The organism is Limosilactobacillus fastidiosus, assembly GCF_014145505.1.
Classification (GTDB): domain Bacteria; phylum Bacillota; class Bacilli; order Lactobacillales; family Lactobacillaceae; genus Limosilactobacillus; species Limosilactobacillus fastidiosus.
Map to the genome: position 1 here is coordinate 1 of NZ_JACIUZ010000020.1, position 44,712 is coordinate 44,712.

Here is a 44,712-nt window from a genome sequence, read left to right on the forward strand (position 1 = left end):
TGTTTTTGCTTCAAATCGTAATGATTGAAGACCCTACACATTTGATTCGTCGAAACTTTGTTCAGTTTTCAAAGGTCTACTTGCTTAGCTAAGCAGCCAAGCAACGTTAATTATTATAACACTTGCTCATTTTGATGTCAACAGTTAATTTCAAATTATTTTATTAAATCGAATTTGAATTGCTACATCAAATAAGCAGCTTAAACAATATATCATAGCTTCAAAAAGATGTCAATATATTATTTATAATTAATTTATTGTCTCACAGACAACGGTAACTAATATACATTGTTCTTTAGCTTACGTCAATAGGAAATTTAAAAAGTATGTTTAAAATCATATAAACAGTTAAAAACTTCAATCGCAACCAAATCGATATCATCAAAGCGAAAGCGTTCATGTGGCCGGTAACGAATAAAAACAAATTCATCGCTTGAACAAATATACGTAACATCACAAAGCGGTATTCCAAATTGTCCAAACATTCTTTTCTGTCGACCACTCGTTTCATCTATTGTCATTGCTTGAAGTCGTTTAATAATCTTTTCTAGGTTTGACGATTTCAATATTCCTCTTCTCCTTTTATTTATTATTAAAGAATAACTGCATGACAAAGTCTGTCATGCAGTTACCCTTAATTTATTCATGATGTTGAACACGATTTGGTTTAACAATTAATGCAATTATCCCAGCAAACATCCCAAAGTAATATGTTAAGAGTCGCCAAAGAAGCATTGCTAAGACTAATTTGATATTTGAATTAACAAAGCTAGCAAATAAAACAGAAAAACTATATTCTGCACCACCCGCTCCGCCCGGGATTGGAAATAGTGAAATCACCATAAAGATCAACACATGCAGACTAACAACCATAATGAAATTAATATGGTGTACCCCTAAAGAAAGTAAAATAAAATACGGAATAACATAATAGAAAAAAAGTTGAGTAATTGTCACAAAACAAACTTTTACTAACTTACCATACTCTTTTTTTATTTTTAAACTTTCCTGATAGAAAGAATCGATCTTCTCATTTAGTAGCAATTTCATTTTTTCATACCGCTCAGCTTTCATAAACAATGCTAGCGGCTTGATAACTAAATTAGTTATTTTTTTTGTAAAGTGATACCAATACATTACCATTAATAGTCCGACAATAACAGCAAGGTGAATTGCAAAACCAAAAACGACTAACAATGCTAATGCATGAAGTTTCTCTTCAATATAGTGAAAACCAATTAGCAAGGATAACAAAAAATTAACTACAATCATTGCTTGAAAAACAACAAATTTCATCAAGAGAACTGAACTCGCAATTCCCCCATCTACTCCCGATTGAATCATAGCTACTAATTGAGCAGGTTGCCCACCAGTAGAAAATGGAGTAATCCCATTAAAAAGTTGCTCGATTAAGGGCAACCGAAGCGAATCCTTCCAGGTAAAATCAGGGTAGCGATCTTTCATAAAAATCTTTACCACAACTCCCTCTAAGCCGAGGTAAAGACAAATACAAATAACCGCAACAAGCATCCATCCCCAGTTAATCGTATTAAACTCTTGGACAAGAACACGGAGATTAATATCTCGTAAAGCATAGATAAAAATCCCAGCGCCAATTAGGAGCATTATACATAGTACTCCCCAATTACGTCGACTCATTAATTGGCCTCCTTCGCTTGTTGACGGTAAAAACGATCCCAAACTTTTGCAAGGTGATCTTTCGAGTACCGCTTAGAAGCTGCGACAGCCTGCTTTTGTAAATTTTGGAGTTGCTTGTGATTATGGATAAGCTCTACCAATTTAGTTTGCATTTCCCCCACATCCCTTGCCGGTTCGTAGTCACCATCAATAATTGAATGATACAAATCAAGATCACGGAGCATTACAGGCGTCCCACAACTAAACGCCTCCAGTACGGACATAGGAAATAGTTCATTAAACGACGGCAACAGAAACAGATCTGCTGCATTATTTAATTCTGCAATTTGTTTTCGACTAACGATTCCCGTAAAGAGTAAATTAGCTGGTGGATTAGCAACTACTTTTTTTAATTCACTATAACCATCAGTTAATCGCCCAAATGAAAAGCCACCAGCCCATACAAATTGAATATCCGGATTCTGTTTAGCTAATTTAATGAAATCTGGAACTCCTTTTCGCTCTTGAACCTGGCCGCTTCCGAAAACAACAAACTTATCCTCAGGTAAATGATACTTTTTTCGGTACTTCTTCCGCGTTGACTCATCAACCTGAAAAAAATTATCAGAATCAACAAAGTTTGGAATATAGGTAACGTGATCACGAGGAATACCGTAAGCAACCAATTTATCAATAAAGGACGGATTAACTACAACAAGGTGATCCATCCGTTTATAAAAAGCAATTACATACCGATAAAAAATTCCACGAAACGGTTGCGGAATTTTCAAACTTCCTTCTAAGGTTTCGGGAAGGAAATGAACATAACCAATTTTTCGTCCCCGCTTTTTTGAAAAAGTAGATAAATAAAATGGCAGATCAATCGTGTGATAGTGACTGATCTGACTTTTCCGGTATTGGTTAATTTCAATGTCAAATCGGTCGGCAAAGCGCGTTTTTAAAAGATGAATTAATTCCAAGTAAGCACTACCGACTCCTTGCCCGGCAACCTTATCGGCAGACGAAAACATGGTAATTTTTAACATTACTTAACTCCTTGATCGATGAAAAAGTTTCCGAAACGTACCCTTTTGTTGTTCAGCTTGTTCTTTAGTCATTGTTGCCTGACAATCCCGATAGAATTTTAAAATTCGCTGTGCAAATACTTCAGCTGAAATTTCATGAAGTTTTTCATCCCGCTTATCCTGTTCTTCTGGTGAACGTGGAGTATTGAGGTAGTGAAGGACCCCATTAACGAGATCGATCTGCTTTTGAAAACTAACCCCAATCGCTGGATCATCAATCAATTCATCAGTATAAACACTCCGCATTACAACAATTGGCAAATCAGATGCTAGGGCTTCATCATATGTTAATCCCTGTGACTCTGAATCAGAAGCAGAAACAAAGACATCCGCCATTTGATAATAATGATGTACATCGTCATTAGATATCTGTCCCGCAAACTGAATATGATCCGTTAAATGGAGGTGACGAACTTGTCGTTCCAAAGTATCTCTTGCGGGACCATCCCCCACAATTAATAGCTGTGCATCCGGCTTTTTCGCTAAGATATCCGGCATTGCTTCAATTAATGTATGGATGTTTTTTTCAAATGCAAGCCGACTTAATGACAAGAGTAATGGTGTATCGGGCTGATATCCCCATTCAGCACGCAATTTGTTCTTCGCCTCTATAGAGTCACGTTGACTATATACTCGTAAATTAATCCCAGTGGGAATAATCCGAATTGGCGCATCAACCTTATAAGCACGCATTGTTTCTAACACCCGCTCACTCGGCGCTACTACCCCCGAAATATTGTGAAGGTAAAGATGAGCTAACTTACCCACATCTTTCGGCTTTAGGATATGACCATTTGCAATATAGTGAAGGTAATCCTGGTACATCGTGTGATAGGTATGAAGACACGGAATATTAAGATGACGTGCAACGACCTTCCCCATTACTCCTAATGAAAATTCAGTCTGATTATGAACAACATCAAGTTGGAGTTTCTCCGCAATTTTAATAGCACGAAAAGCTCCCCTGACGGCAATTCGACGATCAGTAAATGAAACAAACGGAATACTTGGAAAACGATAGATTCCGTTCTCTTCGTCATCGTGTTTTGCCTTCGGATCCGTAGTAGTAAAGATATAGACCTGATGTCCCTGGGCAATCAGTTCATCACGGAGCGTCTTAATTGACGTCGCAACCCCACTTACTTGAGGAAAATATGTATCTGTAAAAAGACCAATCTTCAAGCCAACTGCTCCTTTTTATTTAATCTCATTTCAACATAAATGCATGATCATTATACAAAAGCATCTAACGATCCGCAAAATAGCATCTTAACAATTGTAGACTGATCAGCTACCTGGAACAAGTTATTTCCGAAAATATTAAAGTCACTTAAGAATTATTTGCGGACTTGTGGAACTTCTTGACGAATCATTTGCTCAACTTCTGAAGCTGTTGCAGCATTAATTGCTTTATGCACTAATGGCTGTAATTGGCGGGTATTAAGCTGGTTGATTAGAGAACGAATATGCAAAATATTACTACTATTCATTGAGAATTCATCGAGTCCCATCGCCATTAATAATGGTGTTGCTAGTGGGTTACCTGCCATTTCACCACACATACTTACCCACTTTCCTTCCGCATGGGCAGCATCAATAACTTGCTTAACCAAACGTAAAACAGCTGGATGCAATTCTTGATAAAGATAGGCAACCTGGGAATTTCCTCGGTCAGCGGCAAATAAATATTGAATTAAATCATTGCTACCAATACTAAAGAAATCCACTTCACGGGCAAAAGCGTCCGCCATTACAGCACTTGAGGGGATTTCAAGCATCATTCCCACTTCAATATCATCAGCTACTGAAACGCCCTGCTCTATTAATCGTTGTCGTTCTTCATCCAGAATTTGTCGTGCCTGACGGAATTCTTCAATTGTTGCAATCATTGGAAACATAATCGCTAATTGACCATAGACAGAAGACCGAAGAAGTGCACGAAGTTGTGGGCGCAAAACTTCAGGCCTAGCTAGTCCAATTCGGATTGCCCGAAAACCCAAGAAAGGATTATTCTCTTGGGGCAAATTCAAACTTCCTAGCTTTTTATCACCGCCAATATCCAAGGTCCGAATAACGACCCGTTGGCCCGGCATTTCGGTTAGAAATTGTTTGTAGGCTTTAGTTTGCCCATCCTCACTAGGAAAATGCTCATCTCTTGCATAAAGGAACTCACTGCGGACAAGACCAATCCCCTCAGCACCATTTTGACGGGCATCAACAATTTCAGCAAGTGTCCCAACGTTAGCCACTACTTTAAAGTGACGACCATCCGTGCTAACCGTTTGTTCATCCTTTAGTGCGCCCCATTCATTTTGTTCACGCGTAAATTGGGCTGCCAGTCGTTGGTAATGATCAACTTCCTCTGTTGATGGCCGGACGATTACCTTACCGTGAATTCCATCAACAATCAGTAAATCACCATTATTAATTACTTTAGTTGCATTTTGAGTACCAACAACTGCAGGGAGCGCTAAAGTCTTACTCATAATAGTAAAATGAGATGTCCGACCGCCTTCATTAGTTACTAGTCCAGCAACAAAGCGACGATCAAATTGAGCAGTATCAGTTGGAGTTATATTTTGAGCAACAAAAATTGCCCGGTGATCTAGTTGGGTTGGATCAGGAAGCTTAACTCCCATCAAATGACCAAGAATCCGTTTAGTAACATCCTTAATCGCTGTCGCCCTTGACGATAGATAATCATTATCGTTCATCTTCTCTAACACCTTAAGTCGATCATCTGCAGTCTTTTTTATCGCCCACTCTGCAGTAAAATGCTCTTGATTAATCTTTTCAATTATTTCAGCATGAAGGGATCGATCTCTTAAAATTGCCAACTGGTCATCGACAACCGCCGCTGCCCTTTTCCCCAATGTTACATGAGCATGTTGGTGAATTGCTTGTACTTCATTCAGCGTTAAAGCAAAAGAATCATGAAGCCGTTCGACCTCATGATTCTCATTGACTGAATATTGTTGGTTAACAGATAAATCCGGTCCCACTAATAGATAAGCAGGAGCAATTGCAATACCGTTGCTCGCTGCTAAACCATTTAAGAGTACGGACATTAGTCTGTTAAGCCTTCCTTCTTCATTGTTTCAGCAACAGCATCCAAAGCTTCCTTTTCGTCGTCACCCTTAGCAGTAATAGTAACTGAAGCATTTTGCCCAACGCCAAGTGACATAACACCCATGATGGACTTCAAGTTAACACTCTTACCTTCGTAAGAAAGGGTAACATCAGAATTATACTTAGAAGCTGCTTGAACCAGGATAGTTGCTGGACGAGCGTGAATACCTGTTTCAGAAGTAATTGTAAAATCACGTTTTTCCATAATTAATCATTCTCCTTCGAGCATATTAACAAATTGTCAGTAGCTATGCCCTGATAATTTCATTGTTATTATTTTAACAATTGTAAACTTTAATTACAAGTTCTCTCAACGATTGATTATCGCTTTTTTAATCGATATGTAAGCGTTCCCCCACGATGAGCCTCTGCTTCGATTTGCGTTCGGTATTGATAAGCATGAAAAACCGGCTGAAACAGCTGGAATTCTTCAGGAGTAATATCAAATTGGTTAATTTTTCCCGAACGTAAATCTTCAAGTTCTTGTTGATAATCTCTTTCTGTCATTTAACCACCTCATCAAATGATATCTGACTTTTTTCACCGTTCTTATTTTAGCATTCATCTTATGAGAGTGCTAAAATTTAATAGAAAGTTTAACTAATTTTTCTTAAAAACGAATCATTTAACTTGCAGTCAAACAAAAAGTAAGTATAATTAAAATTAATGGTCAAGAAAGGTCAAAAAGATTATAAACTTTTTTAATATCCGGATCTGTTAGTAATAAGGAGGTTTTTTATCGCGATGCTTTGTCAAAATTGTCATCAAAACCCTGCAACGATCCATTTACAAATGAACCTTAATGGTCAACGGGTTCAACTCGATTTATGTCAAAATTGTTATCAAAAATTACAAAATATGCAAACAAATATGATGAATGGAGGTAACGGAATGAATAATTTCGGTTTTGGAAGCCTCGAAGACTTCATGAACGCTCTAAACAATATGCAAAGTCAACAAGCTGCTGGTAATGGTGCAGCATTTAATAGTCAGGCCCAACGGCAAGGCGGTAATGGAGGCCGCGGCAAGGGAATTCTTGGTCAATACGGGATCAACTTAACTGATCTTGCCCGCCAAGGAAAGATTGATCCCGTAATTGGTCGTGACGGCGAAATTAAGCGGGTAATCGAAATCCTTAACCGGCGGACAAAGAATAACCCAGTTTTAATTGGTGAAGCTGGTGTGGGGAAGACTGCTGTTGTTGAGGGATTAGCGACTGCTATCGTGTCTGGTGAAGTGCCAGAAAAGCTTGCTAATAAGGAAATTATCCGTCTTGATGTTGTTTCTCTAGTCCAAGGAACTGGAATTCGGGGACAATTTGAAAAACGGATGCAACAATTAATGGAAGAAGTACGGAAGAACAAGAATATCATCCTCTTCATCGATGAAATTCATGAAATTATGGGAGCAGGTAATGCTGAAGGTGGAATGGACGCTGGAAACGTCTTAAAGCCAGCACTTGCTCGTGGTGATTTTCAACTTCTTGGTGCAACAACCTTAAACGAATATCGGAAGATCGAAAAGGATGCTGCCCTTGCACGGCGGTTCCAACCAGTGGAAGTTAATGAACCATCAGTTGAAGAAACAATTCGGATTCTTAACGGAATTAAGGGTCGTTATCAAGATTACCACCACGTTAAGTACACTGATGACGCAATTATTGCTGCTGCAAAACTTTCCGATCGGTACATCCAAGAACGGTTCTTGCCTGACAAGGCAATCGATTTAATGGACGAAGCTGGGTCACGGAAAAACTTAACGTTAAAGAACGTTGATCCAAACACTATCGAAAACGAAATCCATACTGCAGAAGCCCACAAGCAACAAGCTGCAGATAATCAGGATTATGAAAAGGCAGCCTTCTACCGTGATCAAGTAAGTAAGCTTGAAAGGGCCAAGAAAGAAGCTGAAGAAAATCATACTGAAGATTCTGCAACGGTAACCGTCAAGGACATGCAAGAAATTGTCGAAGAAAAGACAAACATCCCTGTTGGCGATCTTCAAGAACAAGAGGAAAATCAACTCCGGGATCTTGACAAGAAGCTTGACGAACACGTTATCGGTCAAAAAGAAGCTGTTGATAAGATTGCCCGAGCAATTCGGCGAAACCGGATTGGGTTAAACAAATCTGGTCGACCAATTGGAAGTTTCCTCTTTGTTGGTCCTACTGGTGTTGGGAAGACTGAAACGGCTAAGCAACTTGCTCAACAACTGTTTGGTTCTAAAGATGCTATGATCCGGTTTGACATGTCGGAATACATGGACAAGACGTCTACTTCCAAGTTAATCGGTGCCGCTCCAGGTTACGTTGGTTATGAAGAAGCCGGACAATTAACTGAACAAGTTCGGCGTCACCCATATAGTTTGATCCTGCTAGATGAAGTTGAAAAAGCTCACCCAGATGTAATGCACATGTTCCTACAAATTCTTGATGACGGTCGATTAACCGATTCACAAGGACGGACAGTTAGTTTCAAGGATACAATCATCATCATGACTTCAAATGCTGGTACTGGTGACGTCCAAGCAAGCGTTGGTTTCGGTGCTGAATCAGACGGCAGTACTCATTCAATCGTTGATAAACTAACAAACTACTTTAAGCCAGAATTCTTAAACCGTTTTGACGATATCGTCCAATTCAATGCCCTGAGTAAAGATGACTTAATGAAGATTGTTAACCTGATGATTTCTGACGTTAACAAGATGTTAGCTGATCGTGACTTATCAATCATTGTTCCAAATGATGTTGATGAGAAGCTAGTTGACTTGGGTTATGACCCAAAGATGGGGGCTCGTCCGCTTCGTCGTGTTATTCAAGAACAAATCGAAGATCGAATTGCTGATTATGTTCTTGATCATAGCGATGCACATAACCTTGCCGCTAAGTTAGACAATGATGGTAACATTACCGTTGTTGAAGCTACCGTTCCTGAAAAAGTCAGTAAATAACTAATCTAAAGGACTAAGAAAGTTTATTACTTTCTTAGTCCTTTTTATATTATTAACCTAATGGTCTTAACTCCATTAATGCTATAATAAATGTTAATAAACACAGCTGACGGGGTGAAACTAATTATGGAAGAAAAATTCAAAACGGGTAATCCAATTTGGGTTTACTACACAAATATTGATACTGGTGAAAATCTAATTGTTCCCCAACTCTTACGGGGATTCATGGGCGAAGAATATTCTGTGGAAAAAAAGCAATTTGATAGTTACCGCTTCCTGAAAAGTGAAGGGGACTTAACTGGCACATTTGATAATAAACCGCATAGCGTTCACCTCTATTACCGAAACGAAAATTGGGGTGAGGTTGAAGCAATTGAGATGTACCTCCACCTTGACGCTGTCACCCCTGTTTATGATATGCCAAACGGGATGCAAGTTGGCACCCCATTTCCTGAAGATGTTGTATTAAAAGCTTTTCATCGAGTAGCTACGAAGTCTGGGGAATTCTGGTATGAAATTGGGAGTGATCAATGGCTCAAGTACGATCACATGACGACGGTTGATAATCCCTTTAAAACTGAAGATAAAGCTTTTCAATCAAAGCTAGTCGATAATATGTCAGTCATTCCAATCAAAAAAACTAAAGCCACTATCGACTACCTCCCTAATCGATCCGTTGATGTTTTCGAACGACCGTACGGGGATAAGGTCGATGAACTCAAGGACGGTCAAGAAATTATCATTACTGGTAAAATGAGTGACAATGGCGAAATCACCTGGTATAAAGTCGGCAACGGTAAATTTATCACCAGTAACTATGTTAAATTGGAGGATCAGGACGATGACTAATCAGCAAACAATCGCAGTTGTTGGGGTTGGTAGCATGGGTTCTGCTATCATCAAGGGCCTAGTCAAATCAAAGCAATTTAGAATTATCGGTGAAAATCCAGATAATCTTCGCGTAACTGAACTAGGAGAAAAACTTGGTTTTACCGTTGTTAATAATAATAAAGATATTGTTAAAGCCAGACCAGACTTTGTTATCCTTACTACTCCAGCCCCAATCACTCTAAAAATTGCCCAAGAATTAAGCCAACTTCCTGCTTCTACAACAGTTATTTCCGCAGCGGCAGGAGTTCCTCTTAATAAATTACAAGCCGAAATTGTTAATGCAACGGTTGCCGTAATGATTCCGAATACCCCAGTTGCTGTCAATGCTGGAACAATTGGTCTTACCCTCCCCCAAGATATTAGTGACCAACAGAAAAATGATATTATTGACTTTCTCGAATTACTGGGAGATGTCATCCCCGTCAGTGAAGAACAGCTGGGCATTGTTGGTGTAATTGGCGGTTGTGGTCCAGCATTCGTGGACGTCTTCATGGATGCCATGAGTGACGGTGCCGTAGAAAACGGGATGGGCCGCCAAACTGCTTACCGCTTAATTTCAAGTATGATTAAGGGGACAGGTAAATTAGCCTTTGATTCCGCAATGCTTCCTGCTGAACTCCGCGATCAAGTTACCTCCCCTGCTGGTACAACTATTAAAGGTGTAGTCGCTCTCGAAAAGAATAAATTCCGGTATGCAGTAATCGACGCAATTAATAAAGCGGCAGGAAAATAAGACAGCTTTCTGCCATTTAAATTAAAATAAGGTCACTAATTAGCTATAAATTAACTAGTTAGTGGCCTTATTTTAATTTTTTATTAAGTCAAAACATTGCTTTGCCCGAGTTAGTTCTAATGCAACTGAGTCAAGAACTGCTTACCTAACTTTCCTCGAGCTAATAGTTCTCGGCAACATAGTCTAAACGTGCTTCGCCCGAGTTTCCTAGAGCTAGCAACCTCCTTCCTAGGCGCACGACGCCTTCGTCAGGAGAAATTGCTAGCCTTCCGAGAACTCTTTGGGGCGAAGACACTCTTTAATTATTTACCTCATCTTCGCCTTCGGGGCTTTGGGGATAATCAAGATCGGCATAATGGTGGTTAGCTTGCTTTTGAGCGGTTGATTGATTGGTATAGAAGACATTATCAGTAGTTACTTTATCACCGTTAGCAGAAACTAATACGGTTGTCTCCTTACCATTAATCTTCTCATGATGCAAAAGGTAGAATTGACCCTTGTTTTGCGTATCACACCAGCCACGGATATTTAACCAATTCTTGTTATGGGCGTCAACATACTTTGCGCTTTGCCAAGTCTGGGTTTGGGCTTGAACTGTCTTATTCTGTGCATCAGGACTTGAAAGAAAGTCAGGATATTGCTTGTACAACCAAGACTTAGTTGAATTATTGTTAGTTGAAACAGTAATCGTATGTTCACGAATGGTAAGAACCGTTTCTTGATTTCCATCGTCAGAATACCATACACCACGCATGGACTTCGGCGTAGTGAAGACTGCTTGACGACCGAATTCATGGTTAGCTGCATTATTCCGGCCTGAACGTTCATCGTAGACCTTACTCTTTTTGGTTAAATTTTGAACCTGACTTGCTTGGTTATGCTGGTTAATATAGTAAACCATGTCATTTTGACTAACGGTTCCAAGCTTTTTCGCTTTTTCACCCTTCTTAACATTCTCATAGATATTAATACTACCATCTTGATTCAATGTGTAAGCAACATCAGCAGAATTCTTTTCCGGACCAGCATTATAAAGGATCCCAGACCCATCTTCACCGGTTGCACCTGGATTATCAAGGCGGTAGTCACTCGTATCATAAAGATTAGTTCGCAAGCCGTTACTTTCTGCACCATGAGCAGCCTTAGCCCAGTCACCACCGTACTTCTTACTACTATAAATCGTTACTAAGCTACTAACCTCTTCTGGTGGCATATTTGTCGAATCAAGATTAACTTTCTGGTTATTGGTAATTGCTGAGCTGCCTGATGAACTAGAGGCAGAATTAGAATTAGCTGACTGTGCACCGCAGCCAGCTAATAATAATGCTAGACCAACAATAGATAATTTCTCGATTAATTGCTTATTAACCACGTTCAACACTCCATTCCTCATTTTTTATAAATGAACAATTATCAACTGGTAGATTATTCACCACTACTTATACGTCTTTATCTTAACCTTTAGCTACAGGTAAACGCAAATGATAACATCTGCTCAATTAAATTAATTATAAAAAATAGAACAGATCATTCTAAACAACCTGCTCTATTTATGTATTATTTACCACTTAAATTTAATCTCTCCGCAATTGCATCCGATCATTGAAGAACTTTGAAAGGACCACTACGATAATAATATAGATTCCCCAAACAACCCACCAAGTTGCTGAAGAAGATAAAATCGCCAACAAAATACTATCCGGTCCAAACCACGCATTATATTGGTAGCCAATGTTCAAACCGATTGTTGCCTGAATTAAAAGCATTAATAGGAGAATAAAGAGGATCGGCAACCCAATACCGACAATCCACTTCCAAGTCCGGTTAAGCAAACCAAAACCATTCCCGATCATCTGGAGGGTTAACACACCTGTCAAAAGAATTAATAATTGAGTTCCCATCGACTGCCATCCTGTAATTGGGTGATCTAATATGCTAAGTAATTCATCAATAATCCAAATTCCACAACTAGCTAATAAGAGTGCAGTAAGCCTGCCCCACCAAAGTGTCTTCCGTGAAATACCATTTTGGATTGTCCACTTAAAGTCCCCATAAGCACTAATTAGAAAGTAAAGCCCTAAAATTAAGTTAAAAATAAAAATTAGCGTTCCTGGAATTTCCTGTAAGTTGACCAGAAAAGAATCAAAGCGATGGTTAATTAATAGTTCAATCAGGTAATCGCCTAATTTAAAACCAACAATCCACGTGGTTGCGATCGCCAGTGCCCAACCAAGGCGGCGAAAAACATTAGTAATTACTAATTTTTGTTCATGACTAATCATTTTTATCCCCTCCCTCATTCGTCAAGTAAATAAACAAGTGCTGTAAGTCAGTATGGCCAATTTGAACTTGATCCGGGATTACCCGACCTTCTGGTAATTTGTCAAATACATGGGCCGTTCGAATATTTCCTAAATCCTCTGTCGAAAGAACATTTAACCCTTCAGTATACTGGTCAACTAGTTTTACCGGACCTGAAATTTCATAAGCCTTCCTTAATAATTCTTCAACATCCGTATCCACAAGTACCTGCTGATTATTAATCAGAATCACATGCTCAATTAAACGTTGAATTTCATCAATTAAGTGAGTAGAAAGGACAATTGTTCGTGGTCTGGCCTGATATGATTTAATTAGTTCTTGGTAGAAAACTTCCCGATAATTCGCATCTAACCCAAGAACGGGCTCATCCAAGAAAATATAGTCAGCACTAACGTTTAATGCCAAAGTGACCTTCGCTGCCGTTTTTTGTCCCGTCGATAACTTCGTAAATTTATGGGTCCCCTCAAGAGAAAAGCGCTTTAACATTCGCTCAGCATTCTTATAATCAAAGTTGCCATAAGCTGCATCGGCCAAGTCAAACATCTGATTAATCTTTACTTGCTTATAGTAAAGGTTATCTTCTCCAATGAGGAAAATTTTCCCAAGTGTTTGGTCAGTATTAACTTCCTGATCGTCAAGTTTTACTGAGCCAGCTGTTGGGAAAATCCGGTTACTGATGATGTTCAGTAAAGTTGATTTTCCAGCACCATTCCGCCCTAATAGGCCATAGATCTTCGCTGGTTCCAAAGTAAATGAAACGTCATCTAAAATCAGATGACGACCAAACTTTTTGGTTACCTGACTAATCTTTAATTGTTCCATCATGCTCCCCCCGTTCAATCAATTCAATCAAATGTTGCTTATTAATTCCTAATTTATGTGCTTCTACAAGAAGGGCTTTTACGTAATCTCTGTAAAAACTTTCTTTTCGTTGTTCCATAATTTTTTGTCGTGCTCCCGTTCGTACAAACATTCCTCGCCCACGGTGTTTCTCAATTAATCCCTCATTCACCAGGATATTCATTCCTTTAAGAACTGTTGCTGGATTAATATGAAGTTGTTGTGAAAGCTGGGTAGTTGAGGGAATCTGACTCTCCTCATCAAACCCACCAGTAAAAATCATTTCTTCCAGTTGAGTTGCGATCTGTTGGTATAACGGTGTCGACTCGTTAAAATGAAATTGCAATCGATCAGCTCCTTAGCATCCAACTAGTTATATGGTTAACCACTTATGCAACTAACTATATATAAAAAGAGGTAAAATTGCAAGAGGGGAAAATTTATTGATCAAAAAATCTCTACTTCCTTCAAATAAAGAAGCAGAGATTTTTTAAGCTATTTAAGCCTTAACATCCTTTTCATCATCCCTCACTGGATGTTCAATTCGATAAATATCAAACATATATTCAACCACGGTCTTTAAGATTGCATAGAATGGAATGCAAAGAATCATTCCCCCAATTCCGGCAATATGACCCGCAGCCAGCAACAGAACAATGATCGTTAACGGGTGAATTTTAAGCGTCTTGCCGATGATGTTTGGATAAATAATATTACCATCAATCTGTTGAACCACCAGAACAACAACAATAACCCAAATTAGTTTATCCGGTGCCATCGTCAAGGACACAAAAAGTGCTGGTGCAATCCCAATATACGGACCAACGTAAGGGATGATATTGCACAATCCAGCAACGATCCCCAGAACAAGTGCCAATGGTTCATGAATAAGCAAGTAGCCGACAGAAGTAAAAATACCAACAAAAAGACACTCAATTACTTGCCCAGCAATGTATGAGGATAAGGTATTGTTCATCTTGCCGAGGAGTTGGTTAACTTCCTTAGCATGGTGTGGTGAAAGCCACTTTTGAATTGCCGGAGCCAATTTTGAACCATCTTTTAACATATAGAAAAGCATTACCGGAACAGTAATAGTAACGACTGTAATATTAGTAATCATACCAATGATATCCCCAACTCGTTCAGAGAGTCCCTTAAGAATCTTCTGGGCATAGGCGGCTAATTGATGATCAAATTGACGGTAATAGGCATTCAAATCGACACGTTTTAATGGCGAATTCTTAATCGTATTGTTCATAAGTTTTTGCAAACCACTAACTGTTTGTGGCAAGTGGTTTACTAATTGACTAATTTCTTTTACTACTGGCGGAATCAATGCGGAAATTCCCCAAGCAATAATCAATATTAGAATTACAACAATTAATAAACTAGCCACTCCCCGATTCATATGAAATTTCCCAATCTTAACTTTCATAATCAAATTTAAGATCGGATTTAACATATAGTACAGGAATCCAGATAACAGCAATGGAACAAAGACTACGGAGAGGAATGTCCAGAACGGTTTAAAAATAAACTGGATTTTTGTACAAACAAAAATCAACGTTGCAATTGTCAATAATACGACCGGCCAAAATAGCCAATGATAAAATTTCTCTTTATTCATAATAAATTTCCTTTGCAATATAAAAGGCACCTAGCTACTAAGATTAGGTGCCATGTACTTCTCTTCTACGATACACTAAGACAATTTAATTGTAAATGAGAAAAAGGAATTGGTAGAAATTCAGAGTGATAATTTTTGTTCATTAAGTATTAATTATTACGCTTTTATTATGTTTTGTTACATAAGTTGTAAAAATGGCCATCTAAGTTGCTAAATATTTACATTAATATTTCAACTATGTTACAATATATATTGAATTGAAAGAAAACAACAACGTTACAATAACGTTGCCGGAAGGAGTGCTATTACAATGAAGATGAATAAAAAGGTTTTAGACAGTTCACTTATCGTTTTACTTGCTTTAGGTCTTGGTGGTTGTGCCGTTAGTGATTCAACTACTACATCACACAAAACTCATGAAGTATCAAGTTCACAAGTCATTAAGGAAAGTCACAAAAAGAGTGAAAAAACTGCTTCTACCAGCACTAAGAATGCGGCAACTACTAACAGCCATACTACAAGTACTAAAGTTGCATCTTCAAGTAGTAGTAGTACTAGTTCCGCTAAAAACGTAACAACTACACCCTCTGCTGCAAAGATAACTAATAATACTAGTAACAATCAGCAGGTTACTGCTCCAGCTAAAGCTACTACTTCTTCAAGTAGTGTTAAAGAACAGAAGTCTGTTCAACTTGGCTTAGGAGATGTTGCAACTTGGACTGATTCCCAAGGTGTTACCCATAATGTAGATAGTGACGGAATGGATCGTTACACTACTAAGGGAAGCTCACAAGTTCAATACAAGGATTGGTCAGGTGCTTTGCCAAGTGGTGTTACGGTAAGTCATAACGAATAAATGAAAAGTGTATGAAATAGCACTCTAAGAAAAACGGGAAGTAATCTATTAATGTGATTACTTCCCGTTTTTTAGTAAGAAATATTATTATAAAATCCCGTACTACTATATAATATCATAAATATTTTGGGTCATACCAGTAATCAGTATACTGTCCCTGATCACCATTTCCTTGATCATTAGTTGAATAGCGACTAACAATTACATATTTATGACCACTCACAATGGCATTCATCGGCAAGTCAAACTTTACACTAAAGCCAGAATTTGCTGCTGTTTTTACAGTAGGATAAACTCTAGCAACATCATTTCTTGTAACATTACTTGCCTTCATAACTGCTACCTGCTTATTACTAGTTAAATCATACAAAATAATAAAATGATTCTGTTCAAACTTAGTAATATCATTTGCATGCCACCCACTAGCTACTACTTGACCAGAGTTATTGACAGCAAAGTGATCCAAATACCCCTGATTAGAATAGTTACCGGTTATCGGCGAGAACCAATAATCAATGTAATTTCCGTTGCCTGCTGGATCATCGGTATAACGACTAATAATTTGAAGTTCACGATTGAGATTAAGCTTATTTAAGTCAAAACCAACCTTAAATCCAGACTTAGCCGCACCATTAATGTTAGGATATACCTTTGCAACATCTGGACGACTATTATCAGTTACGAGTTGACGGGCAATTTCTCTACTCCCATTAGAGCGATCGATCAAAATAATATAATGATACTTACGACTTGCAGATTGATTAGTAGCGTGCCAACCAGCAAATTGCAATTTACCATTTTCTACATGTGTACTATCCAAACAAGCATAATTATTCTGGTCAATTTTTACAGGATTAAACCAATAATCCACATAGTCACTATTACCGTCAGCCGAACTGCTATAACGGCTAATCACTCGAACATAGTCAGTATTGGCTAACTTATCACCTAAATTAATCTCAGTGCTGAAGCCAGAATTGTTGGCATTGTAGACACCATGAGCCTTCAAGACATCCGGACGACTAACAGGCTCAACTAATGTCCGGGCAATTTCGTGGTTATTTTGATCAAGAACAATAATGTAGTGATAGTTTCGTCCATTGGATAAATTAGTTGCATGCCAGCCACTAATAGCTAATTGACCGTCATTATTCGTACTAACATTATCCAACCAGGCATAATTCCCATTATCACTAGTATCCCAGTTACCTTGAATTACCCCAATATTGCTCAATGTACCAGAGCTATCTGAACCTGTTACCCACAAATAGTGCATATCAACATTTTCTACCCAGAAGTTTACGTTCCTTCCGTTGATGCTTCCATTACCGCTTCGGGTTCTTAATAATGAAGGATATAATCCCATTGTTGTAATTGGCTGATCAATTGTGAGAAAATTTTTTGCGTGCCCAAAGTAATCATCAGCATCATTAAAGAGCATTCCCGTGATCCCATAAAATACCATCGCCCGAAGATCATCCATTGTAGTGACTTTAAATAACGGAATCCGGTCATTATCAACTAATTCTATTCCTTTAGCCGTTGCGAATGGCCGGGCAATTGAATTAAACTCTGGAATATTATCATCATAAATCTGAAAAGCAGCAATGTTTTCACCATTAAAGCCAATAATTCCCGTATCATGCCAAGAACCGGTCATTAACGACTCATTCTTAGTCTGGTATTCCAATGCCATGTTACGAGTTGTGTTAATCGTTCCATTAGTTTGAGTAAATGGTTGCTTACCAAATTCAGCTCGTGCTTTATTAACAATACTTAATCCATAATTATTAATCTCACGTACTTGATTATCAGTTAAATTACGAATATCCACTTTTTCTTGAGCAGCTTGAGGATCTGATTGATAGTCATTATCGTACATTCCCTGAATAGTTGTCTTTTGTAACTGTTCTGAGGCAACTTTTGCTGCTGAAGATTCATCATCAGGAATATTTTTAATGGCATCTAACGTATATCCACTAGGGAAATTAATGGTTTGAGTTGCCTTTACCTGTACTAAATTATCCGAGTACAGTTCAACATTGTTATTAGAATTGGCTGGTGTTAGAACTGGCTGGCTAGTAACCGCAATATTAGCATTACTATCAGTAACAGTTGTTGAATCTGCCTGGACTTTATTTAATGCTAATCCAATTCCAACAATAGTAGTTGCAGTCATTAATGCCGTTGCATTAATTATTTGTTTTTTCACCCTATGTGTACCTCCCTGATTAAGACCTATAGAGTATCAATACAAATAGTATAACGTAAGAATAGTGAATTATTCTTCACATCATCATTAAAATCTATTTACAACTTACTTGTTAACTTCACATCCGGATACTTTTGCTTAAACCAATTCTCCGCAAATTGGTTTTCAAATAGGAATAATGGCTGATCATGAATATCCTTAACCAAGATATTTCGTGATGAAGACATCTTTTCATCAAGTTGATCGGGATCAATCCACCGAGCAGTCTTGTTCCCCATTGGTTCCATCACCACTTCAGAGTTATATTCATTCTGCATCCGGAACTTGAACACTTCAAATTGAAGTTGACCAACGGCACCAAGAATGTAATCACCAGAAGTGTAAGAACGGAATAATTGAACTGCCCCTTCTTGGACCAATTGATTGATCCCCTTATGGAAGGACTTTTGCTTCATCACGTTCTTTGCTGTTACCCGCATAAACAGTTCAGGAGTAAATTGCGGAAGCTTTTCAAACTTAATGTCTTTTTTACCAGTATAAATTGAGTCACCAATTTGGAAGTTACCAGTATCATATAGCCCAATAATATCCCCAGCAACGGCATTCTCAACGTTCTCCCGAGTATCAGCCATAAATTCAGTCACGTTGGATAAACGAATTGGTTTCTTCGTACGTTCCAAAGTAACGTCCATCCCCCGATCAAATTCGCCAGAGCAAATCCGTACAAAAGCAATCCGGTCACGGTGACGAGGGTTCATATTTGCCTGAATCTTAAAGACAAAGCCAGAAAATTCAGGATCAAGTGGCTTAACATCACCATCATTTTCTGTATGGTGGGCACTTGGCGCTGAAGCAAACTTTAGGTAAGTCTCCAAGAAAGTCTGTACTCCAAAATTAGTTAAAGCTGATCCAAAGAAGACCGGAGTTTGGTCACCGGCAGCGATCTTTTCTCGGTCAAGTTGGTTTCCGGCAATATCAACTAACTCCATCCCATCAAGAGCATCTTGCCATTCGCCATCACCCTCAAGCGGGTTATCTCCCTTAACATTTCCATCTTCATCGAGTGGCAAGTATGGATTTTCCGGATCTTCAGGGTGGGTCAAAGCTACTCGCCGATTAAAGCGATCGTAAATTCCTTTAAATTGCCGACCAGATCCAATTGGCCAGTTAATTGGGTAAGTTTCGATACCTAATGTATCTTCAACTTCATTCAAGAGATCTAATGGTTCTCGAGCATCTCGGTCAAACTTGTTCATGAAAGTGAAGATCGGAATTCCCCGCATCTTACAGATTTGGAAAAGCTTCTTAGTTTGTGGTTCGATCCCCTTAGCAGAATCAATCACCATTACAGCAGAGTCCACTGCCATCAATGTCCGGTAGGTATCTTCAGAGAAATCTTCGTGTCCTGGTGTATCAAGGATGTTAATCCGCTTACCTTGGAAATCAAATTGCATTACGGAAGAAGTAACAGAGATCCCCCGCTTCTTTTCAATTTCCATCCAGTCAGACTTAGCAAAATTACCAGTTTTCCGCGCCTTAACTGTTCCGGCTTCCCGAACAACTCCACCAAAAAGTAAAAGTTGTTCAGTAATGGTCGTTTTACCCGCGTCCGGGTGAGAAATAATGGCGAATGTCCGCCGCTTATTAACTGCTTCAGCAAGTTGTTTTGGTGACATTAATTTTATTTTCCTTTCTTTATTTAATTTTGCGCAATATCCTTATTAGTTTAATATATTCTGAATGGAGTTACAACGGTAATGAAAAAGAGCTGATCATCCTCAGCTCTTCTAATTATTTCATTTGGTTTGAAACATAATGTTTACCAGCCGTTACATCATATTGAACTAGCCGATAATCATATAGCAATTGTTTTTGCTTTTTACTTAATTGGTTTTCACTTACTAACTTTCCATCTTGGTTAACAAATTGGGTACTATTATTGTAGGAATTAACGTTTGAGCTTGACTGAAGCCCCACACCCATTGCTGGCAACTTCTCATACACATCCGTTAATAATGCCTGGTACCAATTAACTTTAGCGTTAGTTTGCTTAGCAACCATTGCAATAAAGTCATTAGGACTGACATATTTAGTATCAGTATAAAAATTTTTAGCACCATGTTGACGAGCATAGAGATTCGAATAAATAAAATAATCGGTTTCGTGTAACTTTACCCCGTCTTTCGCCATACTGTTTTGGTATATTCCTGGTAAATGATCACCATAGAAAACAATTGTAATTGGTTTTTGAATTTGGTCAATTTTTTTAATAAATTGCTCTACTGCCTTATCCGTGTAATGAATTCCCGTTGAGAAATCATTTACAGAACCAATGTTTGTACCATCAGAAACTCGAATCGCATTATAGCGCTGAATTTCATTGTAGTAATTCTGATCATACGGAAAATGGTTTTGCATGGTAACTAGGTTAATAAATTGACCACCTTGCTTTTTATTTAATTGATCTAAAACGTTTCGATAGGAAGTTTCATCAGATAAATATGGATTTCGATCAATCTTCTTCTGGTGACGAATCGGGTATTTTGAACCAAGGTAAAGGAATTTATCAAAGCCAAACTTTTCATATACACTGATCCGGTTATAAAAGACCCCATTATACGGGTGAATTGCAACTGCTGATTTGAATTGTTCAACAATTGAAGGATTCTTCTTAAGGTTTGTTACCAATTGAGTATACGGTGTTGGTAATGTTGGAGAAAAATTACTTAAGCTAAAGCCAGTTAAGGTCATGTATTCCATATTTGCGGTTCCACCACCAAAACCTGAACTAATCATTATCCCACCAGTATTATCCTTCATCATTTTGGTAATGTACGGAACTGGATTATTTTTCAACTTCACCCCTGGTACTCGTTGTGGATTAGCAAAGCTTTCACTTAAGTTAAAAATAATACTCTGCTTACTCAAATCATTAATTCTTGTTTGGTTAATCTCATTTGCCCGTAAATGGTACTTCCTTACAAGGTTGTTCATTGCCTTTTCCGAATAGCCAGCTGGTTTTTCCATTACAGTCACATCAATATTATTCATAAATTGAATTACGGGGCCATTAATTCGAGCGCCACTTAATTGATTGTAAAACATTGATTGGTCATCAATTGAATGCATGAAGTTACTCAAAGGCGTTCCCTGATGATTCCAGAAAAGACTAGTAGCAAAGAGTAACGGCGCAAGAAATATAAAAAGTACTCGTTTCTTTACTCCCCATTTTTCTTTAACCGGATACTTCTTTTCTAACCAAATCGTTAAGATAATCAATAAAATTAATACGGCCACTGCAATAGTCCAAACACTAGAACTAACCATTCCAAAAAGTTCTTTAGCAACTGAAACCATCAGTAAATCAGACGGCAAGATAGGTTCGTTCCGTGCAGCTATCTTCTCACGATTAGCTACTACGATTATGGCATTAATAAGGACAATCAGCATTAAGCTTACCCAATAACGCTTAGTCAGAGCTTGGATAAACTTAGCCGTAAGAAAAATTAGGAATGTTGTGAACAGAATAAGAAGTTCCCGAGTACCAAATGTATAGGCAAAAATATTATATGTTGCATCAACATTAGGACTAACAGTAAAGCCATTATTCATTAAAAGCATCGAACAAGCAGCAATAATATAGCTTAAACCGAATAGGAAAATATTTGGAAGCCGTTTTTTCAATCCATCCTTTATAATTAAGAATTGATTGTTCATATCACTCGCAGTAAAGTGATTAATTAGCTGATTAATATTTCTAAAGACAGTCAAACAAGTAATTAAGCTCCATAATTCAGCAATAACCATGGCAACTACCAAGGCGACAACCGTATAAATTGCTACCTTAAATGATGAACATTGATTGCCAATCTTCAACGGTAATAGTAAGCGTGCAATCAGCCCACTACTCTCTATTAAGACTAGGAATGAGAACAACATTCGCCAATTAAAATGCTTTACGCTCCTAATCATTAATGAACCAATTACATATGCAACAAACACGTTTAAAACATTAGTAGGTTCACTATACCGTTCGATTGTTCCACCACTAATACTAAAAGTTGGCATTAATCCTTGTAACAATACATTAATTACTAAAGCTATTAATCCATAACCAACTAACGGTTTACTTGCTAGATTAATCTGCGAACCAAGAACGAATACTAGTGCATAGAAAATTACAAGAAAATTTCCTGACCATCCCCAATTATTTGGGTAATTAAAGAACGGGATTGCAATTAAAGTCCAAGTACCAATAGTTATTCGTCTTTGCCAAAATAAATCTAATTGTTTAGTGAGCGTAACCAGTAATAATCCTAAAAGCGAACCAAAAATTAACGGATAGCTATTCCGGATAATTGGAAATAACGAATCTAAAAAGTTAGATCCAAAAATCGTCACCTTAGCTAACTGGTTACTACTCATTGCAACAATTGTACTAACTAAAACTCCAAGGCCTAACGTGTTAAGCCATACTTTAATTATGAACGATTCTTTATGCTGCCGTTTAGAAATATAGTACCCAAGTATCAGCATCAAAATATCGGGTCCGAGTACAGTAAAACCTTTAACAATCAAGTATGCACTTGTATGAAGACTTTGATTATTATAATCAGCAATGTGTGGTCCTAATTGCCAATATATTTGTGAAAATCCTGTCCATAGAAGAACAAGGAACAATAAAGTATTACTTCTTATCTTTTTCATTGCTTACCCTTTCTAAATAAAAAATAGAATTCAGACTTTTTCCATGATACCATATCTAATTTTTAATTCTTTATTATCTTAATACAATGAAAAAAGATCAGAACAAACTTAATCGTTCTGATCCAATTCTATCCCCTAACAATTTGATTAGTAGCTGACGCAAGATTTTCAATCAACTGCTTACCAACGTTATATGATGGCTGACGAGTATAAACAGCGATTGTGTATTTACCAGGAATATAACCAATACTGCTTACATTCCACTCGTTATTTGTAATATTCCACCCATTCTTTAAGTAGAATGATGAACTACCTGCCGAAATCCCCCAATTTTGACCTGCAGAAACTGAATCATTAAGCTCTTAATATAATTCCGTGATGCATCATTAAGGTAAGAATTACCATGTTTATAATAAATCTCATTCAGTAATTTAAGTTGATCCTCTGGAGTGGTCAATGTCCATCCCCAGTGTTCACCAGTATAAGATGCGCTCATTCCCAAGTCATGGAAGATGTGGTTTAACTCGCTATTCCCACCAAGATAAGTATTAATTAACGTTGTCGTTGCATCATTATCACTATTTCTGATCATTCGGGCCACTAAACCCTGTTGATAGCCATTAAGATTACCACCAGCATTATGGAGAATTTCTGAAAGAACACTTGCTTTAACAGTACTTGCACTAATGAAACGATTCCCGGGAACATTAGTATAGGAGATCACTCCTCCTGTTCCTTTGGACGAGTCACTTCATCATTAGTAATATTTTGGCTACTAATTTCTTGATGATTGGTGGAATCATATGCTATCAAATAATGGTATGGTCGATTTTCCGCTGCATTTGTTGCATGCCAGCCGCTAACACTTAGCACACCATTATTATTCATCTTAGCGGAATCAAGATAAGCATAGTTACCACTATCAGAATGATCATAAGTACTAGTTTCCTGCTTTTCACCAGTAGTCTGAGAAGCTACTTTACTTTGAGTACCCCCTACTTGTGGTTCATTAACTTGTGATTTTACATCAGCATTAACGTTAGATTGTGAAACCCATAATAGGAAGCCACAACTTGTCATTGCAAGACATGATGCTGCAACTTTTTTTGCATTTGAAATCCCCCAAAGTTTTCCGACTAATTTTCAATTACCACTCGTGTACCTGTTGGAACGTTATGCAGAATCCAGTAGGCATCGGGTACTGAAAGTCGAACGCAACCGTGTGAACCCGTTGAAACACCCAATTTAGCGGTTTCACCAGGGATATAGTTGCCTCGGTAATCCGTTGGTACACTGTGGAAAAGATACTCACCATGATTTAAGAAGGAAGTCCAATAATTGGCACCTTCCCCTTCAGACCCATTATAAAAACTATTACCCCGTTCAGGCTGAATATAATAGGTTCCGGTTGGTGTTTCACTGATACCGTTCTGGTATACCCCAGCCGAACAATACATTGTATAAACTATATTGTTACCATCCATTAAATAAACCCTGTTCTGACCAATACGAACATGGATCCAGAAATTATGGAGTTTGCTAACGTTAGGATATGGCACATATTCAGACGGTTGACGATAATCAATCGGTGTCCGCATTAAGTTAACATTAACTGGTCCTGATACATAATCAACATAATTACCGTTTCCCCTTGGATCATTTGAATAGCGATGAATTACTTTAACGATTTTATGCTGCAAACTCTCTGGGAGATTAAAGCCAAGTTGATAACCTGATTTTTCACTATTAAAAATTGCCGGATAAGCTTTAGCAACATCCGAACGGCTTCTATTTGCATCTGGTACAGATTGACGATATAGTTCATGACCATTTTGATCAATAAAAATCAAATATTGATATGGTTTATCAAGTGTTTGATTAGATGCATGCCAGCCACTGACATACATTCCCCCTTGAGAAACATCAATCCGATCAAAATTTCCAGCATTTGACTGATAGTTATCACTATATTGATCATCATTATCGACATTTCCTGCTGGATCAGCTGAGAAACGAAGAAGGACCTGCATATTCCCCGAAACTAATGCTGGATTTAACTTGACAACAGTATTAAATCCACTATTCACACTGTTGAAAACTTTTGGATAAACCCGTGCAACATCGGCTCTTCTATTTAAACTTAATTTTTGACGAGCTACTTCCCGGCCATTATTTAAGACAAAGATATAAGGATTTTTTCGCGTTGAAGAGTAGTCACTAACTACCCAACCAGTTACATGAAGTCCATCCTTTTGCATCTTAATGTCATCTAAGTAAAAAGCATGGCTATTTAAGACGACAGGTGAAGACCAATAATCTGTATATTGTCCTGAACCACCATTTTCATTACTACTGGTAGAATAACGGCTGACTACGGAATACGAATGTCCACCAACTAGATTATGATTCTCTAAATTTAAAGTTGTACTAAAGCCAGAATTACCCGCCTGATTAATGCTTGGGTAAGCCTTGGCAACATCTGGACGACTAACTTGCTTAACATTTTGTACAGCAACCTGTTGATTAGCAGTATTATCATACAAAATAATAAAATGATTATTTTCAAAATTAGCGACGTCATTGGCATGCCAACCACTAATTACTACTTGTTTACCATTACTCAGATCAAAATCATCTAAATTACCTTGATTTGCATAATTACCAGTGGTAATCGGATTAAACCAGTAATCGACATAGTCACTATTGCCATCTTTACTACCAGAATAACGACTAATTACCTGGAGCTGGTGACTAAAATTAATATTATTGAGAGGTAATTCAGCTACAAATCCTGATTTCTGAGCGTTATCAACACCTGAATACACTTTGGCGACATCTGGACGATCAACGTTCTTAACCAGTTGCCGTGTAATTTCCCGACCACCATTGGTCCGATCAATTAGAATCACATAATGATACGATTTATTGCTTGCCTGATTAGTCGCATTCCAGCCGGATAATCGCAACTTATTATTAACAACACTAGCATTATCCAGATTAGCATAATTATTCTGATCAATTGTAATTGGCGCAAACCAATAATCAACTGCATCCCCATTACCAAACTGATCATTAGTGTAACGACTGATTACTTGAACGGTCTTAAGATTAGCTAATTGAGACGATAAATTAAAACTAGCCTTAAAGCCGGAGTTCTTAGCATCATATACATTATGAGCTTTTTGGACATCTGGTCGACTAACTTCCTGGTCAGTAATATTTTGGCGACTAATTTCTTGATGATTGGTGGAATCATATGCTATCAAATAGTGATATGGTCGATTTTGCGAGGCGTTTGTTACATGCCACCCACTAACATTTAACTGCCCATTATCAGTTAGTTGTTCTGAATCCAGATAAGCATAGTTTCCGTGATCATTATAGTCATAACTATCCTTAGTTTGGCTGGACTGATTAATATTATTGCTATTTGCTTGCTGCTTAGGTTGTTGAACTTTATTTTGAGTAACTTCTAGGTTACTGGATTGATTCTCATCAGCACTAGCATTAAGCTGATTTATCCATAATAAAAAGCCGCAACTAGTCATTGCCAGACAAGATACCGCAACTCTTTTTGCTTTATCAAAATTAATTTCCATTATTTCCTCCCAGATGATTCTAATAATATTAATCTTATTATAGGCTAAAATTTAATCAGAAAAAACCTTTAAATTAAAAAAGCAATCTTTCAAAACAATTGAAAGACTGCTTATCATTTATTTTATTAGGCAAATACCCGACGAATTCCAGCAACAACTGGGTGTTGCCAGTTAACAATTGGGTTAATACCAACACGAGGTGGCCAACTATCAAGAATTTGGTTATTACCTAAGTAAATCCCAATGTGGATAATTGTCCGAGTACCTGGTGCATAGTAGAATACCAAGTCTCCACGTTGACGATCACCATAAGCAACATTCATAAAGTGCGGATCACTAAAGAGGTTCCGTGAATTGTATTCATTTCCAGGGAATCCATGATAAATAGAACTGCATGAAGTTGGGTTAATCCCAGCAGCATACAATGCTTGCATGACTAATCCAGAACAATCAACACCGTAAGCTGGGTATGATGAACAACCTTCTAACCATGGCTTACCAATATACTTAGATGCCTGACTAATCATTGATTCAATATGAGCTGCCCGTCCTTGACCAGCACCAGCACCCAATGGAGCAATGTAACTGTCAATTGATGTCCATTGATCAGCTGGAAGTCCTAATGCCTTCCATGTATTAAAGTCTACCCATCCGGTTGCTGGCAACCCGTGAGCTCGTTGAACATTCATGATTCGGTATCCGTCATCTACAGTGTAGTGATAACCACCAGTACCAAGACGACCCTTTACTAATTGAACCTTAATTCCTTCATAACCAGGTCCAATATTGTGACCAACTGGGCCGGATGGTTGGATTTGGGTGTAGCTAATTTGGTACATCCAACCTGGGTTTTGGTAAGCATTCAAGTAACGATTATTAATCCAGTTTTGTGAGTATTGACCCTCACCAGTTGCTGAATTACTGTAACGACTAATTACTTGGAATGCATCGTGATTGTTACCAACGTTAAAGTTGACATTGAACCGGGTCTTATTCACTCCAAGAACATTGCCATATTGATGAAGAAGATCATCACTAGGATTACCAGCAACTTCTTGACGACCGACTTCACGGTTAGTAGTTAAATCATAAAGAATAATAAAGTGGTGACTGTACGGCAAGGACATATCATCAACGTGCCAACCAGCAACGTTTACCGTACTACCGTTTTGACTAAAATTATCAAGCCACGCATTATTATGATTTAAGTCAACTACATTATTGTTAAACCAGTAGTCGGCATAATTACCATAATTATTAATATCACTTGAATCACTATAACGACTTACCAATACTAATCGATGTCCTGCCATTGCTGGAGTAATCTTAAAGGTAGCGTTAAAGCGTGAATTACCAGCATTGCTAATGTTACCATAACCATGACTAGCAACATCTGCACTAGCAGTATTCTTAATAATCTTTCGGGCTACTTCATGGTTAGCTGTCTGGTCAAAGAGGATCAGAAAATGATTTGGTAAAATTTGTGCTGCATCATCAGCATGCCAACCACTAAATGTAACAGTATCGTCAGAACCATTTACTGATGCCTGGTCAAGGTAACCAGCACGATTGTTGTAAGGAGTTAAAACATTACTATTAAACCAGTAATCTGCATAATTAGTATTCATACCAGCTTTAGTACTGTAACGACTAATTAGTACTAATTGGTGCCCTGCCATTGCCGGAGTGATCTTAAAACTAGTACTAAAACGAGAATGATCAGCATTGTTGATATTACCGTAACCATGACTAGCTACATCAGCGCTTGACTTAGTAGCTACTTCTTGGCGAGCTACTTCTCGATTAGCAGTCTTGTCATAAAGGATCAAAAAGTGATCGGGATAAATTGCAGAATCATCGTCAGCGTGCCATCCTGAAGCAATCACCTGGTTGCCAGAAACCCGGAAAGTATCCAAGTAACCAGCACGATTATTATTCAACTTTACTGTCTTGTCATTAAACCAGTAATCTGAGTAGTTGCTATTACCATCTTTAGAAGCACTGTAACGACTGATAAGAATAAATTGGTCCCCCATCATTGCTGGAGTAATATCAAAACCAACGCTGAACCGTGCATTAGCAGCATTAGCAACCGTAGCATAACCAGCCTTAGGTAAATCAGCACTCTTTGTATTTGTGACTAACTTACGAGCTACTTCACTTCCCTTGGTCTGATCATATAAGATCACAAAATGGTTTGGCATCGCAGCTGCTTGGTCGTCTACATGCCAGCCAGAAGCAACTAACTTATTTCCATTAACATAGAAATTATCTAAGTAAGCTGCCTTAGTAGTAATAACTGGGAACCAGTAATCTGTCCCGTTAGCGGAACTTTCACCGTTTGAAGTAGTAGTATACCGAGAAACAAGCCGCAAAGATTGAGCATTGTTTAACTTAGCAGACGGTACTTCAATGTTAAAACCACCTTCACCCGAAATTGGTGCCTTGGGGTAAACCTTTTGTACATCTGGACGATCTATTTCAGTAACCTTTGAACGGTACAATTCTTGGTTGTTTGCACCATTCAATACGATTACGTAGTGGTTCATCCCCTCTTGGTAATGGTTAGTCGCGTGCCAACCAGAAAAATTTACTGATTTGTCAGTGACATTTACACTGGCACTATCTAAATGACCATCATTTACTGGTGTTTGGTAATCAATACCAGTCTTTTGTTGATTCGTATCGGCCTTAGCGGTATTGTCTTGGGTTGTCTCAGCTTGAGAGCTAATATTATCGTTATCATTTACTAATGTTGATTGACTATCACTAGGTGTGGTATCTGCGTGAACAACAGTATTAGTTGTCACAAAGCCGACAGTTAAAGCGAACACTGTAATTGCCATGGTACACCAGGATTTACCAGCCTTAAAAAGTTTATAGTGCTTTTTGGCATCCATATAATGTTTTCCTCCTCAATAGCATGAAACTAAAATTTCAAACACCTTCATTAAATCACAAATTATAAAAATAGCAATAATAAATTTATCATTATGTTAAGTAAAAGTTTTGATCAACACAAAAAGACCAGCAGTAATTAACTACTGCTGGTCTTTTTGTGTATTTAACGATTTTCTTCAATCTTTGTGGTTGACATAGTTGAATGTTCAACTGTTGGCATACTTTGAATATTTCTAGTTGGTGTAGATCGCCGGTAAGTACTTTGTTCATAAGTTCGTTGACTATATTGAGAAGCATGTTCATTATAACTCTGAGCATGAGACTCATTACCATAAGTAACAGTACTAATAGAACTAGAACTTTGACGGTGGTAGTTTCTACCACGTGTCGTCACATAATCACTTCCGTTACCACTACCGGGATCATTATATGATGCTCCACCAGGAAGAATGAAATCTGTATTTGTCACACCATCATAAGTTGGTTGAGACTTGTACATCTTAGTTTCATGGTTAATAACTTTCTTCGGTTTTAAACCGAGTTGTTTCCGAATCAACCGCGAAATTCGGTTGATTTCCTTGGGACTAGCAATTTGGAATGATACCCCATCAATCGTGGCGTTCTGACCTTCGAAGTGATAAGTAATAACATTATTCATTGCAGCATGATAATTACCATAAAGAGTTGCAATATCATCCATTGGAATATTTGTTTTTACTCCATCCTTAACGGCATCTAAGAGCTTATTAGCAGTCGTAATAGAGCCAGAAGTCTTAAACTTCTTAATAACACTAGTAATAATTTGTTGTTGACGCTTTTGACGCCCATAATCATTATTTGGATCTTCATAGCGCATCCGTGAATACTTAAGTGCCAGTTCGCCATTCAGGTGTTGCTTCCCCTTCTTAAAATGGTGACCTTCATAGGTAAAGGCAAACGGATTATCTACCGTAACACCGCCAACAGTGTTAACAACTTTTTTCAAAACACCCATATTCAGAACGGCATAGTAATCAATTGGGACATCAAGTAATTCAGATACCTGCTTGACTGTTTGCTTAGGACCACCAATTGAATATGCAGCATTAATTTTTACATATGTTGGTCCTTCCTTGGTATTTACCCGGACAAGGGTATCACGTGGAATACTCGTCATCGTAATCTTTTTAGTCTTAGGATTAATAGTAAATAATTCTAGTGAATCTGTATTTCCACCTGAATTTCCCCGATCTAAAGCACCAACATCCGTTCCCATCGCTAGAACAGAAACAGGTTCACCTTTTTGAAGCTTCCGACTAATTTTTCCATTGCCACTACCAAAAATATTTTGAGCAGCAGAATGAATCTTATGGTATCCGTAACCACCACCAATAAGGACAATAATTACTAAGAACCAGATAATATTCTTTACCCAGCGTGGTGTGCGGTAATGATGAACTTCAGGCAATTTACCATCCTGTCGTGGCTTTGAAGTAGAACCAGCAAATGTAGCGAGAGACTTCTTTAAGTTTAACCCTTTTCGTGGACGGGAATTGCGAGCTTGAGTGCGATCCTTTTCCACTTTATCATGGATTCTTTTTTCCAATTCTCTTCGATATTCTTCACGCGATTCGTGATTTTCACTCATAAATAAATACCTCAGTTGATAATTGATATAACTTTATAATGATACTATAAAATAAAGCCAGCTTTCAAATAACATTAATAACTTAAGCATTATATAAAGAATTCTTAAACATATAAACACATAAATAATACTACACTAAATATTACTAGCAAACTAAGTAATGACTTTGAATGTCTAAGTACTTCTGCTGGATCTCCATCTGAACTATCGCTCTCAATAATCAAGCAATAATCTGCAACTATCATCATTGTAAATGGAACTGTCCATATCAAGTACCCCCCCTTTGATATAGTCCATAATGAGTAAAAGACTAATGTTAATCCAACAAAAACATACATTATATTATCCAGAAATTGGATGTTATACGCTTTAAGTACTTTCCGTGTACTCGTTCCTTTCTTTAACTCATTTCTTCTTTTTCCGAATCCTAAAAAGAAAGAAGCAGATATAACTGTGAGTAAAAGAGCATCTGATATCTTAATTTGTGACAAATAACTACAGTAGTATAATCTAATGACAAAGCCTAATGCAATTATTGCAATATCTAATAAAGGAGTATTCTTTAGCCCATTACTGTAAGCTATATTCAATATTAAGTAAATTATTGGTAATAAGAAGATGGCTATGTAATTTCCTACTAAGAATGATGCATAAACCATTATTAGGAATGCAATTACTAATAGTACCATTAAAAATACAGAAGCACTCTTTTTACTTATTTTTCCACTTGCTATCGGCCTATACTTCTTTTTAGGATGCTTACGATCCTTTTCAGCATCCTGAATATCATTAATGATATATACAGCAGAAGCTATAAGACTAAAGGAAATAAAGCCAAGAATTAATATCCAAATTTTACTTAAATTAAATATTTGTCTGCAAAAAAACAACGGTACAAATATTAGAATGTTTTTACCCAATGAAAAGGTCTAACGAGTTTTAAGTATTAAGTCATATTTTCCTCTTTTTCTAATCAGATCTCTAATATAAATAAATAGCACACATAACCAAGTTAATAATGAAACAACTAATGAGCATATATCAAGTATTGAATTATGGTAATTAATAACTACTTGTTTATTTCTTTTTGGCACTCGAATCTGAATTGTATCAACATTAGTTACTTGTGGCTTTTTAAACTTTTCAGTACCAACTTTTATCATGTCATTTTTATAAAATAATACTGGCAATTTGACAACACTTCCAGCTTTAATACCACTCAAATCATACTTCAACTGATTAGGCATACTTATTAGTCGATCAGCGAAAGGTACTTCTTTCCCATTTACAATTGCTTGATGATTTACAATTGCTGTATTAATTTTATCCTTTACTGCTACCGGAAAATAGTCAAATGAACCATTATGCCCATAGTAGTAAAATATATTGTTCCAATTTTCCTTTGTCAGATTATAACTAGACCCATTCTTAACTGGATAATTATGTTCAATAGTAGGTTTCCTATTAAGTAATGGAATATTAGAGCGCTACTCGATTATCTGATGACTAGCGGTTATAACTAATCCATTAGTTATAGTAATTAGAACAAGTAATGACACAATAGTTGTTACATAATAACTTTTCTTTAATCTAATAACTATATTTTCAACAATAAATGAAAGATAAATACAAAACATTATTGTTGCCAAGCCATTAAGGCGATATGGAAATTGTAAATTAACAAGTGGTGTATTTAGAATTGCTCCCCAAGGAAAAAGTTTGGTAGTTAATAATACTAAAACAAGTCCAGAAAAATATGAATACTTTTCTAATACTGCTGACTTCCGCAGATATATAAATCCTAATAAGAGCGTTAAAATTAACAAAAAGCCTACAACCTGTACAGGCTCATCGTTAATTGACGAATTGATTATTTGCATCGGTTGTTGAACAAAGTTAAAGTCTGTCCAAGATGCACGTAGATGATTCCCGAATGTTTGTTCAATAAAAGGAAACAGATAAAATGCTGTAAGTAATATACTTAAACCGACTGCCTTAAAAGCAGCTGTCATTCTATTAATTTATCAGTTACATTCCGCCAGAAGATTAATAGAGTAACTAACATAAAAAAGGCTGTCAAAGCGGTTGTTAACATATGATAATAGAGTAATAAAGACATTCCAATAGCTAAAAGTGGCAATTTTTGTTTATCACGATAAGAATCATTCATAAAAGTCTAACAAAACTAATGGAATAAAAGTGTAGGCAATTGATTCAGCTAGAACGTTTTGATTAAATACAAGATAAACACGATAATTAGCAAACGCATATAGTAATGAGAATATAAAAGCCCTTTTGAATAATTGTGCATTGCATAATAAGAAATACATAAAGTAATAAATGTTTCAAAGATAATTTCCAAATAATAAGCACTGATTGGACTATTCTTAATTAGTCGAAATAATATAAAAAGATACAGTAAAATCCAGGGATAAAGAAAGTTAATTCCACTTCCAACTTGATTAAATGAATATGTGCTAATTCGTGGAATTAATACTCCATGCTGAATATTATGGTAAAGTTCTTCCATTCGATTAGCATGAAACATAATGTCACCTGTGCCTAATATAATGTGAAGCCTTGCCAAAGCTCAATACATATACTTCGTCCTCACCTAACCCCCAAAAATATTGTTACAATCTGAGAGCTACCCATTAAAGAACATTCTCTAATAATTCAATTCTTCACCTTAACATTTACTCCAAAGTACCGATGATAAGTTCCGTTAGGGAAATTCTCAACATTATTTCCCACTTCGATGTACGAGCCAATAAGTGAATAACGATTATTTGGTGCGTCTATGTGAGATAAATTAATATCAGTTTTTCCATTCCTTTTTTGCATTAAAATATACTGATACCTATCATTTAATTGTGTATTAAATATTCTTGCTTGCTGTAATCCATTGCCCACTGTAATAAACGTAAGTAGCATAATTATTAATCCACCACTAATACCTATAATTCTTTCGTACTTATTATTTAATTTAGCTGGAACTAAATTAAACAATGCAATTATAAAGAATATAAATGCACCAAAATACGTTCTCCCTGCACTTTGCCCTTCAGGTGATATCGACATAACTAATATTGAAAGTACACCAGCGATAGTAAATATTATACTTATCTCAAACTTCTTATCATTACTAATACAATAAAAATAACTGACTAATCCAACTAATACTAAACATATTAAGATAATAATAACAGGATTATTATACAAGTATGAAAGAATTTGCAAAAGGCCTGTATATATTCTTTTTACAATACTTTCTTTCAAAAAGTCAGGATGAGAAATAATAAGCCGCGCTTTATCTCCAGGTGAAAAAATTAGAATTAGAAATCCAGTAACTACTGCAACTAATCCAAGAATTTGCTTAGGGTTAAATTTTCTATTATGGAGATAGTCTAAAAAAATAATACTAAGACACGCAAAAATGATTCCACCCGAAGTATTCTCATTTCCTAAACCAGACACAAAGCCAGTTAAAATAATTAAAAATGTTGATAGCCATTTATGAATATTATTATCGTCATTAATAAACAAATACAAAAAGCAAAGAAAAATAACCATCGTAATAAGGTAATTACCAGTACCTGCTCTCCAAATATAAACACTTCCAAAATCAGGTGTGAAAAGGAAAATAAATGAAGTTAATAAAATGATCTTAAACGGAAAGAATTGATTCTTAACACTTATCTGAGTCAGTTTAGCTATCATAATTATTAAAGCAACGAAAAAAATAGCCGCAGTCAAGCTACCCAAAAATCGTCCTTCATACATTAAAATTCGCGAGAAAGTTTGCCCGAAGAACCGACCATTCCAATGGACGTAATCCCAACATCCCTCTTTCAAGATATCACCAAATGACTTGGATAAAGCTAAATCCAAATCTTCGTTCATATAGGGAGTTTTGTAATTCCATACAAACATCACACAGCCCATAAAAATAAGCCAAATTAAATAAGTAATCTTATTGATGCTTTTTTTACTCATTCTTAATAATATTCCCCTTTCATAATCATCTTATATCTTTACATCCCGCACAATAACAACGTTTATACTTTTCATCATTCACTTAATTAATACGCAATTTATTAATTTTACATAAAATACATAAAATACATAAAATATACCAACAATGTTGTTAGTAATGAAATAGAAAAAAGTAAATACCAGATTTTATTTACTGAACTTTTTATAGTTAATGTTGATGTTCCCTTAGGAAAAGCTATTCTCATTTGTCCCTTCGTAGAATACAAATGAGTCTTTTTGTTATTTACTCTAACTTCATATGGAACGTTTTCATAATAAGCTAGAGGAAGTTTATATACACCATCCTTAGCTACTTTTATTTCATACTTTACACTACAATGATCCCAGGATTTCTTAGTAATCTTAAACGGTTCTCTATTTTTCTGAAGCTTTCTATGCATTTGAATTGGAACATAATCATCAAATGAGGTTTGAGGAGAATCTAAAACTTTTGACCAGGTACTGCTACTTACTGGAGTCCTACTTACATCTCCACGTAGATTATAATTAATTATTGATGAAACAGAAGTTACAACTAACATCACAAAAATTACTATTACTTTTACAAAATTAACCTGTTTTACTTCCAGCCATAAAAGAAGACTAATTACCGTTACCAAAATAGTAAAAATAAAGAATCTTCCAGTCATTTGAAAATTACCAATTGTGTATTTAATCAACTTATACTTTGTATTTAACGGGAAAAAATCATAAATTATAAATAAAGATGAAACAGCTACTATACAATATACTCCCCATTTTTTTATTGAGCCTCTCTCCCTCAACACTTCAAAAAGCAAAAATAATATAATACCACTTGTTATCAATCCCAAATTCCATGAAGAATAAGCCTCATGAAATGAGTTTGCAACTAGATTATTAAAGGAATCAGTTAAACTAACCTGACTTGTATATTGCCCTGGTATAAATAAATCATTCTTCTTACGTATAAATAATAATTGTCCTAAAGTATAACTAGACGACATTAAGGAAATAACTGCGCTCACAAAAATAGTCTTTATTTCTTTAATAGTAATCTTTCGTTTTATTATCCTAACAATTTCAACAATAAATATATAAATAACAACAGCAAGTAAAGATAAAAGATGGGAATTGGCTATTCCAATAATACCTATCGATAATAGTAATGTTCCTTTAACGTACTTACTATCACATATATAGTACATTCCCACAATGACTAATGGAAAGTATGCATACGCCGTTCCTTCACCAAAGTCAAGTCGTGCATATAAATCTATTAAATGATAAGTATTAAATAAATATAAAGAAACTGCTATAAATCGATATGAAAACCTTTTTGTAAAGTAACTCGCCATAATATACATATTGATAGCAGTAATCAGATTCAATAAAAATAAACCGATTGCTAGTGCTTCATAGCTCTTTTTTATCAACATAATCGGAATAATTATGAACCAGTCCGCTAGCCAGGGATACATGGCAATGGATGCATTTAAATTATTACCTGCTCCAAAAACGGTTATCATGATCGGTAACCGACAATTACTTAATGAATTCGCAATTTGCGTAAATCGTGACATGTGAAAAAGAGCATCCCATGATAAATTTAGTCTATTAGGATAAAATGCGGGAACAGTGACAACTAATGACAAAGCAATAATTATTGCTAATACAATAATTTGTCTGTTATATATTTCTTTGATTTTTATAGATTTCATTATGATTTATCCTTAATTTAAGGTCCAATTAGTAACCCATTTAAATATTACAAAGGTACTATTATTTTCTGGAGATTATAATTAAACTTTACGAATTGCATAAAGCAACACAACTATCATTGATGAAACAACAATTGCTTGTACAAAAGTAATTGAATACACATAATTATGAATAATCGGGTAAACACAAAAGGATGAAATACTCCCCAAAGAGGAATTGGTAATCTCATTGTGCCTAAGGATGACCAATTATCTGCATCAAAGGGTACTAATGGTGATATCTGTGTAAAATATATAAATAATCCTATAAATATTATTGCTTGATATAAATAATTTTTTTTGCTTTTCACAATACTTTTCTCCTTAATATCTTAATAAGTATCTCTTAGCTTTAATCCTAGATTATTTAGCTTAAATATTATTAAATGAACATTTAAAACCATCAGTAGTTTACAAAGCGTAAGGTTTAAATTACTCCCCTTTTTTAGTTATCTTTTTTACTATTAGCAACTACTTTTCTTTCAGATTTATGGCTAAAGTTATTGAAAAGAGGTAATAGAAGCAAACCTTCAATACTAATTAATGGTAAAACATAACGTAATAGAATCACAGGACTAAAAGCCAACAATATACTCCAAAAAATAATTGGCATAATAAATACGGCCAAATACCTCTTTTGTTTTTCAACTATCACGCTACCAGCAGAAATGATTATTATGAAAAGAGGAGTGGCTGCACTAAATAATAATGAAAGAATTGGTAGTTTCTCATAATCTTGGCGACAGGAAAAGGAGCCTACTTTCCTCTGAAAAGCTGGAAATAATCCTTTCCTAAAGGTCTTTTGCTTTTGATTCGGTAATAATACCAAACTCTGAATTTCATAATAAGGCTCAAATGATAATGTATCCTTGTTCATATCTGGATACCATAATTGAACTGTTAACCTACAAAAAGCATTTATATACTCACTAGGGTATTTAGCACCAATTGCTAGATATAATTTAAGAAATTTAAGAGGATCCTTTCGAACATACTTAGCATTAAAAGTGGTTTTTACAGGATCTGAAATTGCCTCAAGTGGTCCTTTATAATTGCGATAGTCAGGAATATATCTTTTAACTTCCCTTATCTGACTCTTATTGTTTTGTGGATGTCGAACTATTGCTCGAGCCATCTGACATTCTGGAATGCTAAGTGTTTCTTTAAGTGCATCATTATGATTGTTTATAACATTAAAGCTGGTTAAAAATGGTCCTGAATATACGACAAATACTCCTACCGCTATAGCCGCTGTAACAATTAATTGTTTCCTATTATTTTTAAATAGATAAGATAATATCAGAACAGTCAAAATATAAACAATCATTGCCTGTTTAAGAAAGGCCATACTTAAAAAAGAAATAATACCAAATGAAAGAATAGTTACCCAATTATGTAAATAATCTTTTATCCATATAATCTTTAAAAATTGTATTTCTAAAATAATAAATAACGCTGTAAAAATAACATTCTTAGTAGTTGTTACTGCCATAATTGGATAAAAAGGTATAATCATAAATGCTATCCATGAACCTAAAATTAAAATTAATGCTTTAGTATATTGTGCAAGAAATGAGACTAGGTATGCCAATGAGAAAGAAAAAACAAGCGATTGTAATGCCGAATATACGGTTGCTCCTATCCACCAGGGAGCTTTTAATTTACCTATTGTTATTCCTAGTAGATAAGTGTGTAACACTGGATGATGACTATTGATGTTATGAGTTATAAATTCATTAACTTGAACAGGTCCGTCATAACCGTAAATACCTGGAAAAAAGGCAATAAAATATGGCAACCAAAATAAAATGATTATAATCCAAATGACTATTAATCCATGCTTCAATGCTAAAAATGAAGTTATCTTGTTAACAACATTTTTATCTAACAAACTAGATTTAATTTTATAAGATAGTAAAGAACGTACTAAAGCAAACCAACAAGGAGTTATCATTAGTATTTTTATATAAGTAACAGGGGAAAATGCCAAAGCATCATCTAGTAGTAAAGTATTACGTCCCAACACTAAGCTAGTAGAAAAAAATAATGCTATAATTATCGCACCTATGTCCTTACGCCTATCTTTGACTAGTAGAAATAAGTGTTGAAATAATAAATATAATCCAATAAAAATTACTAAGCTATATATACTGTTTCCTATGACAGTTTTATCATTAACCTTAATGGTTATTGCTATACCAAATGTGGACAATAATGACAATATCAGTGCTGAAATAACTGATTTTTGATTATCCTTTAGATTAATTAAATTCAATTCTTATCTATTCTCCCTTCCCAGATTGCTTCTTTAAGTTGGAATTCATATTCACGTCGTTCCTTTCTCTGTATTGCATCCAGAATTAATCCACTGTAAAAAGAAATAATTCCAGCAATAAAACAAAATCCACATACTACTAATGTTGGCATATTTAACACTTTTCCGGTACTTTGATATGGAATCCAGACATCTGGTATAAAAAAACAAAGTGATAATACAATTAGTAATAATGCTAAAAAATTAAAGAAGTGTAAGGGCTTATAATTCCTATATAAGGTAAAAATTAATCTTAAAACTTTATAACCATCAGAATAAGTACTCAATTTACTCATACTTCCAGCTGGACGATCCCTATAATCTATTACATGATTCTTAACAGATAAATTATTAACTGCCGCAAAGATACTCATTTCCGTTTCAATTTCAAAGCCATGTGATAATACCGGATAAGTTTTGACAAACTTATAACTAAACGCACGATAGCCAGTCATAATATCTTTAATATCCGTATTAAAAAATAGATTTATACTTTTTCTAACTAACTTATTACCAATGCCATGAAAAGGACGCTTATTTTCTTCAAAATAACTTGAGCTTAACCGATCGCCAACAACCATATCATAGTTACTTTTCAAAACATAGTTAGCCATTTTAGGAATTTCCCCAGCAGGATATGTATCATCCCCATCAATCATGATATAGCACTGAGCTTCAATTTCCTGAAACATTCTACGAATAACATTTCCTTTTCCTTGCTTATGTTCATGACGTACAACAGCCCCAGCCTTTCTTGCTAATTTAGCTGTATCATCAGTCGAATTATTATCATAAACAAAAATCATCGTATCAGAGAACTCCGTAGTGGCTTTTTTACATTCTTCAACAACTTTCTTAATTGTTTTTTCTTCGTTATAACACGGTATCAAAATTGCTAATTTTAGCATATTAGTTTATCCTCATTTCTTGAAAAAAATCATCAGGTTAAATTTCAACATACCCTAGTATCATCAATAAATACTCGATTTAATAATTCTCAGTAAATTAATAAGCTACTTTTATTGATATTTACACATACTTATTTAGAACTTAAAAAATTATTATCATTAATAATAGCTTTTAAACTACAAACAATAATATCTTATCACATTTGATATTACTACTTACATTTAACCTAAAAGAAAACTCAAATATATAACACACTCTATCCAATCTGATGATCATTAAATAGTTCTATCTACCGTAGTACTTAATAGTATAAGATTCAATAGACTCTTTAATTCTTATACTATTAATTTAAATTAATTATCTACTGTAAAAAACACCCCCTTCATTTGAAGTGCCCCATAATTGTTGGACAAAAAAACCAATTGTGAGGCGTTTTTTCTATGTCAAAATATTCTTCAAGATTTAAAGCAACAATTGTCAGTGAATACTTAGCTGGTCAATCATCATCTGAACTGAATCGTCATTATCATGTCCCACAAAGACAAATCCAGAAATGGGTTCAAATGTTTAGAATGAATGGTCCTCAAGCATTACAACGACGTCGTCGTAAGCGTTCATTTACGCTAGATTTTAAATTGGCTGTGATAAACTATTACCAAACTCATGAGGAATCATTAGCGAAAGTTGGTACAAAGTTTAACCTGCTTCCTTCACAAATAGACCTTGGGATAAGGGATTTTCAAAGTGATGGAATTGAAGCAAACCTCATCAGAAGGGTAGGCCACCGAAGGTGCATAGAAAACAACATAATCAAAAATACTGGCGTCATTTATCTGAGAAAAATGAAGTCGATCGTCTCAAAGAAGAACTCGCAAAGAAAAATCAAGAACTACATGAGACTAAGTTAGAGTTAGAAATCACAAAAAAATCTCTAGCCCTGTTCGGACCCTCAAAGCACGTGCCAAAACGCAAATAGTGGATCAGATCAGGGAAGAACAACAACAGTATCCCAAGGAACAACGCTTTACGGTAGCTGAAATTTTACGAGCAATTAAGTTATCAAAATCTACGTATTATGATGAGCGTCAACGGATTTTGCATCCATCCAATAAATATGATCATATAAAACAAGCCAAACAAGCCATTCTTAAAATTATCGAAGAAGGACGCGTTTGTGGTCGATTAACCTACGGTTATCGACGAGTCAAATTCAAACTCGAAAAGTTAGGGATTCACTTAGCTGATGCAACAGTTGAATCATTAATGTATCAGCTAGGTGTTCAAGTCAGTTTGTATAATCGTCATCGTAATCATCAATATCACTCGTATATTGGTCGTGTAGGTATGACAGCTGACAATTTACTAAATCAAACTTTTGATAAAACTGAACCATATCAGGTCATTCATACCGATGTTAGTCAAATTAAACTAGCTAATGGTCAGTGGGCTTACATATCAGTTATGCTTGATGAAGCTAGTAAAGAAATTCTCGCTTTTCAAATCAGTGCACATCCTGATCGTTCATTAATTATTAAAACGTTAAAGCAATTACAGAAGCAGTTACCTACTAACGCAACGCCAGTTATCCATTCTGATCAAGGATGGCATTACCAACTTCCTTACTATGTTCGCCAACTTAAGGATCATCATTTCGTACAAAGTATGTCCCGTAAGGGAAATTGTTTAGACAACGCACCAATTGAAAGCTTTTTTCATCTTTTTAAGGCTGAATTACTTGACGGGTTTCCTCCGTGCAAGGACTTACTAGAATTTAAAAAGTTATCTTTGAAATATGTGCATTACTTTAACCATGAACGAATCTCTTTAAAAACGAAAGGTATGACTCCAGTCGAATACCGAAATCATGCCTTAGCAGTTTAATTCTTTATTTTGTCCAACTTTTTTATTGCACTTCATTTTGCTTAAAGTGTCCTTGCCCCAAACCAGTATTGGACGTAATTTCCTTCACCGTTTTGAGCATCAGAGTAACGTGTAATAATTTGCAACATGTGACCATTCTTTAACGCATTCGCTAATACTTGGTTCTGACTAGCATCGAATGAAACATCAAATCCTGATTGATCCGCTCCATAAACAGACGGGTATACTCGAGCAACATCCGACCGAAATGAGCCGTTAGTTACTACTTTTCGGGTAATTTCACGATTAGTCGTGGCATCATACAAAATAATATACTTAGTCTTTGCACCGACACTTCGGTCATCTGCAAACCAACCAGTCGCCCGAACAACGGTACCATTTCGGTAAAATGAATCAAGATTACTATGACTCACATTACTGCTAAATCGTTTAGGATTATTAACCCAATAGTCAACACGGTGTCCTTCACCATTTTGAGCATCATCTGAGTAACGGGCAACTACCTTTAAGGCATGCCCTTGAATTAAAGCTGATTGCAATGCAGCATGATCAGCTACCTTAAAGCTTACCTTGAATCCAGAATTACCAGAATTAGTAATCCCTGGATAAGCTTGAGCAACATCTGGCCGACTTACTGTACTTGCTTTTACGCGTGCAACTTCTTTTCCGGTTACATTATCAATCAAAATAATCCATTGATAAGGATCAGCAACTGATTGATCTGCGGCATGCCAACCTGTAACTTCAATTTGACCATTCTTTAATTCAAAGCTATCAACACATGCTGAATCCTGGTTAAATGTTTTTGCATCAAACCAAACATCAACAGCATTACCATTTCCAGCAGCATTATCTGTATAACGAGTAACTACTTGGATGGCATCTCCATTAGCAATCGCAGAACGTAAAGCATCATTCATCGCAAAATCAACATTAAACCCGGACTTGCCACTTTGATAAACATTCTGGTAGGCATTTTGGACGTCTGCCCGTGAAGTTGCACTAACTTGTTGACGAGCAATTTCGCGCTTAGTAGTTTTGTCATAAAGGATTACGTAATCGTATGGTCGACTAATACTTTGGTTAGTTGCGTGCCAACCAGATACATGAATTCCGTTATTAGTTAAATTAAAACTATCAAGATATGCATTATTTTGTACAAATGATACCCCATTAAAGTAATGATCATTATAATCACTATTTCCATCATTTGAAGAAGTGTAACGAATAATCGCCTGAATCCGATGGCCAGCGCCAATTGCTTGTGCAAGGGCACCAGTTAATTGGAAGCTAGCATTAAAGCCTGAATTATTCGTTCCGTAGATTGATGGATAAGCACTTTGCACATCATTTCGCGTAACAGCTGATACCTGTTGCCGGGCCACTTCACGACTTCCATTATCTTGATCAAGAAGAATAACGTAACGGTTATCCTTTCCCTGGTTACTATTATCTGCAAACCAACCACTAACATTCAGAGTATTAGATGCAGCGCTAATGCTCATATTATCAAGATTAGCCGCCTGTGTAATCCCGTGACTATAATTCTTGAAAAGGCCAAAGTCAATTGTCCCATCGACAGCACCATTAAAGCGGTCAGTATACTGCCAAGCACCATAACCAAGGCTCCGTTTATAGTTAATCCGAATTGGAGTAGCTCGATAATCATAGTAGTACATCGCTACCCAGGTACGATCCTTTCCGACGGTAGAGCTAACGTTATACTGCTTATCGTAGTCAAGACCCGTATATACAGCATGATTCGTATAACCTAAAGAACTCAAAGTATTCCAAAAGACATTTAAATTATTAACGATCCCCGCATATCTTGTTTCCGAAACACTTTCAACATCCGCAATCATCAGTGTATCATTACCTAAACCAACTTGCCGTGCAACAGAAGCAAAGTGGTTTGCTTCGGCCTGTGCTTGGATAGCATTAGTAAAACGGACAAAATGATATGCTGAAACGTTCATTCCTGCTGTTTGGGCATTCTTAATTTGACTTTGAGCATACTCATTTGTCCAGCCCGTACTTTCAGTTAACTTAACAACGACATTTTGAACACCCATATTCTTGTAGTTTTGGAATGTTCCGACAGTCATATTAGGTTGATAAGCTGAAATATCAATAGTATCAGCTGAGCTAGCTACTGGAGTAGAAGAATTTACTGCAGTCTTACTTTCAGTAGTGGCAGTTACTACTGGTGTGGCACTAGAAGTTGTAGTATTTGCTGATAAGGCACTATTAGCGTTATCAGTGACTGTTACTACATTACTATTATTATCTTGACTTTGAGATGCTACTTGAGTGGTATTAGTTGCTACATTCGTCTGATTATTAATTTGGTCATCAGCCTGAGCACGAGCATTAATAAAACCTAGTGATACTAAAGTAGCTAATGTTGCGGCTGAAACAGTATAGAACTTTCTTACAGAATGAGTATTGCGCTTTTCTCCCGTTGACAAAATTATTCTCCTTATTTTGTATATAACAGTTTATTAAACATTATTATAATACAACGTTCTCAAAGAGATTCCATTACAGAACCAATACATTACGATAACAATTAATTAAATTGAGTTAGGAAGCTGTGTAACGCCTCTTCCCACGTTGGGACCGCAAAGCCCGTTTCCTTTACCTTTGCCAAACTCATAATTGAATGACGTGGACGGTAGGCTTTTTGGGGGTATTCGGCTGAAGTTACCGGGCTAACTT

35 protein-coding genes are annotated in these 44,712 nt (G+C 36.2%); 6 read left to right on the plus strand and 29 right to left on the minus strand.

Going from position 1 to position 44,712, the window contains the following annotated elements; translation table 11 throughout:
• Positions 1–317: 317 nt before the first annotated feature.
• From H5R64_RS02100 to H5R64_RS02130, 7 genes are all read right to left on the minus strand, one after another.
• A complete protein-coding gene (locus tag H5R64_RS02100) occupies positions 318–566 on the minus strand; it encodes a YkuJ family protein (RefSeq protein WP_182582644.1) in 249 nt (82 codons plus the stop codon).
• A 73-nt stretch (positions 567–639) separates the two neighbouring features.
• Positions 640–1,659, minus strand: coding sequence for a lysylphosphatidylglycerol synthase transmembrane domain-containing protein (locus tag H5R64_RS02105; protein WP_182580105.1), 1,020 nt, complete (start codon positions 1,657–1,659; stop codon positions 640–642).
• A complete protein-coding gene (locus H5R64_RS02110) occupies positions 1,659–2,684 on the minus strand; it encodes a glycosyltransferase family 4 protein (RefSeq protein ID WP_182580104.1) in 1,026 nt (341 codons plus the stop codon). Before H5R64_RS02110 ends, H5R64_RS02105 begins: the two co-directional genes overlap by 1 nt.
• Positions 2,685–2,687: 3 nt before the next feature.
• A complete protein-coding gene (locus H5R64_RS02115; protein WP_182580103.1) occupies positions 2,688–3,905 on the minus strand; it encodes a glycosyltransferase family 4 protein in 1,218 nt (405 codons plus the stop codon).
• 155 nt (positions 3,906–4,060) lie between these two features.
• Positions 4,061–5,791, minus strand: coding sequence for a phosphoenolpyruvate--protein phosphotransferase (gene ptsP, locus H5R64_RS02120; RefSeq protein ID WP_182582646.1), 1,731 nt, complete (start codon positions 5,789–5,791; stop codon positions 4,061–4,063).
• Complete coding sequence (locus H5R64_RS02125) at positions 5,791–6,057, minus strand: phosphocarrier protein HPr (protein WP_003716808.1); 267 nt, start codon at positions 6,055–6,057, stop codon at positions 5,791–5,793. Before H5R64_RS02125 ends, ptsP begins: the two co-directional genes overlap by 1 nt.
• 116 nt (positions 6,058–6,173) lie before the next feature.
• Entirely contained in the window at positions 6,174–6,359 is a 186-nt protein-coding gene (locus H5R64_RS02130) for a hypothetical protein (RefSeq protein WP_182580099.1), read from the minus strand.
• Positions 6,360–6,596: 237 nt separating this feature from the next.
• Here H5R64_RS02130 and H5R64_RS02135 point away from each other — a divergent pair, with 237 nt between their 5' ends.
• The 3 genes from H5R64_RS02135 (at position 6,597) to proC (ending at position 10,425) form a co-directional block, all read left to right on the plus strand.
• Positions 6,597–8,801, plus strand: a complete 2,205-nt coding sequence (locus H5R64_RS02135) for an ATP-dependent Clp protease ATP-binding subunit (protein ID WP_182580097.1) — start codon at positions 6,597–6,599, stop codon at positions 8,799–8,801.
• A gap of 126 nt (positions 8,802–8,927) precedes the next feature.
• Positions 8,928–9,650: a MucBP domain-containing protein gene (locus H5R64_RS02140; RefSeq protein ID WP_182580095.1), complete on the plus strand. Its 723-nt coding sequence runs from the start codon at positions 8,928–8,930 to the stop codon at positions 9,648–9,650.
• On the plus strand, positions 9,643–10,425 hold the full coding sequence (proC, locus tag H5R64_RS02145; RefSeq protein WP_182580093.1) for a pyrroline-5-carboxylate reductase: 783 nt from the start codon (positions 9,643–9,645) through the stop codon (positions 10,423–10,425). The genes H5R64_RS02140 and proC overlap by 8 nt, the downstream gene beginning before the upstream one ends.
• 298 nt (positions 10,426–10,723) lie before the next feature.
• On the opposite strand, the gene H5R64_RS02150 is transcribed toward proC, so the two are convergent.
• From H5R64_RS02150 to H5R64_RS02170, 5 genes are all read right to left on the minus strand, one after another.
• Complete coding sequence (locus tag H5R64_RS02150; RefSeq protein ID WP_182580091.1) at positions 10,724–11,797, minus strand: hypothetical protein; 1,074 nt, start codon at positions 11,795–11,797, stop codon at positions 10,724–10,726.
• Between the two features lie 202 nt (positions 11,798–11,999).
• Positions 12,000–12,707: a hypothetical protein gene (locus tag H5R64_RS02155; protein WP_182582648.1), complete on the minus strand. Its 708-nt coding sequence runs from the start codon at positions 12,705–12,707 to the stop codon at positions 12,000–12,002.
• Positions 12,700–13,572 (minus strand): ATP-binding cassette domain-containing protein, encoded by an 873-nt coding sequence (locus tag H5R64_RS02160; RefSeq protein WP_182580088.1) that lies wholly within the window; start codon positions 13,570–13,572, stop codon positions 12,700–12,702. Before H5R64_RS02160 ends, H5R64_RS02155 begins: the two co-directional genes overlap by 8 nt.
• A complete protein-coding gene (locus H5R64_RS02165) occupies positions 13,550–13,933 on the minus strand; it encodes a GntR family transcriptional regulator (protein ID WP_182582650.1) in 384 nt (127 codons plus the stop codon). The genes H5R64_RS02160 and H5R64_RS02165 overlap by 23 nt, the downstream gene beginning before the upstream one ends.
• A 153-nt stretch (positions 13,934–14,086) precedes the next feature.
• Positions 14,087–15,214, minus strand: a complete 1,128-nt coding sequence (locus H5R64_RS02170) for an AI-2E family transporter (protein ID WP_182582652.1) — start codon at positions 15,212–15,214, stop codon at positions 14,087–14,089.
• Between the two features lie 310 nt (positions 15,215–15,524).
• Between H5R64_RS02170 and H5R64_RS02175 the strand changes: the two genes are divergently transcribed.
• Positions 15,525–16,070, plus strand: coding sequence for a hypothetical protein (locus tag H5R64_RS02175; RefSeq protein WP_182582654.1), 546 nt, complete (start codon positions 15,525–15,527; stop codon positions 16,068–16,070).
• A gap of 115 nt (positions 16,071–16,185) precedes the next feature.
• On the opposite strand, the gene H5R64_RS02180 is transcribed toward H5R64_RS02175, so the two are convergent.
• From H5R64_RS02180 to H5R64_RS02245, 15 genes are all read right to left on the minus strand, one after another.
• The gene (locus H5R64_RS02180; protein ID WP_182582656.1) at positions 16,186–18,282 is read right to left on the minus strand and encodes an SEC10/PgrA surface exclusion domain-containing protein; all 2,097 of its coding nucleotides are present in this window, start codon (positions 18,280–18,282) and stop codon (positions 16,186–16,188) included.
• Between the two features lie 98 nt (positions 18,283–18,380).
• Complete coding sequence (locus H5R64_RS02185) at positions 18,381–19,958, minus strand: peptide chain release factor 3 (RefSeq protein ID WP_182582658.1); 1,578 nt, start codon at positions 19,956–19,958, stop codon at positions 18,381–18,383.
• A gap of 115 nt (positions 19,959–20,073) precedes the next feature.
• Complete coding sequence (locus tag H5R64_RS02190; RefSeq protein WP_182582660.1) at positions 20,074–22,989, minus strand: LTA synthase family protein; 2,916 nt, start codon at positions 22,987–22,989, stop codon at positions 20,074–20,076.
• Between the two features lie 292 nt (positions 22,990–23,281).
• Entirely contained in the window at positions 23,282–23,713 is a 432-nt protein-coding gene (locus H5R64_RS08590) for a serine hydrolase (protein ID WP_231797910.1), read from the minus strand.
• The gene (locus tag H5R64_RS08595) at positions 23,710–24,069 is read right to left on the minus strand and encodes a hypothetical protein (protein WP_231797909.1); all 360 of its coding nucleotides are present in this window, start codon (positions 24,067–24,069) and stop codon (positions 23,710–23,712) included. The genes H5R64_RS08590 and H5R64_RS08595 overlap by 4 nt, the downstream gene beginning before the upstream one ends.
• A 56-nt stretch (positions 24,070–24,125) precedes the next feature.
• Complete coding sequence (locus H5R64_RS02200; protein ID WP_182582662.1) at positions 24,126–26,588, minus strand: L,D-transpeptidase; 2,463 nt, start codon at positions 26,586–26,588, stop codon at positions 24,126–24,128.
• A gap of 125 nt (positions 26,589–26,713) precedes the next feature.
• On the minus strand, positions 26,714–29,488 hold the full coding sequence (locus tag H5R64_RS02205) for an NlpC/P60 family protein (protein WP_182582664.1): 2,775 nt from the start codon (positions 29,486–29,488) through the stop codon (positions 26,714–26,716).
• Between the two features lie 164 nt (positions 29,489–29,652).
• Entirely contained in the window at positions 29,653–31,116 is a 1,464-nt protein-coding gene (locus H5R64_RS02210; RefSeq protein WP_182582666.1) for an LCP family protein, read from the minus strand.
• A 104-nt stretch (positions 31,117–31,220) separates the two neighbouring features.
• Complete coding sequence (locus tag H5R64_RS02215) at positions 31,221–32,036, minus strand: UbiA prenyltransferase family protein (protein WP_220476681.1); 816 nt, start codon at positions 32,034–32,036, stop codon at positions 31,221–31,223.
• 9 nt (positions 32,037–32,045) lie between these two features.
• Entirely contained in the window at positions 32,046–32,363 is a 318-nt protein-coding gene (locus tag H5R64_RS02220; RefSeq protein WP_182582683.1) for a hypothetical protein, read from the minus strand.
• A 240-nt stretch (positions 32,364–32,603) separates the two neighbouring features.
• On the minus strand, positions 32,604–33,128 hold the full coding sequence (locus H5R64_RS02225; protein ID WP_182582668.1) for a hypothetical protein: 525 nt from the start codon (positions 33,126–33,128) through the stop codon (positions 32,604–32,606).
• Between the two features lie 664 nt (positions 33,129–33,792).
• The gene (locus tag H5R64_RS02230) at positions 33,793–35,112 is read right to left on the minus strand and encodes a DUF3329 domain-containing protein (protein ID WP_182582670.1); all 1,320 of its coding nucleotides are present in this window, start codon (positions 35,110–35,112) and stop codon (positions 33,793–33,795) included.
• 107 nt (positions 35,113–35,219) lie between these two features.
• Positions 35,220–36,851: a glycosyltransferase family protein gene (locus H5R64_RS02235; RefSeq protein WP_182582672.1), complete on the minus strand. Its 1,632-nt coding sequence runs from the start codon at positions 36,849–36,851 to the stop codon at positions 35,220–35,222.
• Positions 36,852–37,335: 484 nt separating this feature from the next.
• Positions 37,336–39,165: a DUF6020 family protein gene (locus tag H5R64_RS02240; RefSeq protein ID WP_182582674.1), complete on the minus strand. Its 1,830-nt coding sequence runs from the start codon at positions 39,163–39,165 to the stop codon at positions 37,336–37,338.
• Positions 39,162–40,112 (minus strand): glycosyltransferase family 2 protein, encoded by a 951-nt coding sequence (locus H5R64_RS02245; RefSeq protein WP_182582676.1) that lies wholly within the window; start codon positions 40,110–40,112, stop codon positions 39,162–39,164. The genes H5R64_RS02240 and H5R64_RS02245 overlap by 4 nt, the downstream gene beginning before the upstream one ends.
• 441 nt (positions 40,113–40,553) lie before the next feature.
• Between H5R64_RS02245 and H5R64_RS02250 the strand changes: the two genes are divergently transcribed.
• Together H5R64_RS02250 and H5R64_RS02255 are read left to right on the plus strand one after the other, a co-directional pair.
• A complete protein-coding gene (locus H5R64_RS02250) occupies positions 40,554–41,021 on the plus strand; it encodes a helix-turn-helix domain-containing protein (protein WP_231797908.1) in 468 nt (155 codons plus the stop codon).
• A 67-nt stretch (positions 41,022–41,088) separates the two neighbouring features.
• Positions 41,089–41,994 carry an IS3 family transposase gene (locus H5R64_RS02255; RefSeq protein ID WP_231797907.1) on the plus strand — a complete coding sequence of 302 codons (906 nt, stop codon included), beginning with the start codon at positions 41,089–41,091 and terminating at the stop codon, positions 41,992–41,994.
• A 41-nt stretch (positions 41,995–42,035) separates the two neighbouring features.
• On the opposite strand, the gene H5R64_RS02260 is transcribed toward H5R64_RS02255, so the two are convergent.
• Together H5R64_RS02260 and H5R64_RS02265 are read right to left on the minus strand one after the other, a co-directional pair.
• Positions 42,036–44,462 carry a GH25 family lysozyme gene (locus tag H5R64_RS02260; protein WP_182582678.1) on the minus strand — a complete coding sequence of 809 codons (2,427 nt, stop codon included), beginning with the start codon at positions 44,460–44,462 and terminating at the stop codon, positions 42,036–42,038.
• A 101-nt stretch (positions 44,463–44,563) separates the two neighbouring features.
• Positions 44,564–44,712: sugar nucleotide-binding protein (locus H5R64_RS02265; protein ID WP_182582679.1), on the minus strand; the 149-nt coding region annotated here is incomplete at its 5' end.

Bases quoted from the DNA above. Each gene is read 5' to 3' on its own strand.
- H5R64_RS02105 (WP_182580105.1), bottom strand. From the start codon at position 1,659: ATGAGTCGACGTAATTGGGGAGTACTATGTATAATGCTCCTAATTGGC.
- H5R64_RS02110 (WP_182580104.1), bottom strand. From the start codon at position 2,684: ATGTTAAAAATTACCATGTTTTCGTCTGCCGATAAGGTTGCCGGGCAA.
- ptsP (WP_182582646.1), bottom strand. From the start codon at position 5,791: ATGTCCGTACTCTTAAATGGTTTAGCAGCGAGCAACGGTATTGCAATT.
- H5R64_RS02125 (WP_003716808.1), bottom strand. From the start codon at position 6,057: ATGGAAAAACGTGATTTTACAATTACTTCTGAAACAGGTATTCACGCT.
- H5R64_RS02130 (WP_182580099.1), bottom strand. From the start codon at position 6,359: ATGACAGAAAGAGATTATCAACAAGAACTTGAAGATTTACGTTCGGGA.
- H5R64_RS02135 (WP_182580097.1), top strand. From the start codon at position 6,597: ATGCTTTGTCAAAATTGTCATCAAAACCCTGCAACGATCCATTTACAA.
- H5R64_RS02140 (WP_182580095.1), top strand. From the start codon at position 8,928: ATGGAAGAAAAATTCAAAACGGGTAATCCAATTTGGGTTTACTACACA.
- proC (WP_182580093.1), top strand. From the start codon at position 9,643: ATGACTAATCAGCAAACAATCGCAGTTGTTGGGGTTGGTAGCATGGGT.
- H5R64_RS02155 (WP_182582648.1), bottom strand. From the start codon at position 12,707: ATGATTAGTCATGAACAAAAATTAGTAATTACTAATGTTTTTCGCCGC.
- H5R64_RS02160 (WP_182580088.1), bottom strand. From the start codon at position 13,572: ATGATGGAACAATTAAAGATTAGTCAGGTAACCAAAAAGTTTGGTCGT.
- H5R64_RS02170 (WP_182582652.1), bottom strand. From the start codon at position 15,214: ATGAATAAAGAGAAATTTTATCATTGGCTATTTTGGCCGGTCGTATTA.
- H5R64_RS02175 (WP_182582654.1), top strand. From the start codon at position 15,525: ATGAAGATGAATAAAAAGGTTTTAGACAGTTCACTTATCGTTTTACTT.
- H5R64_RS02185 (WP_182582658.1), bottom strand. From the start codon at position 19,958: ATGTCACCAAAACAACTTGCTGAAGCAGTTAATAAGCGGCGGACATTC.
- H5R64_RS02190 (WP_182582660.1), bottom strand. From the start codon at position 22,989: ATGAAAAAGATAAGAAGTAATACTTTATTGTTCCTTGTTCTTCTATGG.
- H5R64_RS08595 (WP_231797909.1), bottom strand. From the start codon at position 24,069: ATGACAAGTTGTGGCTTCCTATTATGGGTTTCACAATCTAACGTTAAT.
- H5R64_RS02200 (WP_182582662.1), bottom strand. From the start codon at position 26,588: ATGGAAATTAATTTTGATAAAGCAAAAAGAGTTGCGGTATCTTGTCTG.
- H5R64_RS02205 (WP_182582664.1), bottom strand. From the start codon at position 29,488: ATGGATGCCAAAAAGCACTATAAACTTTTTAAGGCTGGTAAATCCTGG.
- H5R64_RS02210 (WP_182582666.1), bottom strand. From the start codon at position 31,116: ATGAGTGAAAATCACGAATCGCGTGAAGAATATCGAAGAGAATTGGAA.
- H5R64_RS02220 (WP_182582683.1), bottom strand. From the start codon at position 32,363: ATGCCTAATCAGTTGAAGTATGATTTGAGTGGTATTAAAGCTGGAAGT.
- H5R64_RS02225 (WP_182582668.1), bottom strand. From the start codon at position 33,128: ATGACAGCTGCTTTTAAGGCAGTCGGTTTAAGTATATTACTTACAGCA.
- H5R64_RS02230 (WP_182582670.1), bottom strand. From the start codon at position 35,112: ATGAGTAAAAAAAGCATCAATAAGATTACTTATTTAATTTGGCTTATT.
- H5R64_RS02235 (WP_182582672.1), bottom strand. From the start codon at position 36,851: ATGAAATCTATAAAAATCAAAGAAATATATAACAGACAAATTATTGTA.
- H5R64_RS02245 (WP_182582676.1), bottom strand. From the start codon at position 40,112: ATGCTAAAATTAGCAATTTTGATACCGTGTTATAACGAAGAAAAAACA.
- H5R64_RS02250 (WP_231797908.1), top strand. From the start codon at position 40,554: ATGTCAAAATATTCTTCAAGATTTAAAGCAACAATTGTCAGTGAATAC.